The following is a 56,106-nucleotide window of genomic DNA, read 5'->3' as shown; positions in this document are numbered from 1 at the left end:
ATCCGGCCGCGCCGACCTCCGGGTCCTATCCGGCTTCCTCAACGTCCGGGTCGGGCTATCCGGCTGCGCCGACGCCCGGGTCGGCCTACCCGGCTGCGCCGAGCTCGGCGTCCTACCCGGCCGCGCCGACGTCCGGGTCGGCCTATCCGGCTTCCTCGACGTCCGGACCCGCCTACCCGGGGCAGCCCGCGCCGGGCGCCGCCTATCCCGGCCAGGCCGCGTCCGGTCCGGCCTATCCGGGCCAGGCCGGGGCCGGTCCGGCGTACCCCGGCGCGCCGGGTGGCCCCGGTCCGACCGGCGCCCAGCCCGGCGCGGACCCGGTGTACCCGGGCCAGCGCCCGAGCCGGCGTTGGCTGCCGGTGGTGGCGCTGGCCCTCGCCGGGGTGCTGGCCGTGGTCGCCGGCGTGCAGGCGTACCAGATCCACCGGCTCGGCGACCGGCTCACCGCGACCGACCGGCGACTGGCCGAGGCGCAGGGCGCGGACGGCCAGCGGTTCGACGGCCTGGAGGGCCGGGCGGACGCCCTGGAGAAGCAGGCCGGCGCCACCTTCAACCCGGAGGCCGTGGCGAGCGCCGTGCTGCCCAGCGTGTTCCGGGTCCGCGCCGGGCAGTTCACCGGCACCGCCTTCGCCATCGGCAAGGCGCCGGCCGGCGGCGGCACCACCCTGCTGACCAACTTCCACGTCGTGGAGGCGGTCTACAACAGCGGCGGCCGCAAGGTCTTCCTGGAGCGCACCGACCAGCGGTTCGACGCCACCATCGTGAAGGTCGACAAGGACAAGGACATCGCCCAGCTGCGGAGCACCGCCCGGTTCAAGGCGCTGGTCGCGGGGGCGACGCCGGTCAAGTCCGGCCAGCAGATCGTGGTGGTCGGCGCCCCGCTGGGCCTGCAGGACAGCGTGACCACCGGCGTGGTGAGCGCGTTCCGCAAGGACGAGGGCGGCTCCGGGCCGGTCATCCAGTTCGACGCGCCGATCAACCCCGGCAACTCCGGCGGACCGGTGATCAACGGCGCCAAGGAGGTCGTCGGGATCGCCACCGCCAAGGCCCGGGACGCCGAGGGCATCGGCCTCGCGGTCCCGATCAAGACCGCCTGTGACACGTTCACCCTGTGCTGACCGGCACCGTCGCCGGTCGTCCCTGACCGCAGCGCACACCGTCGAGGCGTGGCCCCCGACCATGCCGATCCGCTGAACCGGCCGTTCCGGCCGCCCCACGGCAGACCAGCAGACCTGGAGGAAAGAAGCATGTCCCAGCCACCGACCGGCGCGGAGGGCTACCCGCCCCAGCCACCGGGCGGCACCATGTACGGCAACCCGTACGGTGGCCAGCCCGCGCCGGGCCAGTACCACCCGGCCCAGCCGGACCCCACCGTGGCCCAGCCGCCCGCCAACCCGTACGCGCCGGGCGCCGCGCCCGTCCCGCCGTCGGGCTACCCGCAGCCGCTGTCGGCCCCGCCGGCCGCCACCGCGCCGATGTCCGCCCCGCCGGTCTCCGGGCCCGGGTTCGGGCCGCAGCCGATGTCCGGCCCGCCGGTCTCCGGGCCCGGATTCGCGCCCCAGCCGATGTCCGCGCCGCCGGGCGCGGTTCCGCCCTACGGGGCGCCGGGCGCGGTCCCGCCGTACGGGGCGCCGGCCGCGGGCGGCGGCAAGGGGCGGGCCACCACGCTCGTCCTCGCCCTGGTCGCCGGGCTGCTCTTCGTCCTCGGCGGGGTGATGACCGGTCTCTACGTCAACACCAACGGCAAGCTGCACAAGTCCGAGCAGACGGTCAGCCAGCGGAACGGGACGATCGCGGCCAACCAGCAGGAGATCGACAAGCTGAAGGCGGACCTGCAGTCGGTCCGGGACAAGCTCTCCGACACCCAGCAGGACCTCACCGGCACCAAGAACGACCGGGACGAGCAGGCCCGGCAGAAGCGGGTCATCGCGAGCTGCCTGGACAAGCTCACCACCGCCATCACGGCGGCGTCCCGCGGCGACAAGGCGGGCTTCGACCGGGCCAACAAGGGCCTGGACAAGATCTGCGACGAGGCCGAGAACTACCTCTGACCGGTTGGGCGGGCCGCTCCGGGCAGCCGGGGCGGCCCGTGCCGTGCCGGCGGGCTGGCCGGTGCGGGTGGTCTGGGCAGCGCCGACGGGCTGGGCGGCGCCGACGGGCTGGGCGGCGCCGACGGGCTGGGCGGCGCCGACGGGCTGGGCAGCGCCGGTGGGCTAGGCGGCGCCGGCGGGGCGGCGGGTCGGCAGGGCGGTCACGCCGGGTGGCGGCAGCCCCGCGGTCGAGGCCAGCAGGGTGCACCAGCCGAGCAGGTGCGGGGCCAGGTCGACGCCGAGCGGCGTCCAGGACGCGCGGATCTCGATGTCCCCGGCGGCGGGCGGGCCGGCCAGCTCGCCGAACCGGGTGGAGAGGGTCTGGGTGACCGTGCCGCCGATCGCCCGGTGCCGGGCGTCCTGCGCGTCCAGCGCATCGGTCAGCCAGGTCCAGCCGACCCCGGGCAGCAGCGGGTCGCTGGCCAGGTCCACCTCCAGCTCGGCGGTCACGTAGGTGACCAGCCGCAGGGTGCCCTGCCACGCCTCGTGGCCGGCCGGGTCGTGCAGCAGGATCAGCCGGCCGGTGGCCACCTCGTCGCCGTCCCGCAGCACCGCGGCGGAGAGCGCGAACGCGTACGGGGCCAGGCGCTGCGGGGCGCCGACCTCCTCCAGCACGATCTCCGGGCGGCAGGTCACCGATCGCAACCCCGCGACCGCGCGGGCGAACGTTTCCGGAAGCGCGATCGGGGGGGCCATGCCGGCAGCCTATGCCGCCGCCCACCCGCTCGGCGGGACGGCACGCCGGGCGCTCGTCTCGATCATCGGGGAGCGGGCGAGGGCGGGCGGGGGCCCCGGTACCGGCGGCGGTGCCGGTTCGCCCCTGCGTTCACGTCACAAAAGCCGATGGTGGCGCCGGGCGCCGGTCCGGCGCGTGGCACGATTGCCGCGATGACCACCGAGACCACGGGCATTGCCGCCCGAGACGGAGCAACCCGCCGCGGCGGGCCGGCCGACTCGCCCTTCCTGCGCGCCTGCCGGCGCGAACCGGGCCCGCACACCCCGGTCTGGTTCATGCGCCAGGCCGGCCGGTCGCTGCCGGAATACCGGGAGATCCGGGCGAACGTGCCGATGTTGGAGTCGTGCCGCCGCCCCGAGCTGGTCACCGAGATCACTCTCCAGCCGGTCCGCCGGCACGGGGTGGACGCGGCCATCCTGTTCAGCGACATCGTGGTGCCGGTGGCCGCCGCCGGCATCGACCTGGACATCGTGGCCGGCACCGGGCCGGTGGTGGCCGAGCCGGTGCGTACCGAGGCCGACGTGGCGCGGATCCGCCCGATCACCCGGGACGACGTGTCCTACGTGGACGAGGCGGTCCGGCTGCTCGTGGCCGAGCTGGGCGACACCCCGCTGATCGGCTTCGCGGGCGCCCCGTTCACCCTGGCCAGCTACCTGGTCGAGGGCGGGCCGTCGCGGACCCACGCGAAGACCAAGGCGCTCATGTACGGCGACCCGGAGCTGTGGCACGCGCTCTGCGGCCGGCTCGCCGAGGTGACGTTGGCGTTCCTCCGGGTGCAGATCGAGGCCGGGGTCTCCGCGGTGCAGCTCTTCGACTCGTGGGCCGGCGCGCTCTCCGAGGCCGACTACCGCCGCTACGTGCTGCCGCACTCGGCGTACGTGCTGGCCGGCCTCGCCGACGCCGACGGGGCGGGGCCGCGACCGGGCGACGGACCCGCCGGGCCGGCCGTGCCGCGGATCCACTTCGGGGTGGGCACCGGCGAGCTGCTCGGCGCGATGGGCGAGGCCGGCGCCGACGTGGTCGGCGTGGACTGGCGTACGCCGCTGGACGTCGCCACCGGCCGGATCGGTGCGGAGAAGGCCGTGCAGGGCAACCTCGACCCGTGCGTGCTGCTCGCCCCCTGGCCGGTGGTGGAGGTCGAGGTGCGCCGGATCCTGGAGCAGGGTCGGGCCGCCCCCGGGCACGTGTTCAACCTGGGTCACGGCGTGCTGCCGGAGACCGACCCCGAGGTGCTGACCCGGGTGGTCGCGCTGGTGCACGAGCTCAGCGCCCGGCCACCGGAGGCAAGGAGCTGATCATGGCGCGACCGTGGCGGGTGGCGATCATCGGTGGGGGCATCACCGGGCTGGCCGCCGCCGTCCGGTTGCGCGACCGGGCCCCCGCCGGCACCGAGATCACCGTGTACGAGCAGTCCGGCCGCCTCGGCGGCAAGCTGCGCACCGGCGAGCTGGCCGGCGGCCCGGTCGAGTTCGGCGCCGAGTCGTTCCTGCTGCGGGACCCGGCGGGCGCGGAGTCCGGGGCGGTGGCCCTGGTCCGCCGGCTGGGCCTGGCCGACCGGATCGTGCACCCCACCGTCGGGCAGGCCGCCCTGGTGATCGACGGCGGGCTGCGCCCGGTCCCCGGCGGCACCCTGGTGGGCGTACCCGGGGATCTGGCGAAGGTGGCCGCGGTGGCGCGGCCGGCCGCGGCGGCCGACCGCGACGAGGGCCGGCCGCTGCTCGGCCCGCACGACGACGTCGCGGTCGGGGCGCTGGTCCGCGCCCGCCTCGGCGACCAGGTGGTGGACCGGCTGGTCGACCCGATGCTCGGCGGGGTCTACGCCGGCCGGGCCGACGACCTGTCCCTGGTCACCACGATGCCGGCCCTGGCCCGGGCGGCCCGGGTGGAGCACACTCTGGTCGGGGCGGTCCGCGCCGCGCAGGCCGCCGCGCCCCGGGTACCCGGCGCCCCGGTCTTCGGCACCCTGGCCGGCGGGCTGAGCACCCTGGTCGAGGCGGCGGCGACGCAGAGCGGGGCGACGATCCGCCGGAACGCCGCGGTCCGCGAGCTGCGCCGCACCCCGACCGGGTGGCGGCTCACCGTCGGACCCACCCGGTTGCCCGACGGCTCCGCGCCGCCGCGCCCCGGGGTGGAGCCGTCGACGGTCGAGGCCGACGCGGTGCTGCTCGCGGTGCCGGCCCGCCCGGCGGCCCGGCTGCTCGCCGACGCCGTGCCCGCGGCGGCCGCGGCCGTCGGCGGGCTCGACTACGCCAGCGTCGCGCTGGTCACCCTGGCCCTGCCGGAGCCGGAGCTGCCGGCGCTCTCCGGCTTCCTGGTGCCGGCCACCGAGGGCCTGCTGATCAAGGCAGCCACCTTCTTCACCACCAAGTGGGGGCACCTGCGCCGCCCGGACGGGCTGGCCCTGGTCCGCGCCTCGGTCGGCCGGTACGGCGACGAGACCGCGCTCCAGCTCACCGACGATGACCTGGTCGCCACCGTGCACCGGGAGCTGTCAAAGGCGCTCGGCACCCCGCTGCCCGCCCCGGTGGACCGGCACGTGCAGCGCTGGGGCGGGGCGCTGCCGCAGTACCCGCCCGGCCACCTCGGCCGGGTCGCGACGGCCCGGGCGGAGCTGCGTGCCGCCCACCCGACGCTGGCGCTGGCCGGCGCCGGCTACGACGGGGTCGGCATCCCGGTCTGCGTCCGCTCCGGCGAGACCGCGGCCGAAGAGATCATCACAGCACTGGGAGGATCGGCAGCATGACCGAGCAGACCAACGCGGCCCGGTTGCGGGAGCTCAACGACAGCATCCGCTACACCATGTGGTCGGTGTACCGGGCCACCAGCCCGCTGCCGTCACTGCGGGAGAACGTCGTCGACGAGGTCGAGTCGCTTTTCGAGGAGCTGGCCGGCAAGGACGTCACGGTCCGGGGCACGTACGACGTGGCCGGGCTGCGCGCCGACGCGGACCTGATGATCTGGTGGCACTCCTCCTCCAGCGACGCGCTGCAGGACGCGTACCTGCGGTTCCGCCGGACCACGCTGGGCCGGGCACTGACCCCGGTCTGGTCGCAGATGGCGCTGCACCGGCCGGCCGAGTTCAACAAGAGCCACATCCCGGCGTTCCTGGCCGGCGAGGAGGCCCGGGCGTACCTCTGCGTCTACCCGTTCGTCCGCTCCTACGAGTGGTACCTGCTGCCGGACGCCGAGCGGCGGGAGATGCTCGCCGAGCACGGCCGGATGGCGCGCGGCTACCCGGACGTGCGGGCCAACACGGTGGCCTCGTTCGCCCTTGGCGACTACGAGTGGATGCTCGCCTTCGAGGCCGACGAACTGCACCGGATCGTCGACCTGATGCGTGAGCTGCGGGCCGCCCGGGCCCGCCGGCACGTCCGGGAGGAGATCCCGTTCTACACCGGCCGCCGCCGGTCCGTCGCCGACATCGTCACCTGCCTGGTCTGAGCGGGCGCCGCCGGCCGGGGACAGCCGGACCCGGCCGGGGTCGCACCCCCCGGAGGGGTGGCGACCCCGGCCGGGCGGCGGTCAGGCGCTCGTCGTGCAGGAAATGTTGCCGGGCACCGCGTTGCTACCGCTCCACGAGCCGGTGAAACCGAATGTGGTGCTGGCGCCCGCGCCGAGGCTGCCGTTGTAGGCGGCGTTGCGGGCGGTCACCAGCGTCCCGCTGGTGCTGACCGTGGCGTTCCACGCCGAGGTGACCTGCTGGCCGTTGGGGAAGGTCCAGCTCACCGACCAGCCGCGGATCGGCGAGCCGCCGTTGGTCACCTGCACGTCGGCCTGGAATCCGCCGCCCCACTGCCCGGTGATCTTGTAGGTCGCCGTGCAGCCCCCGGCCGGGTTCGGCGTGGTCGGCGGGGTGCTGGTCGGCGGCGTGCTGGTGGGCGGGGTGCTGGTGGGCGGGGTGCTGGTCGGCGGCGTCGTGGTCGGCGGGGTGGTGGAGCCGCCGCCGAAGTCGACGTCGCTGCACAGGTAGTACGACTGGTCCAGGTGGCTGGCCTGCCAGATGGTGTAGACGATGTGCCGTCCGCTGCGGCCCGGCGCGTTCGCCGGCACCTGGATCGACACGCCCGACGTCTCCTGGGTCCACTGGCTGGCCGGGGTGTTGCCGATCTGGCCGACCAGTTCCAGGTCGCTCCAGCGCAACGGCGAGGTCAGCGCGTTGAAGCCCTGCTTGGTCACGTAGACCCGGATGTAGTCCGCGCCGTGGCTGGCCTGGTCGAACAGCTTGATCCGGAAGTTGTTGGAGATCGACGTGGTCTTCCAGGCGCCGACCGTGTCGAGCGCGTTGTAGCGGCCGGACTGGGTGCGTCCGCCGCTGCACAGCTGCCCGTCGGGGATGGCCGCCTGGTGGTTGCCGGCGACGCCCTCGCGGAACAGGCCGTTCCAGTTCCACATGGCGTTCGGGTCGGCCTGCCAGGCCTGCCAGCACATCGGGTCCTGGGTGGCCATCGCCGGGTTCTGGAAGTCGCTGCCCCAGCGTTGCCAGCAGCTGTAGTTGCGCGACGCCGGGTCGACCACCGACCCGTGCGCGGAGGCCGGGCCGGCCAGGGTGAGGTTCAGCAGCGCCGCGACGACCGCGCCGACGCTGAGGAGGGCCGCCGCGACGAGCGCACGGCGGCGGTATGGAGTGGACATCGGAGCCTCCGGGTGGAGATGTCGGTCAAACGACGCCCGGACGGAGCGGGAGTTGCCCCTCCCGTGCCGCGTGTGCTGGCTCCCGTAGCGGTTCCGCCCTGGCACCGTGCCACAGGAAAGCGGTATCCGTCAATCTCTGCGGCGGCCCGGCGGCCCGGTGGCCCGGTGGCCCGGTGGCCCGGTGGCCCGGTGGCCCGGTGGCCCGGCGGGCAGGCGGTCACCCGTCCCGGCGCATCGGGGTGTGCGGGATGCCGTCCTCGACGTAGCCCGGGCCGCTGGCCGTGAAGCCGTGGCCGGCGTAGAAGTCGACCAGGTGGGACTGCGCCTCCAGCACGCACGGCCGGTCGCCGACCAGCGCGAGGGCCTCGGTCATCAGCCGGCCGGCCAGGCCGCCGCCGCGGGCCGCCGGGGCGACCACCACCCGGCCGATCCGGGCCACTCCGCCCGGGTCGGCCAGGATCCGCAGGTACGCCACCACCGCCCCGTCCCGGGTCAGCCACAGGTGCCGGGTGCCGGGTTCGACGTCCCGGCCGTCCAGCTCGGGGTACGGGCACGCCTGCTCGACGACGAAGACGTCGATGCGCAGCCGGAGCAGGTCGTGGAAGGTGCGGGCGTCCAGCTCGGCGAAGCTGGCCAGGTGTGACTCGACGGGCATCCCGCGATGTTAGGTCGGCTCCGTCCCCGCACCGCGGGCGGTGCTGGTGGTGGCGCCGGCGGTGGTGGGCGCGGTGCTGGTGGGGGCGGCGGCGGTGGTGGGTGCGGTGCTGGTGGGCGCGGTGCTGGTGGAGGCGGCGGTGTGGTGCCGGCGGAGCAGCGTGACCACGGCGGGGACCGCGACCAGCACGGCGACCGTGGCCGCGACCGGCCACGCGCCCCACTCCGCCAACCGGTCGCTCAGCGCGCCCTGCACCCGGCCGGCCGCGGCGACCACCGGGTCGTCGGCGTCCCGGCCGGCGAAGAGCCGGACCTCGTACCAGCCGTACCAGGCCACGTAGCCGCCGGTGACCATCAGCAGCAGGCCGGCCAGCCGGCCGAGCACCGGTGCCGCCCGTCTGGTGCGCCGGATCAGGGACTCCCGGGCCAGCGCCACCACGAGGGCCGCGGCACCCACCGCCAGCCCCATGCCGAGGGCGTACGCGACGAACAGGCCGGCGCCGGCGGCCGGGCTGCCGGCGCGGAAGCCGGCCACCACCACGGCGAGGAACGGCCCGATCGTGCAGCCGAGCGAGGCCACCGCGTACGCCACGCCGAAGAGCACCATCGACCCGAACCGCGCCTGGACCGCCGGGCCGGTCGCCGGGCGCGGCGTGACCGTCGGCAACTGCCGGCCGGCGAGCAGCCAGCCGCCGGCCAGCACCAGCGCCACGCCGATCAGCACCGACACCCACGGCAGCCGGCGCGCCACCGCGTCCGCCACCGGCCCGGCGAGCAGCCCGAACCCGCCGAAGACCGCCACGAAGCCGAGGGTCATCGCGCCGGTCAGGGCCAACGCCCGGCGCACCGGCGCGAGCGACCCGCGGTCGGCCGCCCGGTCCTCGCCGAGCACCAGCACCGACAGGTACGCGGGCAGCAGCGCGAACCCGCAGGGGTTCACCGCGGCGAGCAGGCCGGCGGCGAGTGCCAGCCCGTACGGTGCGTCGACCATGTCAGGCCAGCTCAGCGACCCGGCGGCGCAGCTCCGCCTGGGACAGGGCCCCGGAGTGCACCACCGTGCCGGTGGAGTCGAGCAGCACGTACCACTCCTGGCTGGTGACGCCGAACCGCCGCCACAGCGTGCCCTCGTCGTCGGCCAGGTTGGGGAACGCGGTGATGCCGGTGTCCCGGGCGAAGCGCCGCATGGCGTCCGCACCGCTGCCCAGCCCGGCCACACCGACCAGGTTGACCCGGTCGGCGTGGTCCCGTCGCACCGCGGCGACGTCGTCGGCGACCCCCCGGCACCGGCTGCACCAGGCCGCCCAGAACCAGAGCACGGCCGGCCGGCCGGCCAGTTCGCGCCCGGCGAACGACCCGCCGTCGACGGTACGGGCGGTGAAGTCGAGCGTGGCGGGAACCGGCGTGGCGTTGCCGGTGCTGCCGGCCGGGCCGGTCGCGGTGGGACCGGTCGCGCCCGTGGCGCCGTTCGTGCCGGTGGCGCCGCTCGTGCCGGCGAGGCCGGTCGGCGCGGCGGCGGCCGGCCCGCCCGACGTCGGGGCGGCGTCGTTCGTGCCGCCGCTGTCCGCGCAGCCGGCGAGGGCGAGGGCGAGGGTGACGGTCAGGGTGAGCGGCAGCTGTGCCGATCTGACTGCGGGCATGCACGGATGCTAGCCAGACCCGCGCCCCACCGACCCTTACCGCCCGCTTACGACAGGCTCGTCCCGCGCCAGGACCGCGCGCCGGTCCCGAGGTTGCCCCTCCGGGAGATCGGTGGGCCGGCGGGCAGGGAGGTCGGTGGCCGGGTGGGGCGGCGGCCCGTAGGCCGGTGGCCCGGCGCTGGAGCCGGCGGTGTCCGGCATCGACGTCTGCCGGTCTCGGCCCGGAAGGGCCCCCAGCTGAAAGCCGATATGCCTCTGGGGCATCTTTATGCCTCAGAGGCATATCGCTCTCAAGAGGGGTGCCCGCTAGATCGGAGGACGTCGGCGGGTGCGCCCGTCCCGCGGTCGCCCCAGGTCAGCACGGCGTGGACGGCAGGCTGGCGGGCCGCGGTCGCCCCAGGTCAGCACGGCGTGGGCGGCTGGCTGGCGGGCCGCGGCCGAGGTGCAGTCCCTGCCGACGGGGGGCGAGGTCCGGTTGTGCCGCCGGGCTGCTGGTGGTGGACAAGGGCATCACCATGGCGCAGTTGCCGGCCCGATGACCGGGGCGAGGCGCGGTCATCTGGGAAGGCACGCGCCGGCCCGTGTGGCGGGGTGGGTCAGGCGGGGCGGGCGCCCACCGCGTCGCGGATCTCGGCGCCCTGCTCGCCCTCGACCGCGCGGGCGCAGTGGGCCGAGCAGAAGAACCGGCCGGAAACTTCGACACCATGGCCGACGATCTTGATCTGGCAGTGCTCGCAGATGGGTGCCATCCGGTGGATGGCGCACTCGAAGGAGTCGAAGGTGTGCGTGGCGCCGTTCACCGTACGCACCTCGAACGCCATCCAGTAGTCGTTGCCGCAGACCTCGCACGTTGCCATCTGAAACCCCCCGAAAACGGACCCGTCATCACAGCGTCCGGCACCGGACACCCGCCGGCAACCGGAACCGGCGAACCTGGTCCGGCTCGACGGCGCGTCGCCCCCGGCGTGTCGCGCGTTAGGCCCGGTGACGGCGCGAAACACCCGGAGGACCCCGTGATCAAGCGCAACAAGCTGTTCGGCACCCAGACCCGGGTCACCTTCTGCCTGCCCCGGGACGCCCCGCCCGGCACCGTGAGCGTGGTCGGCTGCTTCAACGGCTGGGAGCCCGGCCGGCACGAGCTCATCGGCCGCCGGGACGGCACCCGGACGGTGACCATCCGGCTCGGCCCGGGGGAGTACCGGTTCCGCTACCTGGCCACCGGTGGCGTCTGGCTGGACGACGAGTCCGCCGACCACGTCGACGAGCAGGGCGGCACGCTGCGCCTGTGACCCGCCGCCGGTCCCGGAGCCGGTTCCGACGGCCGATCAGATGGCCACCGGGACCGTGTGGCCGGGTCAGCGCTGGCGGGCCTGCCGGACGGCGAGCACGAGCGGCAGCACCGGCACGGCGAGCCAGAACTGTCGCGGCGTGTAGTGGCGCAGCGCGGCGGGGATGTCGACGCCCGCCAGCTCCCGGTCCAGTGCGCCCCGGCGGCTGAGCCGCACCGCGTGCAGCGCGAGCGGCGCGTAGTTGAGGCCCACCAGCGCGAGGTAGGCGCCAAAACCGGCGCGGACCGGGCCGCCGCCGCGCGCCGCCCAGACACCGAGCGCGACGCAGCCCACCAGCCCGGCGACGAACTCCACGAGGATCACCCGTCGCCGGACCGGCGAGCCGGCCGAGCCGTACATGTCCACGGCGGCGAGCCGCCGCAGGTCGAGATCTGGCATGCCGCCATCAGTAGCGTGGCGGGGCAAGGGTGGGCTCAGCCGCCGGTCGGCTCCAGCCGGATGGAGAGCGAGTTCACGCAGTGCCGGATGTCCTTCGGAGTGAAGCCCTCACCCTCGAACACGTGGCCCAGGTGGCTGTCGCAGCGGGCGCAGCGGATCTCGGTGCGCCGCATGCCCAGGGTGTTGTCGGGGATCTCCTTGACCGCCCCCGGGATGGCGTCGTCGAAGCTCGGCCAGCCGCAGTGCGAGTCGAACTTGTCCTGGCTGCGGAACAGCTCCGCGCCGCAGGCCCGGCAGTGGTAGACGCCGGGGGTCTTGGTGTCGACGTACTCGCCGGTCCACGGGGCCTCGGTGCCGGCCTCGCGGAGCACCCGGAACTCCTCGGGGCTCAGCCGGACCCGCCAGTCGTCCTCGGTACGGGGCAGTTCGTTGTCGGAAAGACTCACCGGTCAACCGTACGTCGCGCGTCGGTGCCATCGCATATGGTCGCGCAATGGTCGCCAGCAAGGCAGTCGAGGAGATCGAGGTCGCCGGGCACACCGTGCGGCTGAGCAGCGCGGACCGGGTGATCTTCCCGGAGCGCGGGTTCACCAAGGCGGACGTTTTCCACTACTACCTGTCGGTCGGCGAGGGGATCATGCGAGCCCTCCGCGACCGGCCCACCACGCTGCAACGCTTCCCCGAGGGCATCGAGGGGGAGATGTTCTTCCAGAAGCGGGTGCCCGCCCGCGGCGTACCCCCGTGGGTGGCGACCGCGGAGATCAGCTTCCCCAGCGGCCGGAAGGCCGCCGAGCTCTGCCCGGCCGACCTGGCGCACGTGGCCTGGGCGGCGCAGATGGGCACCGTGGTCTTCCACCCGTGGCCGGTGCGTGCCGCCGACGTCGACCGCCCGGACGAGCTGCGCATCGACCTGGATCCGCAGCCCGGCACCGACTTCACCGACGCGGCCACCGCCGCCGGCGAGCTGCGGGCCCTCCTCGACGAGCTGGGCGCGACCGGCTGGCCGAAGACCTCCGGCGGCCGGGGCGTCCACGTCTACCTGCGGATCCACCCGCGCTGGACGTTCGTCGAGGTACGCCGGGCCACCATCGCCCTGGCCCGGGAGTTGGAGCGCCGCCGCCCAGAGCTGGTCACCACCGCCTGGTGGAAGGAGGAGCGCGGCAGCCGGGTCTTCGTCGACTTCAACCAGATGGCCCGGGACCGCACCATCGCGTGCGCGTACTCGCTGCGGGCCAACGGCCGAGCCACCGTCTCCGCCCCGGTCGACTGGGACGAGCTGCCCGACGTGGACCCGGACGACTTCCACCTGGGCAGCGTGCCGGCCCGGTTCGCCGAGCGCGGTGACCCGCACGCCGGCATCGACGACGCCCCGTGGGACATCAGCCCGCTGCTGGAGTGGGCCGACCGGGACGCCGCCGCCGGGCAGGGCGACCTGCCGTACCCCCCGGAGTATCCGAAGATGCCCGGCGAGCCGAAGCGGGTGCAGCCCTCCAAGGACCGGGACCGACCCCGCGACTGACCGTCGCGCGCCACCACGCGGCCGATAACGATCACGTAACGCGCGCGAACCTTTCCCGGCCCCCGCCCGCTCTTGGAGAGCATCGGCCCGACGGGGCCAGGGGAGGGCCGGATGAGACTGGTGTTGAGGCGGGCCAACGAGGCGCGCGGACTGCTGCTGGCCGCGGTGGCCGCGGCGCTGGTCGCGGTCGCGTTGGTCACGGGGCTCACCGACTACAACCGCCGGGCGGTGGAGGCCGGGCAGCGGGCGCTGCTGAGCAAGGCCTCGCTGGCGGAGCGGAGCATCCTGATGAGCGGCGCCGGCGGCAAGAACGCCGCCGAGCTGGCCGCCCGGGACCAGGCGCTGCGGACCGGATTCGCCACCGGTCTCGGTGGCACCCCGGTCACCGTCACCGGTGCCCGGTACGGCGGTGGTCGGGAACTGACCGGCGACCTCAGCCCGCGGATCCGCACCGACGACGACCCCATCTTCGCCAACCTGGGGAGCCTGGACGACCTGCCCGCGCACGCCGACCTGGTCGACGGCGCCTGGCCCGCCCCGGGGGCGAAACCGCTGCAGGTGACGCTCCCCGAGAAGGTCGCCGGCGCGCTGGGGATGACCGTCGGTGAGCGGGTGCCGGTGCTCGACCGCAGCACCGAGCGGGCCAGCACCATGGTGCTCGTGGGCACCTGGCGACCGCGGGACCCCGCCGAGGCGTACTGGCGGTTGGCGCCGGGCGTGGGCGCGGACAGCGCGGCCGCCTCCGACACCTCGTACGGGCCGTTCGTGCTGGACCCGGCGGACTTCGCCAGCACCTTCCCGGGCTCGGTCTCCGGCTGGTGGGTGGTCGAGCCGGATCTCGCCGCGGCGGCCCGGAACGGCCGGCTGCTCGACGTCCGGCAGGCGCTCGCCCATGCCGTCACCGACGTGCCCGAGGAGGCCGGGCTCGGCTCCTCCGCACAGGTCGTCACGGCGATGGAGGGGTTGCTCAACCGGATCGCCCGGGCGGACCTCGTGGGTCGCTCCTCGTTGGCCACGCCGGTGCTGCTGATCGTGGTCCTCGGCGGGTACGCGCTGGTGCTGGTCGCCGCGCTGCTGCACGAGGACCGGCGGAGCCAGACCGCCCTGCTGCGGGCCCGAGGGGCCGCGCGACGGCAACTGGCGGGCCTCGCCGCCCGCGAGGCGACCCTGGTCGTCCTGCCGGCCGCCGTGCTGGGGCCGCTGCTCGCCGCCGAGACGCTGAGCCGGATGAGCGGCCGTTCGAGCGCCCTGGCGCTCACCGGCGGCAGCCCCACCCTGCTCTGGGTGGCGGCGGCGGCCGCCGCCGCCGGCTGTCTGCTCGCGATGGTCGCCCCGACCCTGCGCGGGGCGGGCACGTACGTGGCCGACCTGGCGGCCCGGTCCCGGCCGAACCGCAGCGCCACCGTGCAGCGGGCCAGCCTCGACCTGGTGCTGGTCGCGTTCGCGGTGCTGGCCTGGACGCAGCTGCGCCAGTACTCCTCGCCGGTGACCGGCGCGGCCGGGCGGCTCGGGGTGGACCCGCTGCTGGTCGCCGCGCCGACCCTGGGCGTGCTGGCCGGTGCGGTGGTGGCGCTCCGGCTGCTCCCGCCCGCGACCCGGTTCGCCGAGCGCTTCGTCGACCGGAAGTTGTGGACCGCCACCATCCTCGGCATGTGGCAGGCGGGCCGCCGGCCGCACGCCGGGCCGGTGCTGCTGCTCGCGCTCGCCGTCGGCGGCAGCACCCTCGCCTGGTCGCTGATCGCCACCGGCGAGCGGTCCCTGGTCGACCAGGCCGACCACACCGTCGGCGCCGACCTGCGGATCACCGAGCGCAACGGGATCGCCCCGATCGGACGGGCCGGGCAGCTCGAGGCGCTGACCGGGGTGGACCGCGTGTCGCCGGCCTGGCGGGACGAGATCCGGGTCGGTCGCGCCGACCTGCCCGCCACGGTGGTGAGCCTCGACGCGGCGACCGCGGCGCAGCTGGTGCGGCTCGACGACCGGCTGACCGACGAGCCGGTGGGGACGCTGTTCGACCGGCAGGTCCGGGCGCGCAACGCGCCGGGCGGGGTCGAGCTGCCCGCCGGCACCAGGGCGATCACCGGCACGGTCCGCACCCCGGTACGCGACAACCTGTCGTCCCGCCCGATCGCCGTGTCGATGCTGGCGACCCGGGCGGACGGGCTGGCCTTCCGGCTGCCGGTCGCGAACACGGACGGCGACGGTCGGCCGACCCGCTTCACCGTGAAACTGCCCGCGTCCGGGGAGCCGCTGCGGCTGGCCGGGTTCGAGGTCGACGGCGGTGACGTGGCCGGCACGGCGTACGGGTTGCAGCTGACCGGCCTGCGGCTGGTCGGCGCCGACGGGACGGCCACGCCGGCGCAGCTCGGCGACGCCTGGGTGGCCACCAACGGCGAACCCACCGGCCGACTGACCGTCTCGGCCACGGCCACCGGGCTCTCGGCCGAGAACGAGGTCACCTTCCTGCCGGGCGGGCGGTTCGCGTACCAGGACTCGTCCCGCTTCGTGGTGGTGCCGGCCGGCGACCAGAAGCCGGTGCCGGCGCTGATGACCCCCCGGGTCCGCGAGGCGCTGAGCCTGCACACCGGCGACACGGTCACCCTGTCGCTGTCCGGGGTGTCGCTGCCGGTCACCGTGGTCGGCGAGGTGGCCGCGGTGCCCTCCACCGCCGGCGACGGGGTGCTGCTGGACCTGCCGGCCGCGGTGGACTGGCTGATCCGGGACCGCGGCACCGTCCGGGCGGTGCAGGAGTGGTGGCTGGGCACCGCCGGTGCCACTCCGGGCACCGTGGCCCGCGCGGCCGCCGACCTGCCCGGGGTCACCGTGCTGGACCGGCAGCAGGTGGCCGAGAGCGCCGACGAGGACCCGTACTGGCAGGGCACCCGGACCGGTCTCCTCGCCGCCGCGATCGGCTCGGTGCTGCTGGCGCTCGTCGGGTTGATCGTCGACGTCTGGGCGACCGCCCGGCACCGGCTCGGGGAGTTCGCCGTGCTGCACACGCTCGGCGCCGCCCCCCGGCTGCTGGCCCGGGCGCTGCTGGCCGAGCAGACCTTCCTGGCCGGCCTGGGGGTCGGGGTCGGGTTGCTGCTGGGCGCGGCGGTGGGCGTGACGATGGCCCCGCTGGTCATCCTCACCCCGTCGGCCAGCCGGCCGGTGCCCGAGGCGGCCTTCGTGCTGCCGTGGACGCCGGTCGGGGTGACCGCTGTCGGCCTGCTGCTGGCGGCGCTGGCCTTCAGTGCGTTCATCGCCCTCGGCATCCGGCAGCGGGTGGCGGCGGCACAGCTGCGGATCGGGGGAGACCGGTGACCGGGTGGAGCGGAGCGACAACCACGAGCGTGGAGGCGGCGAGATGAGCATCGGCGCGATCGCCCGGCGGATCCGGGCGTACGGCGGACAGTTCCTGCTGCTCGCGGCGCTGGCGATGGTCGTCATGATGTTGATCAGCGCGGGACCCCGGCTGATCAACTCGCGCACCGACGAGGGCCTGCGGACACTCATGGCCAGCCAGCCGGCCGAGCGGCGGGACGTGACCTACACGACCCCGGATCCGATCTTCAATGCCGGCAACGGCACCTCGTTGATGGACGCCTTCGAGGCCGACCTGGACCGGAAGCAGAACGAGATGCCGCCGGACGTGCGGCGACTGGTCGCCCAGCGGTGGTTCACCGCGGAGACCGACGCCGGCCGGGTCCGAGGCCCGGACCTGGCGGCGAAGAACCTGCTGGTCGACCTCGGGCTACGGCAGCTGCCCGGGATCGCCGACGCCGGCACCCTGATCGACGGGCACTGGCCCGAGCCGGGGGTGCGGGTCGATCAGCCGATCCAGGTGGCGCTCTCCGCCGAGGTCGCCCGCAAGCTGAACCTGCGGGCCGGCAGCAAGCTGACCCTCACGGTCCCGTCGGATGGCGACGACGAGTCGTCGAAGAAGCTCAAGCCGGTACCGATCGCCGTGGTCGGCGTCTTCGAACCCCGAGACCGTTCGGACGGCATCTGGCAGGGCCTGCCGTCGATCCTGCACGTGGTCGAGCCGCCGGGGGACGCGCAGCCGTTCATCGCGTACGGGGTCGCCGACCGGGCGTCGCTGGACCGCCTCTCCCGCGACGGTTGGGGTCTGCGGTTCGGCTGGCGGTACCGGTTGGTCGCGGACGGCTTCGACGCGCGGGACGTGCCCGGGCTCATCGACAGCTTGCAGCGGATGGGTCAGCGGGCGAAGGGCGTCACTCTCGTCCAGGGCCTCGACATCCCGTTGCGGCAGTTCCTGGTGGAGGTGGCCGCCGCCCGTACGGTCCTCGCGGTGATCGCGGCCGGCGTGCTGGCGACCCTGGCCGGGCTGGTCCTGCTGGCCGCCGGCCTGACCGTCCGCCGGCGCCGGACCGAGCTCACCCTGTTGCGTGCCCGGGGCGGCACGGGCGTCACCGTGGCCCGCCGCAGCCTCGCCGAGTGCCTGCTGGTGATGCTGCCCGCCGCCGCGGTCGGTTGGCTCCTCGGAAACCTGGCGCCCGGAGCGCCGGGGAACAGCGCGGCGCTCGCCGTGGTCGCGGCCGTCCTGGTGACGCTGGTGCTGCCGGTGGCCGCACTCGCCGCGCCGACCGGTGGCGGCGGCCGGCGCGACCTGATCAAGCTGCGCCCCTCGGCGCGCCGGATCACCGCGGAGGCGGCCCTGTTGCTGCTCGCCGTGCTCGCGGTCGTGCTGCTGCGCCGCCGCGGCCTCGTCCCCGGTGAGATCGACCCGCTCCTGGTCTCCGTCCCGGTGCTGCTCGCCGTCGGCGGAGCGGTGCTGGCCGTCCGGCTCTACCCGTGGCCGCTGCGGCTGCTCAGCCGGCTCGCGGCCCGGACCCGGGGCAGCGTCGCCTTCCTGGGCACCGCCCGCGCCGGCCGGGCCGTGGTCACCACCCCGCTGGTGGTCGTGGTGCTGGCCATCGCCACCGCGGCCTTCTGCGCGGTCCTCGCCGGCGGGCTCGAGACGAGCCGGGACGGTGCGGCCAGCCGGCAGGTGCCCGCCGACGCGCTCATCCAGGCCGCGCGGCTGGCCCCGGAGACCGGCGCCGAACTGGAACGGCTGCCCGGGGTGCGGGCGACCGGGCCGGTGGCGCAGGAGGCGGGTCAGCGCCTGGCCAAGGACGCCAAGGGCGGGGACGCCCGGCTCGGCGACGTCACCGTGCTGCTGGTCGACGGGCCGGCCATGGCCCGGGTGGTCCGGGAGTCCGGCGTACCCGTGGACGTGCCCGCCGCGCTGCTCGCCGCCCCCGGCGCGCAGTCCGGCCCGCTGCCCGCGGTGGTCTCCGCGACGGTCGCCGCCGACCTGGCCGATGCCGGTCTGGACGGCAGTGCCTTCGTCGCCGTGCAGGGCCAGCGCTACGAGTTCAGGGTAGCGGAGCGGGCGGACACCTTCCCGATGCTCCGGACGGACAGCCACCGGTTCGTCATCCTGCCCTGGCAGTCGGTGCCCCGGACCGACCACGCCGTCGTACCGACCGGCTTCCTGGTCGCCGGCGACGACCTGGACGTCGCGAAGCTGCGCGCCGTGGGCAACGAGGGCCAGCGCCGCTTCCAGCAGGACGGGGCGGTCGCCGGCGCCGAACCGCCGCGCGAGGCGGAGGTCCGCACCTGGGCGGAGGTCCGCCACCAGGTCGGCGAGGGCAGCGCGAACGCCGTGCTGGTGTTCGGCTTCGCCGCCGGCGCCGCCGGCGGAACGCTGCTGGGCGTGCTGGCGATCGCGTTCGTGGTGCTGGCCGGCGCCCGGGCCCGCGGCCAGGTGCTGTCCCGGCTGCGCACCCTCGGCCTGTCCCGCCGGCAGTGGCGGGCGCTGCTCCTGGTGGAGCTGGGGCCGCTGGTCGGCGTGTCGGTGGTCACCGGCGCGCTGGTCGGCGCGCTTCTGCCGGTGCTGCTCACCCCGGTGCTCGGCCTGTCGGCCTTCACCGGCGGCGCCCCCGTCCGGGTGGCGTTCGATCCCCGCCTCATCGCCGCGATCGTCGTGTTGGGGGCGGTCGCCCTCGGCTTTGCGGTCGCCGTCGAAGCTTTGAACAACCGCCGGATGCGCCTCGGTGAGGTGCTCCGGCTCGGAGAGGAGAGCTGATGACCGCCACCGCACAGAGCCCCGCCGTGCCGGACCTGGCCGCCCTGCAGCGCCGCGCCGCCGAGCGCGCCGCCGAGCGGGCCGGCGGCCAGGACCGGCTGCGCGGGCACATCGTCTGCGACAGCCTGGTCCGTATCTTCAAGACCGAGGGCGTGGAGGTGCTCGCCCTGCAGGGGCTGGACCTGGTCATCGACCGGGGCGAGCTGGTGGCCATCGTGGGCGCCTCCGGGTCCGGCAAGTCCACCCTGCTCAACATCCTCTCCGGGCTCGACACCCCGACCGCGGGCATCGCCCGGGTGGCGGAATACGACCTGCTCAATCTCTCCGCCCGGCGGCGGCTGAGCTACCGGCGGGACGTGGTCGGCTTCGTCTGGCAGCAGACCGGCCGGAACCTGCTGCCCTACCTGACCGCGCTGGAGAACGTGGAGTTGCCGATGCAGCTGGCGGGTCGCGGCGGCGGCCGCCGGGCCCGCCGGGAGCGGGCCCGGCAGCTGCTCGACCTGGTCGGCGTCGGCTACTGCGCCGACCGTCGCCCGGGCCAGATGAGCGGCGGCGAGCAGCAGCGCTGCGCGGTGGCCGTGGCGGTGGCGAACGACCCGGAGGTGCTCTTCGCCGACGAACCGACCGGCGAGCTGGACGAGGCGACCGGCGCCGAGGTGTTCGCCGCGCTGCGCACCATCAACGCCGAGCTGGGCGTCACCATCGTGGTGGTCACCCACGACCACGCCGTGGCGAGCCAGGTCCGGCGGACCGTCGCCATCCGCGACGGCCGGACCGCCTCGGAGGTACGCCGGACCGCCCGGCTGGCCGCCGACGGCAGCACCGAGCTGGTCAGTGAGGAGTACGCGGTGCTCGACCGGACGGGCCGGATGCAGCTCCCGGCGTCCTTCGTGGACGCCCTGTCCCTGCGCGACCGGGTCCGGCTCAACCTGGAACCGGACCATGTCGAGGTGCGACCCGGCGACCGGGCGCACAGCGAGGAGAGTGAGTGATGAGCGAGCAGCTTTTCGCGGCCCCGGCCGTGCGGGTGCCCACCACCGAGGAGGTGGTCCGGGTCGAGGGGGTGAGCCGTACCTTCGGCCGGGGCGAGCACGCGGTGCACGCGGTCCGGGACGTCTCCTTCGTCGCCGGGCGGGGCGAGCTGGTCGCGGTCCGGGGACGCTCCGGCGCCGGCAAGACCACCCTGCTCAACCTGGTCGGCGGGCTGGACCGGCCGGACCACGGCACGATCCGGGTGGCCGGGCACGAGGTGACGGCGGCCGGCGAGCGGGAGCTGCTCGCGTTGCGCCGCGGCACCGTCGGCTTCGTCTTCCAGACCTTCGGCCTGGTGCCGATCCTGTCGGCGGCGGAGAACGTCGGGGTGCCGCTGCGGCTGGCGAAGGTGCCGGCGGCCGAGCGGGAGCAGCGGGTGGCCGTGCTGCTGGAGCTGGTCGGCCTGGGCGGGCACGCCGCGCAGCGCCCGTACGAGCTCTCCGGTGGGCAGCAGCAGCGGGTCGCGGTGGCCCGGGCCCTGGCCAACGAGCCGGACCTGCTGATCGCCGACGAGCCGACCGGCCAGCTCGACTCGGAGACCGGGCGCTCGATCATGGACCTGCTCCGGGCGGTGGTGCACGCCCGCGGGATGACCGCGCTGGTGGCCACCCACGACCCGGCCCTGATCGAGATGGCCGACCGTACCCTCACCATGCGCGACGGCCGCCTGGCCGACGACTGAGCCGGGGCCGGGCCGGGGGAGATCTCAGAGGGTCAACTTCATGCCCTCGTGGCTGGCCACGAAGCCGAGGTTGCGGTAGAAGCGGTGCGCGTCGGCGCGGGACTTGTCGGTGGTGAGCTGCACCAGCGCGCAGCCCCGCGCCCGGGCCCGGTCGATCGCCCAGGTCATCATCTCCCGGCCCAGCCCCTGGCCGCGCAGGTCCGAGCGGACCCGGACCGACTCGATCAGGGACCGCTCGGCGCCGTGCCGGCCCAGCCCCGGGATGTCGGTGATCTGCATGCAGCCGACCAGCTCGCCGTCGCGGTCGACCACCACGAGGTGGTTGCGCGCGTCGGCGGTGATCTCGGCGAACGCCTTCTCGTACGCCGCGTCCACCTCGGTGAAGTCGCGGGCCTTGCCCAGCACGTCGTCCGCGAGCAGGGCGATGACGGCGGGCAGGTCCGCGCGGACCGCCTCCCGGAAGATCACGTCGGTCATGCCGGAAGCCTGGCACAGCGGCGGGCGCCGATGCGCGCCGGCGTTCAGGGCCGGTCCGGCGCCGATGCGCCGGTGCCGGCGGTCAGGGCTGGTCCAGCCAGGTGCGCAGCGCCCACCACCAGTGCAGGGTCTCGCGTACCGGCCAGCGCGGTCCGTCCTCGACCGGCGGCCCGCCGGTGAGGTCCCGCAGCCGGCGCAGCCGGTACCGCACGGTGTTCGGGTGGACGTGCAGGGCGGCGGCCGCCTGGTCCAGCCGCTGCCCGTGGTCCAGCCAGGCGAGCGCGGTCGAGGCCAGCTCCCGGTGGAACTCCTCGGCGGGGTCGAGGCCGGCCAGCAGGACACTCCGCAGCAGCTCGGCCAGGGCCGGCTGGGCGTCCAGCGCGGTCTCCCCGGCCAGGTCGGTGACCAGGTGCACGCCGCGCAGCCGGCGGCGGGCCGCGCTGCGCAGCGCGGCGACGCAGAGCGCGTACATCGCCGGTGCCCGGTCCAGCGGGCGGGCCGGCGCGGCCACCACCAGCACGTCCGGCAGGGCGGCGGTGCTCTCCGGCAGCCGGGGGACGAGGCCGGCGAACCGGCCCTCGACCGGGCCGAGCACCCCGCCGCACCGGGCGAACCGGCGCGCCACGGCGTGCGCCCGCACCGGGTCGAGGCGTTCCGCGACCAGGCAGTGGTAGCGCCCGTCCGGGCGTAGGCCGAACCGGGTCAGCTCGGCGGCCGGTCCATCCGGCGTCGGCTCGCCCGCGGCCGGGCCAAGCGGGGTCGGCTCGTCGGCGGCCGGTCCAAGGGCGGTCGGCTCGCCGGCGGCCGGTCCGGGCGGGGTCGGCTCGCCGGCGGCCGGGCCGAGCAGCAGCCGGCGGAGCAGCCGGGCGCGGGCCGCGCCGCCGCCGGCGGTCAGTTGCCGCTCGGCGGCCCGGTGACCGTCGACCACCGCCCGTTCCACCGCCCCGGCATAGCGGCTGATCGTGAGCAGCCCTTCGACCAGCACGTCGTCCGGTATGCCGGCCGCCCGCCCGTGCCGCACCACCAGCTCCACCGCGCGGTTGCGGCCGGCCTGCACGCCGCGCAGCAGCCCCGCGACCGACACCCCCTGCGCCGCCCGGTCGGCGCCCAGCCGGCGCGCCTCGGCGAAGTCCCGCTCGGCCGGATCGTCCCGGCGTTCCAGCGCGCCGAGCCCGCTGGTGAGCAGGGTGACGACCTGCCGGCGGACCTCTCCCGGGGGGAGCCGGGCCACCTCGGGGGAGTGCTCGCGGGCGGCGCGGACCACCTCCTCGACGGCCAGCGCGTCGCCGGTCAGGTCGCGCAGCAGCGTCGCGAAGGGGCTCGGGCTTCCGGTCCGGGCCATCGCCTCCGCGCCTCCCGTTGTCATCGCGCCGTTGTCATCGCGGCACAACCGGCCCGGCCGGCTGTTGGCGTCCGGCCCCTATCGGGTGCTCGCGGCCGGCTGTTTCCCTGGTTGTTACCGCAAGGTAACACCGCCATCGGCAAAGAGGAACGTCAATCCCCAAACCGGCTCCCAGGAGGCGCCATGACCCCCGCACCGCCGCACCCGTCCCGCCCGCGCGGCCGCCGGGCCGCCCTCGCCGCGCTCGCGGCCCTCGCCCTCGCCGCCCCGGCGGCCCCGGTGGCCGCGGCACCCCGTGTCGCGCAGCTGCCGCAGGCCGCGCAGCCGGCCGCGGCGGCCCTGCAGGAGGTGATGTTCGTGGGCAACAACTGGGACGGCACCGCGGACGTCATCCGCTCCCGCGGCGACTACGCCCGGCTGGGCCGGATCAACGTCGTCCCGGACCGGGCCCAGCGGCTGCGTGAGATCTACCTCAACCCGATCCGGCTGGCATTCTTTCTTGGCATCCGGCAGGGCCCGGGGGAGGGCCACGATCAACTGGTCGACGACATGTACACCACCCCGGACGGGTCCGCGCTGGTGGTGTCCCGGCCCAGTTTCGCCGACGTCGTCGCCATCGACCTGGCCACCGGGGCCCTGCGCTGGCGCTTCCCGGTCTCCGGCTACCGCTCCGACCACATGGCCGTCTCCCCGGACGGCACCCGGGTCGCCGTCTCCGCCTCCACCGGCAACACCGTGCACGTGCTCGACATCCGCACCGGCCAGCAGCTCGGCTCCTTCGCCACCGGCGACAAGCCGCACGAGAACATCTTCACCGACGGCGGCCGGTACGTGTGGAACATGTCCATCGGCGAGGTGAACACCGACCTGGACGCGCCCTGGCTGGACTGGACCAAGGGGGACCGGCGGATCACCATCGCCGACGCCACCACGTTCCAGGTGGTGAAGGTCATCGACATGCGGTCCCGGCTGGACGCCGCCGGCCGGCGGGACCTCTCCGACGCGGTCCGCCCGGCCGTCTTCACCCCGGACGGCAGCAAGCTCTACTTCCAGGTCTCCTTCTTCAACGGCCTCGTCGAGTACGACGTCGCCACCGACCGGATCACCCGCGTCGCCACCCTGCCGAAGAACCCGGCCACCAGCGAGGACCGCACCACCTGGGTGAACGACTCCCGCCACCACGGTCTGTCGGTCAGTCCGGACGGCGGCCGGCTCTGCGTGGCCGGCACCATGGACGACTACGCCACCGTCGTCGACCGCGCCGCCCTGCGGGAGGGCACGTTGGTGCCGGCCAGCAAGCCGTACTGGGCCACGGTCAGCGGGGACGGCCAGGACTGCGTGATCTCCGAGTCCGGTGCCGACCAGGTCACCGCGATCAACTTCGCCACCGGGCAGAAGGTCACCAGCGTGCCGGTCGGCGACCACCCGCAGCGGGTCCGCATCGGCCATCTGCCGGTGGGCTGGACGCCGCCGGCGGCCGGCTGAGCGGCCGGCACGCCGTCACCGGGCGGGGCAGCGCAGCCCCGCCCGGGGCACGGTGAGCGAGATCAGGTACGCGTCCACCGCCTCGGTCACGCAGGCGGTCTGCGGGTACGCGGTGTGCCCCTCGCCCTCCCAGGTGAGCACCCGTCCGACGCCCAGCATCGAGGCCAGCGCGGCGGTCTGCTCGTAGGGCGTGGCCGGGTCGCCGGTGGTGCCCACCACCACGATCGGCGGCGCGCCGACCGCCCGGCCGGTCGGGTACGGGTCCCGCCCGCCGGGCCACTCGACGCAGCCCAGCATCCCCACCGCCAGCGCCGGCCCGAACAGCGGGTACGTCGTCCGCCACTGCGACTGGAGCTGCCGGATCCGCTCGCGGGTCGGCTTCTCCGTCTCGTCGGCGCAGTTCACCGCCATGTTCGCGTCGAACAGGTTGGTGTAGTGCCCGTCCTCCTCGCGGCCCGCGTACGCGTCGGCGAGGGTGAACACCCCGGTCGGGTCGCCGCCCTGCAACGCGTCGATCGCCCGGGCCAGCTCCTGCCAGCCGGTCTCCGTGTAGAGCGAGGAGATCACCGCGTAGAACACCCAACCGGAGGTCGCCTCCCGGCCGTCCCGGCCCCGTGCCGGGGAGACCCGGGCCTTGTCGATGGCGGAGGTGACCGCGCCCCGGGCGTCCGGCGCGATCGGGCACCGGCCGGCGTTCGCCGCGCACCAGCGGGAGAAGTTGTCGAACGCCCGCTCGAAACCCTTCGCCTGGCTCTCCGACCCGGCGATCAGCTGTTGCCGCGGGTCCACCGCCCCGTCGAGCACCAGCGCGCGTACCCGCTGTGGGTAGAGCTGGGCGTAGGTGGCCCCGAGCAGGGTGCCGTACGAGTAGCCGAGGTAGGTCAGCTTGTCGTCGCCGACGGCCGCGCGCACCGCGTCCATGTCCCGCGCCGCCTGCTCCGTGCCGTAGAGCGGGAGCTGGTCGCCGTACTTGGCGCCGCAGCGCTGCCCGACCCGCCGGTTGAGGTCGACGAAGCCGTCGAACGACGCCTGGCTCTCCGGGTCGGGATCGTAGCCGAAGCTGGCGTCCAGGTCGCCGTCGGAGATGCACTTCACGGGACTGGACCGGGCCACCCCGCGCGGGTCGAAGCCGACGATGTCGAACCGGTCGGTCACCGCGGCCGGCAGCCCGCCGAAGCCCGACCCGAACGACAGGTAGACGGCGGTGTCCACCCCGGAGGCGCCGGGACCGCCCGGGTTCACCACCAGCGACCCGATCCGGTCGTGCTGCCGGTTGGAGCGGATCCGGATGAGGGCGATCTCGAAGGTCTCCCCGGCGCCCGGACCGGCCGTCGCGCCGGTGGTCGCCCCGGCGCCCCAGTTGCGGGGTACGGCGATCCGGGCGCACTCGTACCGCATGCCCGCCGCGCCCCGGCCGACCAGCTCGTCGGGCACCTCCGGGCAGGCCCGCCAGGTCGGGGCGGCGCCCGGCGCGGCCGCCGCGCCCTGGCCCTCGGTGCGCGGGGCGATCACCGGCAGCGTGCAGCCGGTGCTGAGCAGCACCACGGCGACCAGCCCGGCCAGCGCGGCCCAGGCCCGGCGCGGCCGGTCGGAGAAGCGGATCACGTGCCAGCCTTCCATGATCGTGTCGACGGCCAGGCTACGCCCGCCCGCCCTCGCCGCCGACGGTCGCCGCCGGGTCGCCGCGCAGCACCTGGTCCACGTCGTAGCGGATCGGGCGCTCGAGCTGCTCGTAGGTGCAGGAACGGGGATCCCGGTCCGGCCGCCAGCGGATGAACTGGGCGGTGTGCCGCAACCGGTCGCCCTCCATGGCGTCATAGCCGACCTCGACCACCAGCGCCGGACGCAGCGGCTCCCACTCCAGGTTCTTGGTGCCGGTCCACCGGCTCACCCCGCCCGGAATGCGCTGGCCCCGCTCGTGGTCGCCGTGCACCCACGGGTGGTCCGCGCCCGCGTCGCGGTAGGGCTCCAGCTCGTCGAGCAGCTCCTTGCGCCGGGCCGCGGTGAACGACGAGCTGACCCCGATGTGGTGCAGCACGCCGGCGTCGTCGTAGAGGCCGAGCAGCAGCGAGCCGACCACCGGGCCGGACTTGTGCCAGCGGAAGCCGGCCACCACGGCGTCGGCGGTGCGGGCGTGCTTGACCTTGAACATCAGCCGCTTGCCCGGCTCGTACGGCAGGTCGGCCGGCTTGACGATCAAACCGTCCAGCCCGGCGCCCTCGAACACGTCGAACCAGCGCCGGGCGGTATCCGGATCGGTGGTGACCTGCGTGACGTGCACCGGCGGGCGGACCTTGGCGAGCGCCTTCTCCAGCGCCGCCCGGCGCTCCGGATAGGGCCGGTCGGTCAGCAGCTCGTCGTCGAGGGCCAGCAGGTCGAAGGCGACGAAGTCGGCCGGGGTGGTCTCGGCGAGCAGCTTCACCCGGGAGGCGGCCGGGTGGATCCGCTGCGCGAGCAGCTCGAAGTCGAGTCGCGGCTGGCCGCCCGGCCCGTCGCGGCGGATCACGATCAGCTCGCCGTCGACCGCGCACCGCGCCGGGAGCTGGCGGCGCGCCTGCTCGACCACCTCCGGGAAGTAGCGCGTCATCGTCTTGCCGCCCCGGCTGGCCAGCTCGACCTCGTCGCCGTCCCGGAAGACGATGCAGCGGAAGCCGTCCCACTTCGGCTCGTACGTCATCCCGGGGCCGGTGGGCAGCTGGGGCACGCTCTTGGCCAGCATCGGCTCGACCGGCGGGTTGATCGGCAGGTCCACGGCGACAGTCAATCAGACCCCACCGACGGCCGTGAGGCAGATCACCGCCCGCTCGCGGCGACGTGTCCCGCTCGGGGCGCCTTCGTCACCCCCGCCCGGATGATGAAACCGCAGGTCAGGGCTACCGTTCGCGGCGTGCCGGAGTGGAGCTGCGGGTGTTGCGGACGCTGGCGGGTCAGCGTCGAACTGGTCCGCGGGCGGTACCGCTACCGGCTGGTGCACCGCTACCGCGCCGAGTTCGGTGGCGGCGCCAACGTGATCGGCGAGGTCGCCTCGGTCACCGAGCTGGAGGAGCTGTTGCGCCGGCACGCCCCGGTCGGCCTGGCCGACCTCCACGAGGCCGCCTGACCCCGGCCCTCCCTGGCTGCCCTGGCCGTGCTGGCTGCCCTGGTCGTGCTGGCTGCCCTGGTCGTGCTGGCTAGCTGGCCGTGGCTGGCTGCCCTGGCCGTGCTGGCTGCGCCGGCTAGCCTGGCCGTGCTGGCTGCCCTGGTTGCGCCGGATCACTTCCCGTCGATGCCGGCTAGCCTGGTTGGGACATCCGCCGGGGAGGGGAGCGAGATGCGCTTCGCGGAGACCGTCGAGATCAGCGCCGACCTGGACCGGGTCTGGGCCGTGCAGATCGACGTGGCACGCTGGCCGGAGTGGACCCCGTCGGTCCGCTCCGCCCGCCGGCTGGAGCCGGGGCCGTTCACGATCGGTTCCTCGGCCCGGCTGACGCAGCCCGGGTTGCGGCCCGCCGTGTGGCGGGTCACCGAGATCGACCCGCCGCGCGCCTTCGTCTGGGAGTCGAGCAGCCCGGGCGTGCGCAGCCGCGGCGAGCACCGGCTGCTGCCGCTGCCGGACGGGCGGGTCCGGGCCGAGTTGGTCATGGTGCAGAGCGGGCCGCTGGCGGGCCTGGTGGGGCTGCTGGCCGGCCGGACCATCCGCCGCTTCCTGCGGCAGGAGGCGGACGGGCTCAAGCGCCGCTGCGAGCAGGGCTGACGGGCCGCGGCCGCGGAGCCCGCACCGAGACCGAGCGGACGAGGCAGCCCGTCGGTCGCCGGGCCCCCGGTTCGGCGACCGGGTCCCGGTCGGTTGGCGGCCAGCCTCCGGACGTCGTGCGAACGGTCCAGGCTGCGCCCTCGCTACGGTGAGTAACCTGGATCGCCGGGCCCAGGACTTTTCAGCGATATGCCTCTGAGGCATGTTTATGCCTGAGAGGCATATCGCGTTGAAGTGATGGGTCGGGTCGGCACCGACCGCCGCCGGGACGTCCGCGGTTCGCATCGGTGGCGGAGGAAACGGGATGGGCCGAAGCCCAAGCCCAAGCCGAAGCTGAAGAAGCTCCGGTTGCCGCCGTAAGTACCGAAGCGCAAGCGGAGTCGGCGCCGGTCGCGGATTCCACGGTGGACGGTTCGTCGGCCCCCGCCCCTTGGCCCCTCGGCCCCTCGGTCGCCACCGCGTGGTTGACCAGTGCCGACTCGGGGCGGCAGCAGCCTCGTGAGAGTGACCTTGGCCCAGTGACCATCCGGTGGTGGGTCAGGCGCGCGGGCCGGTCGTGTCGAGCAGCTTCTCCAGCACGGCCAGGCGGTTGCCGTTCTCGTCCAGCCGGTGGGAGACCACCCGGTAGCCGCGCCGGGCGTACAAGCTCAGGTTCTGCTCGCTCTGCGCGCCGGTGAAGAGCGCGAACCGGGCCACCCGGCCGGCGCAGGCGTCCTCCACGGCGGCGAGCAGCCGGCCGCCGACCCCGCGGCCCTGCTGGTCGGGGGCGACGGCGAGTCGGCCCACGTGCGCGGTGTCCCCGTCGACGCGGGCGCGTACCGAGCCGACGAGGCGGGCGCCATGCCGGGCGGCCAGCACGATGGTCGGGCCGGCCAGGGCGGCGCGGACCTCGTCAAGGGTCTCGGTCAGCGGGGGCAGGAACGGGTCGGCGTAGCGCTGCGCCTCCACCAGGTAGGCGGCGCGCTGCACGGTGAGGATCTCGCCGGCGTCCGCGACGCCGGCCGGGGTGATGGTCACCTGATCGGTCACCGGGCAAGCCCACCACAACCCGCCCGGCCGGCCTCGGGCGGGCCACCCGCACGGCCGTACGCTGGCGGTGTCCGCGCGTGAGGAGGTCGCCGTGCCCGAGCTGACGTACCCGGAGGTCGGGGCGACCCGCGACGGGCGGCTGCCGGCCGGCTACCACCACCTGCGGCACCGGGTCCGGTTGCCGGACGGCTGCTTCCCGGCGGCGGCGGACGCGGTGCTCGGCTGGCGGCTGCACCGGGCGGCCGGGGTGGTGATGCGCACCGCGGCGCCCCGCGCGGAGGCCGGGGTGCGGGTCACGCCGGGGCTCGGCGTGGGGCCGGTGCGGATCTGGGGCCCGACCCAGGTGGTCTGGGCCGTGGACGGGCCGGACCGGGCCGGATTCGGCTACGGCACGCTGCCCGGCCACCCGGAGACGGGTGAGGAGGCGTTCCTGGTGCTCCGCGAGGCCGGCGGGGTGTTTTTCGAGGTGACCGCCTTCAGCCGCCCGGCGCGGTGGTACGTGCGGGCGGCCGGTCCGGCCAACCGGGCCGTGCAGCACGCGTACGCCTGGTGGCTGGGGCGCACGCTGCGCCGGCTCTGCGCGGCCGGTGGCGGGCCGACGGCTCAGTAGCGGGCGAACGAGCGGATGGTGGCCCGGGGACCGTACCTGGGCGCCTGGATGCCGGCGGCCTCCAGCAGCAGGCAGACCCGGCCGCGGTGGCCGCGGAACGGGTCCAGCAGCGCCAGCATCCGGGCGTCGTCGCCGCGCGGTTCGCCGGCGAGCGCCCAGGCCACCGTATTCGGCACGTGGTAGTCCCCGACGCTGACCGCGTCCGGGTCCCCGTACGCGATCCGGACCACCTCGGCGGCGGTCCACGCCCCGATGCCGGGGATGGCGGTGAGCCGGCGGGTGGCCTCGGTGCTGTCCGCGCAGCGTTCCAGCCGGTCCGCGACGGCGGCCGCGCGGCGCAGCGTGTCGGCGCGGCGCTGCTCCACGCCGAACGGATGGAACACCCAGTACGGGGTGGCCGCCACGGCCGCGGCGGTCGGCGGCAGCAGCAGCGGTTGCAGCGGTCCGGGCGCCGGCTCCCCGAAGTGCCGGACCGTCGCCGCGTACGCCCGGTAGGCCTCCTTGCCGGTGACCTTCTGCTCGAACACGGCCCGCAGCACCCGGGGGAAGACCAGCCCGGTGGCCGGCATCCGCAGCCCGTGGTGCTCCCGGGCCAGCCGGTGCACCAGCGGGTGGGCCGCCGCCAGCTCGGCGAACCCGGTCAGGTCGTCGCGCAGCCCGGCGACCGCGTCGGCCCGGTCGACCACCCACCCGGCGCCCGGCCCGTACCCCTCGGCGACCAGTTCGCCGGCGGCCGGTCGCAGCGCCAGGGTGGCCGGCCCGGCGGGGGTGCGGGTGGCCCACCAGAACGTGCCGGCGGCGATCCGCGCGCACGGGTCGTACGGGCTGAAGGTGAGCCCGCGCACCGACGCGGCCAGCCGGTAGCCGGCCGGGGGGCGCAGCGTCCGGCGGGCGGCGGGGTCGGTCACCCCGTCACTCTGCCACGCCGGCGGTTGCCGGCCGCGCCCTCCCCGGCTGCGACCGGCCACCGCGTCCGGGTGCGGAGCTCAGTACGAGTAGTTCGAGCCGCCGCCCGACGAGGTGCCCGACGCGGGCGGAGCGACCGCCTTCGGGGTGCCCTTGGGCAGGCAGGTCAGGTTCTTCTTACCGTTCGGGTCGACCACGAACCAGGTGCCGCCGACGCCCTGGCCCTTCCACTGGCCGGGCTTCTTGTCGCCGATGTAGCGGTAGACCGGCCAGCCCCCGATGGTGATCTGCCGCGTCCCGTCCTGGCGGGTTACCGTGCCGACCTTGTCGTCTGAGACCCCCTGGAGCCGGGGGTTGCCGTCGGTCAGCGCGGGCGGCCAGACCTGGGCGCACTTGTCTACGCAGTTGGACTGGGGCGGGTCGGCGGAGTCCTTGTCGAAGCGGTAGAGGACCCAGCCGTCCTGGTCGGTCACCACCTTGCCCATCCGGGGCAGCTTCTTGCCGACCAGCTGGTCGGTGAGCTGCACGTCACCGGCGGGTGCGGCCGCCTTGTCGGTGGCGGGGGCGCCCGGGGTCGCGGCGGCCTCCGGTTCGGCGTCCCCGGTGGGCTCGGCCGCGGCGACGGCGACCGGCTCGGCCGCGCCCGTGTTCGCCCCGTTGTAGCCCGCCGGGGCGCAGGCCGTTAGTGCGATCATCGCGCCCGCCACGATGACGGTCGTCCGCTTCACGTGTGCCACGTGCCCTCCTCATGCTTGGCAGTTCACCGGGTAGTACGGGCGGCGCGCTGTCAAGGTTGAAGAGCAAAGGGTGCTCCATTTCACAGTGGATCCGTTGAACCGTTCCGGCCGGCGGCGCGTGCTGGCACGCATCGGGGCCACGCCGCCCCGGCTACGCCGTCCCGGCCACGCCGTCCCGGGCAGGCCGCTCCGGGCAGGCCGCCCCGGCCTCGCCGCGCCGGCCTCGCCGCCCCGGGCACGCCGAAGCGGCGCCGGGGCGGTGTCGCTGCCCGGCGCCGGCATCCGGCGGTCAGAGATCGGCGATCGTCACCAGCGGGGTCGCCACGCCGTTGACGTCGACCGACTGCACCTGGATCTTCGCGATGTCGTCCCGGCCGGCCGAGGTCGACGCGCTCAGTTGCAGGGCCGGCTGGTTGGTGCTCGTGCCGTAGCCGCCCCCCGGCACCGACCAGGTGGAGAGAGCCTCACTGGTGTTGTTCTTCCGGACCACCACCAGCCGGCAGGTGCGCGGCCCGGGCAGCCGGGTGAGCTGGAAGTCGATCCGGGTGCCGAACTCCCGCTCGGTCAGCCACATGGTGGTGGTCACGCCGGTGCTCGGGTCGACCGCGTTGTGCTTCTCGCCGTCCTGCTCGTTGCCGCCCACGTTCGGGTCGTTCGGATCGGCCGGCACGCTGCTCGGCGGGGTCACCGCGACCGTCGCCGTCGGCTCCGCCAGCGGCGCCCCGGAACCGTTGTCGCCGAGGATGCCGGCGAAGCCGATCCCGGTCAGGCCGCCGACCACCACCACGGCCGCCGCCGCCACCAGGAGCTGCCGCATCCGGTTGCGCCGGCGGTCCAGTCGCACCGCGTGCAGCGTGCGGTCCAGCAGGGCCGGGTCGGTGTGGGTCTGCTCCAGCGCGGCCATGCTCTCGCCGTCGATGCCGGCGAGCAGCCCCACCACCGGGACCATCGTCTCCAACTCCGCCGCGCACGCCCAGCAGCCGGCGAGGTGCTCCTCGAACCGCTCCGCGTCCTGCGGGTCCAGCACGCCGAGCGCGTACGCCGCGACGTCCATGTGGTCAGCCCGGCTCATTCCGTCACCCCCCTCTCCTGCAGAGCCGTGCGCAGCGCGCGCAGCGCGTAGTAGACCCGCGACTTCGCGGTGCCGAGCGGCAGGCCCAGCTCCTCCGCGGCCTCGGGCACGGTGCGCCCCCGGAAGTACGTGGCCACCAGGATCTCCCGGTGCGACTGGCTCAGCGTACGCAGCGCGTCCGCCACCGTCATGGTGCGCAGCACCCGGTCGGTGCTGTCCGCCTCGGCGAACGCGGTCAGGTCCCGGTCGTACGTCTCGGCCGGCCGGGCCTGCTCGCTGCGGTGCTCGTCGATGGCGATCCGGCGGGCCACCGTGACCAGCCACGGGCGCAGCGAACCCTGACCCTGGATGCCCAGCCGGTGCGCGTTGCGCCAGGCACGCAGCAGGGTCTCCTGCACGATGTCCTCGGCGCGCTGCCGGTCCCCGCCGGTCAGCCGCATCACGAACATCAGCAGCGGCCCGGCGTGCTCGGCGTACAACAGCCGGATCAGCTGATCGGAATGGGTTGCCTCGGTGGAGGTCGCCTGGTGGCGCCCGGGCGCCGGTCGCGGCGTCACCGGGTCATTCTGGCGATCCGCGGGCCGCGCGTCGACCCCCCGGCCGGACCTCGACGCGCGCGACTGGGGCTGCGCCCGGGCGAACATCCACTGGGGCGTCGCCACGTCGCCGTGCCATCCGGCCGCCACCGCATGCATGCAGACCTCCGGTGTCCACTGACCTCAGCCGGCCCCCACGGGCGTGGCCGCCCGGTGGTACGCACCGCCGCGCCGAGCGGATCAACGACGCACGGAAAAAATTCCGGGCGGTGGCGGGGTGGAGTCGGTGGCGTCGGCGTCCCGGACCACCGGCGCACCCCCGGCGAACCGGTCCAGCTCCGCGCCGGCCAGCACCCGGCCGGGAAACCAGTCGCCGGCCGCCCGCCGGGTCAGCTCCGGCACCGGAGGCGCGACCCGCGACGCCACCAGCACCAGGTTGCCGTACCGCCGGCCGCGCAGCACCGCCGCGTCGCCGACCAGGCAGGCCTCGGGGAGCACGGTACGCACCGTGGCGACCTGAGCGCGGGCGTGCCGCAACGGCGGGCCGTCGGCGATGTTGGCCAGATAGCTGCCGCCGGGCCGGAGCACCCGGGCCACCTCGGCGGCGTACTCGGCCGAGGTCAGGTGCGCCGGGGTGCGGGCACCGGCGAAGACGTCGGCGACCACCAGGTCGTAGCTGGCCTCACGGGTGCCGGTGAGGGTGGCCCGGGCGTCGGCCACCCGTACCCGCAGCCGGGGGTCGGCCGGCCAGGGCAGCACCCGGCGGACCAGCTCAACCAGCGCGCCGTCCACCTCGGACACCCGTTGCGTCGAGCCGGGACGGGTGGCCTGGACGTACCGGGGCAGGGTGAGCGCGCCACCGCCCAGGTGCAGCACGCGCAGCGCCGCCCCGGCCGGGGCGACCAGGTCGATCGCGGCGGCCAGCCGCCGGACGTACTCGAACTCCAGGTGGGTCGGGTCGGTGAGGTCCACGTGCGACTGCGGTGCACCGTCGAGCAGCAGCGTCCACGAGCCCGGCCGGTCCGGATCCGGCACCAGCTCGGCCTGGCCGGTGTCCACCGGCTCGACGACCCGGTCGGCGCCACGGCGGCGGCCCATCAGCGCCGGACCCCCCGGGCCGCCGTGGTGAGCACCCGGTGCAGCAGGCGGGCGTCGCCGAGCATCGAACGCAGCCGGCGCTCCAGCCCGGCGATGGGGATCAGGTTCTGCGGGGCCCGCGGGTCCTTGTACGGGGTGGAGGCGAACCGGGGCAGGGTGACCAGCGACAGGTCGGCCAGCTCGATCGCCTCCGCCTCGGTCAGCTCGGTGGAGCACTCCACCCGGACGATCCCCGCCCAGGGCGCCCCACCCGAGCCGGGCAGCCGCAGGTACCAGGAGTAGCCGCCCCACGCGGTGCCCAGCCGGAACACCGGGCAGCGCTGACCCGGGGCCAGGCCGGTGACCACGGCGTTGAGCCGGGCGTCCAGGTACTGGCTGTGCTGGGTCTTGACGTAGCCCAGCGTGCGCGGCAGCTGCCGGCGGCTGCGCAGCGGACCGTCCACCACGAGCAGGTCACCGTCGGCCCGGGCGGCGTCCGAGACCGCCACCTCCAGCGCGGTCAGCGGGGCCTGCACGGCGGCCGGCAGCTTGCTCAGCTCGCCGGTGCCGCCGACCCGGTGCACCGGGTAGTGGATCCGCCCGGCCAGCACGTCCTGCGCGGACGGGCTGGCGGTAAAGAGGCCCCGGCCCACCCGTGCCCCGGCCAGCTCGGCGGCGCCGCGCTCCAGGTCGCAGCGGACCACCCCGGCCGCGTACGACGCGGCGATGCCCGGGAAGGAACCGCCGTCCTCCTCGGCCGTCCAGACGCTGGCGTCGATCCGGCGTACCCCGTCGACCAGCAGCACCACGTGCGGCGCGGTCACGTCCCGCCGGGCATCGATGGCCCGCCAGTCGGCGGCCGGCACCTCGACGTCGGCGTCGACCTGGGCGCTGCTGGGCGCGGCCGGCCCACCCGCGCCGGCCGTCTCGAACGAGGTCCCGTACGCCGGGTCCCACGCGTCGACGAAGAACCGGGCCCCCGGCCCGGACGGTCGCGTCACCCGGCGCTCCTCATGGTGCCCGCCTTCCGGTGGCGCGGCTGCGCCGCCCGCTCACCGGCCGGTCCGTTCGACCCGCGCGGTGCGGGCGTCCTTGCGGACCTCGAAGCGGACCGGGATCCGTTCGGCGAGGGCCGGCACGTGGGTGACCACGCCGACCATCCGGTCGCCCCGGGCGGCCAGATTCTCCAGCGTGGCCGCCACGGTGTCCAGGGTGGCCGCGTCGAGGGTGCCGAAGCCCTCGTCGAGGACGATCGACTCCAGGCTCGCCGCCGTGGTGGACATCCCGGCGAGCTGCTCGGACAGTGCCAGGGCCAGCGCCAGCGAGGCCTGGAACGTCTCCCCGCCGGAGAGGGTGCGGACGGCCCGGCGCAGCCCGGCGTCGTGGTGGTCGACGACGAAGAACTCGCCCTTGTCGTGCACCAGGTCGTACTGGCCGCCGGAGAGCTCCCGCAGGATCCCCGATGCCCCGTCGACCAGCAGGTCCAGTGCCTCGGTCAGCAGCCAGCGCTCGAAGTTGTTGGCCCGCAGGTGCCCGGCGAGGGCCCGGGCCACCCGGGCCTCCCGCTCGTGCCCGGCCCGCTGCTCCCGCAGCTCGGCGGCCTGCTCCCGGCGCTCGGCCAGCCGGCGCAGCTCCGCCTCGGCCCGTTCCACCGCCACCGCGGCGTCGCGCCGCGGGTCGTCCGCCCCGTCCAGGCCGGCGGCGGTGAACAACCCGGCGATCCGGGTCTCGACCTCGTCCGCCGCCGCCCGCGCGGTGGCAACCGCCGCGACCAGCCCGTCCCGCTCGCCCCGCCGCCGCTGCGCCTGCTCGCCGGCCCAGCCGGCCAGGGCGGTCCAGGCGGCGGCGACGTCGTCCCGGTCGGCGGCCGGGGGACCGAGCCGGGCCAGCCCGTCCCGGGTGGCGTCGAAGTCCCGCCAGGCGCGGCGCAGCCGCTCCTCCGCCCCGTCCAGCGCCCCCCGGGCCCGGCGCGCGGCGTCCCGGCTGGCCCGCACCGCGCCGGCCGCCTCCTCCAGGGCGCGGCGCAACCGGGCGTGCTCGGCCAGCGCCGCCCGCAGCGTCTCCGCGCTGGCCGCCCCGGCGAGCTGCCCGTCCACCTCGGTCAGTCGGGCCTGGAGCTGGTCGTGCTCGGTGTGGGCGCGCAGCAGCAACCGGTCCAGCTCGCGGGCGGCGGTGTCGCGCTCCTGCACCACCCGCTTTGCCGCGTCGCTGGCCGCCCGGGCCGCCTTGCCGGCCGCGATCGCCCGGGTCACCGCCGAGCCGCGCGGCACCGCCGGCACCCGGGCGACCACCTGCTCGCAGACCGGGCAGGCGGCGCCGTCGACCAGGTGCGCCCGCAGCGCCACCGCCTGGTCGGTGGCCTTGGCCTCCTCGTGCGCCCGGAACGCCGCCTCCAGCTCGACCTCGGCGCGCTCGGCGGCCGCCCGCGCCTCGGCCAGCGCCGCGGCCGCCCGGTCGTGCTCGACCTGCGCGGCGTCGACCGCCGCGCGGACGGTGCTCAGCTCGCCGGTCAGCTTCTCCCGGTCGGTGTGCGCCCTGAGCTGCAACCGCAGCGCGCTCTCGTCGCCGGCCGCGGCGAGCTCGCCGCGCAGCTTCTCCTCCCGCTCCTCGGCGAGACCGACCGCCGTGGCGGCCTCGTCGGCGGCGGCGCGCGCGGCGGCCACCGCCCGGGCCAGCTCGGCGATCCCGTCCGGCGGCCGGATCCCGGCCAGCACGGTCAGCTCGGCGTCGAGCGCCGCGAGCGCCGCCGCCCGCTCGCCCGCCGTGGCCCGGGCCTGCTCCAGCTCCGGTACGGCCGCCGCGACCGCCCCGGCCAGCTCCCGCATCCGGGTGACCCGCTGCCCGGCGTCGGCGAGGGCCGCGTCGTCGACGTCGGCGAGCCCGCCGAGCATCTTGTCGACGGCCGCCAGCTTCGCCTCGGCCTGCCCGGCGCGTTCGGTGGCCCGCTTCTGGACGTCCTCGTAGATGCCCAGCCCGAGCAGGTTGACCAGGATCTGCTGCCGGGTGGCCGGCTTGGCGTGCAGGAAGTCGGCGAACTGCCCCTGCGGCAGCACCACGCAGCTGGTGAACTGCTCGTAGGGCAGCCCGACCGCCTCCAGCACGGCCCGCTCCATCTCGGCCGGCGTGCCGGCCACCACCTCGCCGAGGTCCTCCGGGCTGAGCCCGGTGTCGAGTTTGGTGACGTCGAAGCCGGGCGGCATGAGCTGGAGCCCCGCGTTGGCGGTCTTCACCGCGCCCCGGCCGTCGCGCCGGACCACCCGGGTGGCCACGTACCGGTCGTTGGCGGACTCGAAGACCAGCCGCACCCGGGCCTCGGTGGCCGACGGCGCGAGGGCGTTGGCCAGCCCTCGGGCGCCGCCCCAGCGGGGCACGGTGCCGTACAGGGCGAAACAGATCGCGTCGAGCACCGTGGACTTGCCGGAGCCGGTGGGCCCGACCAGGGCGAAGAAGTCCGCGTCGGTGAAGTCGACGGTGGTCTCCTCGCGGAAGACGGTGAAGCCCGCCAGGTCCAGCCGGATCGGTCGCATCAGTGCTCCACCTCCTCGAGCAGCTCGTCGAAGAGCTCCTGGACGCCGTCGTCGGCGTGCCCCCGGCTGCCGAGGTAGTCGGCGAAGAGCTGGCTCGGGGACCGCCCGGCCCGCTGGGCGGTGCGGGTGCCGCTGCCGGGGGCGGGCACCAGCTCCGGGTCGATCCGGATCTCCAACGCCCGGGGGAGCAGCTCCTGTACCTCCTCGCGCAGCCCGGCCCGGGGTTGCTCCCGGACGTAGACCCGCAGCCAGCCGTCCGGGACGTCGATCTCGGCGAGCTGGGCGAGGGTGCCGCGGACCGTGCGCAGCGGGACCGCGCCGGGCACCGGCACCTCACGGATCTGCGCGGCGGTCGTGGCGGTCACCTCGACGACGGTGACCGAGCCGACGTTCTCCTGCTCGCCGAAGTCGATCGCCAGCGGGCTGCCGCTGTAGCGGATCGGGCAGGGGCCGATCACCCGCTGCGAGCGGTGCAGGTGCCCTAGCGCCACGTAGTGGGCGGTGCCCGGGAAGACGGTCGCCGGCACCGCGTAGCCGAGGACGGTGTGCGCGTCCCGCTCGCCACCACCGGTGCTCGCGCCGACCACGGTCAGGTGGGCGGTGACCAGGTGCACCCGGTCCGGCTCGTCGAAGCCCTCGGCGAGCCGGTCGAGGACCCGGCCCAGGTGGTCGGCGTACGTCTGGTTGGCCTCGGCGGCGGTCAGCTCGTACATCTCCACGGCCCGCACCGCGTACCGCTGGGAGAGGAAGGGCAGCGCGGCCAGCCGCCAGCGCTCGCCGTCCCGGGTGACGCCGTCGATGACGTGCTCGGCCGGACTGTCGCGGACGCTGCCGCGCAGGGTGATGCCGGCCGCCTCGGCCCACGGGCGCAGCGCGTCCAGCGCCGGGCCGTTGTCGTGGTTGCCGCCGATCGCCACCACGTCGGCCCCGGTCCGGCGCAGTGCGGTCAGCGCCCGGGTGACCAGGCGGGTCGCCTCCGGGGAGGGCGCGGCGGTGTCGTACAGGTCGCCGGCGACGATGACCAGGTCGGGCCGCTCGGCCTGGGCGATCTCGATGACCTGGGCGAGCACCTGCTTGTGCTCGTCGGCCCGGGACTGCCCCTTGAGCACCTTGCCGACGTGCCAGTCGGAGGTGTGCAGGATCTTCATGCTCGTCCCACCTCAGAACGGGATGTCGTCGTCGGCGGTGCCGGAGCCCACCACCGCGAACGGGTCGGCCGCCTGGGTGATCGAGCGCAGCGTCTCCGACGGCGCCCGGCCGGCCTCGGAGACCCGGGTGGCCCAGGCCGGGAAGGGGAACTCCAGGCAGAGCGGCACCGGGATGTCCGGCTGGTTGACGAACATGGTGCCCGGCTTGGCCAGCAGGGCGCGTTGGCGCTGGGCGGGCGGAAGGAAGCCGTACTCCGGGCGGGACGCCTCGGCCGGGTCGAGCCGACCGACCACCCGGATCGCCGAGTTGGTCACGATCCGCCGCTCCACCTCGCTGGCGGTCTGCTGCGCGCCGACCAGGATCACCCCGAGCGAGCGGCCCCGCTCGGCGATGTCGAGCAGCACCTCCTTGATCGGGGAGGAGCCCTCGCGCGGGGCGTACTTGTTCAGCTCGTCGAGGACGACGAAGAGCAGCGGCTTGGCGGTGCCGGCCTTCTCCTTGCGCTCGAACTCGCTCTTGAGCGTGACGCCGACCACGAACCGCTGCGCCCGGTCCGGGAGGTTGTGCAGGTCGACCACGGTGACCTGGGCGCTCTCCGCGGTGTTGATGCTGTGCGGGCGGCGGGTGGCCAGATCGCCCCGGATCAGCCGGCCCAGGTCCTTCTTGCTGCCGATCAGCCGGCGGGCGAACGCGTTGACCGTGCCGAGGCCGACCGCGCTGCCGGCCCAGTCGCCGCGGGTCTCGTCGTCGTTGAGCTGCTCGACGACGTGGTCGACCAGATCGGCGTACGAGCCGAGCCGGACCCCGTCCAGGCTCACCCCGCTGTCGGCGGGCTGGGCGTAGCGGGCCAGGTGGGCGGCGACCGAGTGGACCACCATCGTGTACTGCTGCCGCTCGTCGTCGGCGTCGGCGAAGACGTACGGCAGCAGCCGGTCGGCGCAGAACTCGCTCAGCGTCCAGTAGAAGCTGTCCACGCCGGTGAGCCGGCTGCTCACGTCCGGCGTGCCGGAGGAGTCGCCGACCCGGGGCGGGGCGTACACCCGCACGTCCGGGAAGGCGCCGGCGTCCAGCCCGAGCTTCGCGTAGCCGGCGCGGGTGGGGTCGTCGAGCCGGGTGTTGGGATGGTCGAGGAAGAGCAGGTCCTCGCCCTTGACGTTGAAGATCAGCGCCTTGGCGTTGACCGCGTCGCCGCCCAGCACGCCGGAGCGGAAGACCGAGTAGAGCAGGAAGGTGGCGAAGCTGGTCTTGGTGGCCACCCCGGAGATGCCGGAGATGGAGACGTGCGCGCCCCGGGTGCCGTCGAGGAAGTCGGCGTTGAGGTAGACCGGAACGCCGTCCCGCCCCATCCCCATCGGGATGCGCCGTTCCATCCGGTCGAAGTGCAGGGCCCGGGCCCGGGCGTCGCCCTCGGCCCGGTGCACCACCGCCCCGGGGGTGGGCGGCACGTAGAACTCGGGGTCGACCCGGGTGGTGGTGACCTCGGCGGCCTCCTGCACCTGGGCCGGCAGGGTGCCGTCGGCGATGGCGAAGACGTCGGAGTCGAACTGGGCGCCCTCGTGCCGGGCCCGCACCTGGGTGACCACCCCGGCGATCGTCACCGGCTCCCGGTCGGGCAGCTCGCGCCGGGTGACCACCACGTCGTCGAGCTGCAGGTAACTGCCCGGGGCGACGGCCGTCCAGAAGGTGAGCGGGGTGGCGTCGGCGGTGCCGAGCACCCGGCCGACCCCGTCGCCGGGGCCGTCGAGCAGGTCGTCGGTCATCGGCGGACTCCGGTCGGCTGGTCGTCTCGGTGGCGGGGCACGTGGTGCATCCTGCCCGAGGGATGCGACAGGTTGCCACGCGACGCGGCGGAGACCACGCCATGACTCCGCGAGGCCTGCGCTGCGCCGTCCCGCGCTGACTCTGCGTACCGGCCGGCTCCGCCGTTCCGGCACCGCCCGACCCCGGGCCGCGAGATCCTGCATGTGGCCGGAGGAGCGACGGTACGAGGAGCGGCGGTGCAGGTGAACCGGAGCCGGTTGGCGCTGCTGCTCCTCGCCGGCGTGCCGCCGCTGCTGCAGGAGGCGGCGCTGGTGACCATCGGGTTCAACGGCGCGCGCGGCCTCGCGCCCCAGGTCACCGCGGTCTGGCCGTACGACTCGTTCCACGACCTGCGCTGGCTGCTGGTCTACCACGACTCGTGGTGGACGTTCCTGCTCGGACTGGTGGTGCTGGTCCTGCTCCGCGGGCTGATGTCCGCCGCGCTGACCGCACTGGCCTGGCCGGCGCGGGTGCCCCGACCCACGTTCGGCTGGCTGGTGCGGCGCAACATCGAGGTGGCCGCGCTGGCCCTCGTGGTCATCTCGCCGTGGGCCGCGATCTCGGTCGCCTTCGCGGCCGTGGCGCTCTCGCTGTACCTGTTCGCCTCGCTGGCCCCGATGCTGGTGCTCGCCCCGTTCCTGCAACGCGCCGGGATGGTCGGGGCGTGGTGGCGCGGCCTGCCCACGATCGAACTGGCCGGTTGGACGATGCTCAACTTCGCGGTGCTCACCGTCGCGGGCGCGGTGATCACCAGCGTGCCGGGCTGGTGGGGCGTGGCCGTGGCCGGGCTCGCCGGAGTGGCCAACGGCCTGCTCTGGCGGCGCACCGTGGCGGCGGCCGTGGCGCCCGCGCGGGTGCGCTGGGCCCGCGTGCCGGTCGCCCCGGTGGCGATCCTGCTCACCATGGCCGGGGCGGTCGGCGCGCAGTCGGTCGCGGCCACCGTGTCGGGCCCGCCGGGGGAGTGGACGCCCCCGGTGGTCACCGAGCGGCTGCCCGACCGGGTGCCGCACGCCGTCATCGCGATCGCCGGGCACGACTCGCACTGGACCGGGCGGGAGCCGGTCGACCCGCGGGTGGAGCGCTTCTCGTACGCCGGCCTCGACGCGCGGGGGCGGCCCCGGCCGTACCAGCCGCTGGACACGCACCAGTCGCTGGACTCCAGCGCGGTCCTGCTCGCGGCGCAGGTGGAGGCGCTGCACAAGCGCACCGGCCGGCCGGTGGGCCTGGTCGGCTTCAGCGAGGGCGCCATGGTGGCCCGGACCTACCTGGACAAGTGGCCCCGGCCCTCGCCGGTGGAGGCGGCGATCCTGATCAGCCCGCTCATCCAGCCGGGCCGGGCCTACTATCCGCCGCCCGGCCACAGCGGCTGGGGGGTGGTGGCCGGTTGGGAACTGCGCGGGATCTTCTGGCTGGCCAATCTCGGGCGGGAGGTGAAGGACGATCCGGACGAGCCGTTCGTGCGCTCGATCCTGGTGAACGCCCCCTTCTACCGCAACCGCACGCTCTGCCCGGTGGCCGGGGTGCGGACGATCGCCTTCCTGCCCACGGTCAGCGCCGCCGAGGCGCCGCCGGGGGAGTACAGCCAGGTCCCGGTCTTCCAGCTGCCCGCGTTCCACGGTGGGATCATCGGTCGGCAGGTGGCCCAGGACCGGGTGGTCGACTTCCTGGCCGGTGACCAGACCGACACGCCCCGGCGGGAGTACCGCCTGTTCCAGCGGCTCGGCGCCGCCTGGCAGGCGCCGCCGCTGCCGCTCATGCTCAACCCGGTGTGGGCCGCCGGCCGGGAGGGCGACCCGGCGTTCAGCGGCCGGATCTGCCAGCCGCGCTGACCGGCGTCGCCCGGCGTCACCGGCCGGCGACGGCGCGGCGGTGGCGCAGCAGCAGCCGGATCGCCGCGGCGTTGACCGTGGCCACCAGCACCGCCCGGAGCGGCGCGTACGGCAGCATGAGCAGGTCCAGGACGATCGCCAGGGCGGCGCAGCCGATGGCCGTCCCGGCCGCGCCGCGCCGACCGGTGAGGGTGAGCAGTCCGGCCAGCGCGACCAGCGCGCCGACCGTCAGGTCCAGCCAGGCCCAGGCGGCGATGTCGAGCTGGTGGACACCGCTACGGGTCAGCACCAGGTACGGCGCGGCGGCGGTGTTGGCGTAGGCCGCCAGCATGTCGACCAGTCCCGAGCCGACCAGCAGGCCGGCGGCGAGCAGCGGCCGGCCGTCCCCGGCCGGGCCGGCACCCGGATAACGCATTCCCTGAGGTTACGGCCCTGATGGCTGGCCGGGTGGCGCTTCGGTGAGCGGTCGCCGCCAGCCGCCGGCCCGCCTCGGCGGGTTCCGCTCAGGCGGCCGGGGCGGCTCCGGCCGGCGGGGCCTCGCCGGGCTCGCGGGCGTACCGCAACATCAGCACCCCGTCGGCGGCGGCCAGCACGTGCCGTAGCGGCAGGTGCCGCGGCGCGCTGCCGGCCCCGGCGGTGATCCGGCCGGGGCCGGCACCGGCGAGCAGTGGCGCGACGGTCAGGCAGAGTTCGTCCACCAGGTCGGCGGCGGTGAGCGCGCCGAACAGGTGCGGCCCGCCCTCGCAGAGCAGCTGGCCCAGCCCGCGGCGGCGCAGCTCGGCCAGGCCGGCGGCCAGGTCGACCCGCTCCGCGCCACAGCGGACGAGGTCGGCCACGTCGGTCAGCCCGGGCGGCGGCTCCGCGGCGTCGTGGGTGAGCACCAGCGGCCGGACCGGCGCGTCGGCGAAGCACGCCTGGGCCGGGTCCAGGTCCAGCGAGCCGGAGACCACCACCAGGGTCGGGTGGTCGGCGAGTCCCTGCCCGGCCCGCCAGGCCCGGCGCGGCTCGCTCGACCGGAGCGCCCGGTAGCCCTCGTGGCGCAGCGTGCCGGCGGCCACCACCAGGCCGTCGCAGAGCATCCGCAGCAGGCCGAAGACCCGCTTGTCCGGCTTGCCGGAGAGCCCGGCGGAGTAGCCGTCCAGGGTGACCGCGCCGTCGGCGCTGGCGACGAAGTTGACCCGCAGGTGGGGGCGGGTGGCGCGGCCGTAGAGCGCGGCCAGCTCCGGGTCGGTCAGCGGCCCGGTCCCGGGCGCCGGCCAGACCCGCGCGACGGGCGTCGTCCCGGCGGTCATTCGCCGGCCGGACCGGTGACCGGCGGGGTGGGTTCGGGGGTACGGTGCTGGCAGTCGCACCACTTCCGGCCTGGACAGTCGTCGTGCCGCCGCTCCCGGCACGCTCGGCAGATCATGCTGGCAGCCTATGCCGAGGAGGATGGGACAGACATGCCGCGTCAGATCTTCCAGCTCCAGGTGTCCCTGGTCGGCGTCCGGCCGCCGGTGTGGCGGCGGGTGCTGGTCCCCGGCGGGTACACGCTGGACCGGCTGCACCGGGTGGTGCAGCACGCGATGGGCTGGCGGGACTGCCGCCTGCACTCGTTCGAGATCGACGGCCGGCAGTACGGCGAGCCCGACCCGGACGGCGAGCTTCCGGTCCGCGACGAGCTGGACGTCCGGCTGGACGCGGTGGTCGGCAAGGGCAGCCGGTTCCGGTACCTCTACGACTTCGGCGACTGGTGGGAGCACGACCTGGTGGTCGAGGACGTCTGCACCGCCGATCCGGACGAGCGCTACCCGTCCTGCCTGGCGGGGGAGCGGGCCTGCCCGCCGGAGGGGGTCGGCGGTCCGGCCGGGTACGCGGTCCTGCTGGCCGCCCTCGCCGACGCCGAGCATCCGCAGCGGTGGTTGATGCAGGACTGGGCCGGCGCCGATTTCGATCCCACCGCCTTCGACGCGGTCCGCGCCACCACCCTGCTGCGCCGCTTCTGCTGACAGGCGCGGCCCAGGCCGCCGGCTCGGCCGGCGCGGGGTCGGGATGGCGGTGCCGGGCGCGGTAACGATCTGGGAACGCTCCCATCGGTCTATTGACACCCCCGATACCTGCCGGCAATCTCATGGGAGCGCTCCCGGGAGTGGCGTGGATCTCACTCCTGCCCGATCCCGGGTCGCCGCCGACGCCCCCCACGGGCCGCCGGCGGCGAAAGCACGCGAAAGCACCCCCCACCACACAGATAGCGCCTCACCACCGAAAGAGGGGTCTGGAAGATGAGCGTCCCAATCCGCCGTCGTCGGCTCGCGGCCATCGCGGTCGTGTCCGCCGCGGTGCTCGTCGCCGCCACCGCCTGTGGCGACGACTCGCCGGGCAGCGGCGACAGCAAGAGCGACGGCCCGGTCACTCTGGTCGTCGACGTCTTCGGCGACCAGGGCTTCGGCTACGAAGAGCTCTACAAGCAGTACCAAGCCGACCACCCGAACATCAAGATCCAGGAGCGCGGCAAGGGTCTGGGCGGCGGCGACTACAACACCCGCCTGACCCAGCAGATCACCGCCGGCTCCGGCGCGGGCGACGTGGTGGCCCTGGAAGAGGGCACCATCGTCCAGTTCTACGCCCAGGCCGACAAGTTCGTGAACCTCGCCGACCACGGCGCGAACGAGCTCAAGGGCAACTTCCTGCCGTGGAAGTGGGAGCAGGGCACCACCCCCGACGGCAAGGTGCTGGGCCTCGGCACCGACGTCGGTTCGATGGCGCTCTGCTACCGCAGCGACCTGTTCAAGGCCGCCGGGCTGCCCACCGACCGCGAGCAGGTCGGGGCGCTCTGGCCGACCTGGGACCAGTTCATCGCCACCGGCCAGCGCTTCGCCGCCGCCGACAAGAAGCACAAGTTCGTCGACTCGGCGACCAACTTCTACAACGTGGTGCTCATGCAGATTGCCGGCCAGGGCACCGGTTACACCTACTACGACAAGAGCAACAAGCTGGTCATCGGCGAGAACCCGGACATCAAGGCCGCGTACGACATGACCACCAAGATGATCGGTGCGGGCCTGTCCAACAACCTCCAGTCGTTCTCCAACGAGTGGAACGCCGGCTTCAAGAACGGCACCTTCGCCACCATCGCCTGCCCGGCGTGGATGACCGGTGTCATCAAGGGCCAGGCCGGTGACGGCGCGGCCGGCAAGTGGGACATCGCCAAGGCCCCCGGCAACGGCGGCAACTGGGGTGGCTCGTTCCTCGCGGTGCCGAAGTCGAGCAAGCACCAGAAGGAGGCCATCGAGCTGGCCAAGTTCCTGACCAGCGCGAAGGGCCAGATCGAGGCGTTCAAGGCGGTCGGTAACCTGCCGTCGTCGCCGCAGGCACTGGCGGACCCGACCGTGGCCGACTCGACCAACGACTACTTCAGCAAGGCCCCGGTCGGCAAGATCTTCGCCGCCGGCGCCAGCGAGCTGAAGCCGGTCTACCTCGGCCCGAAGAACAACGCGGTCCGTACCGCGGTGGAGAACAGCCTGCGCGCCATCGAGCAGGGCAAGTCCGCCGAGGAGCAGTGGCAGGCGGCATTGAAGAACGGTGCGGCCGCCGGTAAGTGACCCGGCCCGGCCATCCGTGGGTGGCGTCGACCCCGCAAGGAGGTCGGCGCCACCTGCGGTGCCCACTTCCGGTGTCGCCCGTTTGTGGGCGGGTGACGCCGGCCGAGGAGAAGGACCTCCCATGAGCCTCGATCTGCACCGTGCGGCGCCGTCCGACCGCAACCGCGCCGCCCGCCACGCACAGCCCCGTCGCGCCTCGTTCAACCGGCTCGACCTGAAGTTCTCGCCGTACCTGTACGTCCTGCCGTTCTTCGTGATCTTCGCGGTCTTCAGCGCGTACCCCATCGCCTACACGGTCTGGATCGCGCTGACCGACCGCTCGCCGCTCAACTCGACGATCTCCTTCGTCGGCCTGGACAACTTCGTCGAGCTGTTCACCAACGACCCGCAGTTCTGGAACGCGGTGGTCAACACGTTCGGCATGTTCGTGCTCTCCACGGTGCCCCAGCTGATGCTGGCGCTGCTGCTGGCGAACGCGCTCAACCGGCGGCTGCGGGCGCAGACGTTCTTCCGGATGGCGATCGCCATGCCGATCATCACCTCGACCGCCGTGGTGGCGCTGATCTTCTCGATGATCTACGCCAAGGACTTCGGCCTGGTCAACTGGCTTCTCGACGGCATCGGGCTCGACCCGATCGACTGGCGGGCGAACCGTTACGCCTCCTGGTTCGCCATCTCGACCATGGTCGACTGGCGCTGGGTCGGCTACAACGCCCTGATCTACCTGGCCGCCATGCAGTCCATCAGCAAGGACATGTACGAGGCGGCGGCGCTGGACGGCGCCACCCGCCGCCGGCAGTTCTGGTCGATCACCATCCCGCAGCTGCGCCCGACGATCATCTTCACTCTGATCATCTCCACCATCGGCGGGTTGCAGCTCTTCACCGAGCCGCTGCTGTTCACCAGCGGCGCGGGTGGCCTCTCCGGCGGCTCGGAGGGCCAGTTCCAGACCATCACGATGTACCTGCTCGACGTGATGAACCAGCGTTTCCGGTGGGGTTACGCCGGCGCGGTCGCGCTCGTGCTCTTCGTGCTGATCGCGCTGATGTCGCTGGTGAACTACCTGCTCGCCCGCCGCATCAGCTCCGACAAGTGAGGTGACGAGATGACGACCACCACGCTCCGCCCGCCCGCCCGGCCGGCGGCGCCGGCTCCCACCAGCCGCCAGGCCGAGCGGCTCTGGAAGGCCAGCCCGCTCACCTGGTTCGGCCTGGTCCTCGGTGTGCTCCTGTCGCTGTTCCCGTTCTACTGGATGATCGTGATCGCCTCGCGCACCAACGACGCGGCGAACGCCTGGCCGCCGCCGTTCCTGCCCGGCGGCAAGCTCGGCGAGAACATCCAGCGGGTGCTCGACAACGGCGACGCCAACATCGTCAAAGGCCTGATGAACTCGTTCCTGGTCTCCGGGACCATCACGGTGGCCACGGTGTTCTTCGGCTCGCTGGCCGGCTTCGCGTTCGCCAAGCTCCGCTTCCGGGGCAAGAACGCGCTGCTGCTGATCATCCTGGCCTCGATGATGGTGCCGATCCAGCTCGGCGTGCTCCCGCTCTACATCCTGATGGCGAAGCTCGACTGGCTGAACACCATGCCCTCGGTGACCGTGCCGTTCCTCATCGGCGGCTTCGGGATCTTCATGATGCGCCAGTACGCCGAGCAGGCGGTACCGAACGAGTTGATCGAAGCCGCCCGGGTGGACGGCTGCTCGACCTGGAAGGTGTACTGGCACGTGGTGGTGCCCGCGCTGCGCCCGGCCGCCGCCGTGCTCGGCCTGCTCACCTTCATGGAACAGTGGAACCAGTTCTTCTGGCCGTTCGTGGTGCTGGCCGACCCGTCAAACCCGACCGTCCAGATCTCCCTGCGCAGCCTCAACACCGCCTACTTCGCCGACAACTCGCAGATCTTCGCCGGTACGTTGATCGCGACCCTGCCCCTGTTCGTCGTGTTCGTTATCTTCGGCCGCCAGATCATCGGCGGCATCATGGAAGGCGCCGTCAAGTCGTGAGCAACCCAGCCAGCCCGCCCGCCCTCGGCGTCCTCGACGAGAGGTCCGAGCTCACCTTCCCGCCCGGCTTCCTCTGGGGCGCGGCCACCGCCGCGTACCAGATCGAGGGCGCGGCGGCCGAGGGGGGCCGTACCCCGTCGATCTGGGACACCTTCAGCCACACCGAGGGCCGGACGGTGGCCGGGCACACCGGTGACGTGGCGTGCGACCACTACCACCGGATGCCCGCGGACGTGCGGCTGATGGCCGAGCTGGGACTCAAGTCGTACCGCTTCTCGGTCTCCTGGCCGCGGGTGCAGCCGGGCGGCACCGGCCCGGCCAACCAGGAGGGGCTGGACTTCTACCGGCGGCTGGTCGACGAGCTGTTGGCCCACGGCATCGAGCCGTGGCTGACGCTCTACCACTGGGACCTGCCCCAGCCGCTCGAGGACGCCGGCGGCTGGCCGGCCCGGGACACCGCCGCCCGGTTCGCCGACTACGCGGGGCTGATCGCGGACGCCCTGGGCGACCGGGTGCGGTACTTCACCACCCTGAACGAGCCGTGGTGTTCGGCATTCCTCGGCTACGGCTCCGGCGTGCACGCGCCCGGCCGCTCCGACGGGGCGGACGCCGTCCGGGCCGGGCACCACCTGATGCTCGGCCACGGGCTGGCCGTCCAGGCGCTGCGGGCCGCCCGGCCGGAGTCCCAGCTCGGCATCACGGTCAACCTCTACCCGGTCACCCCGGCCACCGGCTCTCCGGCGGACGCCGACGCGGCCCGCCGCATCGACGGCCTGGCCAACCGGTTCTTCCTGGACCCGGTGCTGCGCGGCGCCTACCCGGCGGACCTGCAGGCCGACCTGCGCCAGGTCACCGACTTCGGGCACGTCCGCGAGGGTGACCTGGCGATCATCTCGACCCCGCTGGACATGGTCGGGGTCAACTACTACAGCCGGTACGTGGTCGCCGCCCCGGCCGAGAGCGCCGAGCCCGAGGCGTACTGGCGGGCGCCGTCGTGCTGGCCGGGCAGCCAGGACGTCCGGTTCGTCACCCGGGGTGTCCCGGTGACCGACATGGACTGGGAGATCGACGCCCCGGGCCTGGTGGAGACCCTGGAGCGGGTGCACCGGGACTACACCGACCTGCCGCTCTACGTCACCGAGAACGGCTCGGCGTTCGTCGACGCGGTGATCGACGGCCGGGTCGACGACCCGGACCGGCTGGCATACTTCGACGCGCACCTGCGGGCCGCGCACGCCGCGATCAGCGCCGGGGTGCCGCTGCACGGCTACTTCGCCTGGTCGCTGATGGACAACTTCGAGTGGGCCTGGGGCTACACGAAGCGCTTCGGCATGGTCTACGTCGACTACGACAGCCAGGCGCGAATCCCCAAGTCCAGCGCCCGGTGGTATGCCGAGGTGATCCGACGCAACGGCGTGGCCGCCGCACAATAGGCTGGGCCAGCCAGTAACGGGCGGCCCGGCACCGACGCCTCAACAGGTGCCGGGTCCGCCCGAGGTCGGAGGAGCACAGATGACAACGCAACGCACGCGGTCACTCGGGCGCCCGACCCTCGACGCGGTCGCCGCTCGCGCGGGCGTCGGTCGGGGCACGGTCTCCCGCGTGGTCAACGGCTCGCCCCAGGTCAGCCCGGAGGCCCGGGCCGCCGTCCAGCAGGCTATCGCCGAGCTGGGGTACGTGCCCAACCGCGCCGCCCGGGCGCTGGTGACGCAACGGACCGACTCGGTGGCCCTGGTGGTCTCCGAGTCCGGGGAGCGGGTCTTCACCGAGCCGTTCTTCGCCGGCATCGTCCGGGGCGTCAGCTCCGCGCTGCTGGAGACCCCGATGCAGCTCTGGTTGGCCATGGCGCAGTCCCAGATCGAGCGGGAACGGGTCGAGCACCACCTGACCAACCAGCACGTGGACGGCGTCCTGCTGCTCTCGCTGCACGACGCCGACCCGCTGCCCACCCTGCTCGAGGAGCGCGGCCTGCCCACCGTGCTCGGCGGCCGGCCGGCCCGGATGCTGCACCCGAATGCCCAGCCGGCCTGGTTCGTGGACGTGGACAACGTCGGTGGCGCCCGGCAGGCGGTGGAGCATCTCTTCGCCCGGGGCCGGCGCCGGGTGGCCACCATCGCCGGCACCCAGGACATGGGCGCCGGCCTGGCCCGGCTCTCCGGCTACAAGGAGGCCGTCCGGGCCGCGGGCGGCCGGGTCAACCCGGACATGATCGCGTACGGCGACTTCAGCGAGGGCAGCGGCACCGCCTGCATGCGCCGGCTGCTGGAGGTCTGCCCGGAGTTGGACGCCGTGTTCGTCGCCTCCGACCTGATGGCCGTCGGCGCGCTGCGCGCGCTGCGCGAGGCCGGCCGCCGGGTGCCCGAGGACGTCGCGGTGGTCGGCTTCGAGGACGCTCCGATCGCCCGGCAGGCCGAGCCGCCGCTGACCACGGTCTTCCAGCCGGTGGAGGAGATGGGCCGGCAGATGGCCCGCCTGCTGGTCTCCCGGATCCGGGGCGACGAGTTGCCCAGCCCGCACGTCCTGCTGGACACCAAACTGGTCCACCGCGCCTCCGCCTGAGGGCGGCGGCGCGGTCAGGCCCACCGGCGCAGCTCGCGCTTGGCCAGCGAGGCCTTGTGCACCTCGTCGGGGCCGTCGGCGAGCCGCAGGGTGCGGGTTTGGGCCCAGAGGGCGGCCAGCGGGGTGTCCTGGCTGACCCCGGCGCCGCCGTGCGCCTGGATCGCCTTGTCGATCACCCACTCGGCCATCGCCGGGGTGGCGATCTTGATGGCCTGGATCTCGGTGTGTGCGCCCTTGTTGCCCACCGTGTCCATCAGCCAGGCGGTCTTGAGCACCAGCAGCCGGGCCTGCTCGATGCGGACCCGGGCCTCGGCGATCCACTCCCGCACCACGCCCTGCTCGGCCAGGGGCCGGCCGAACGCCACCCGGGCCAGGGCCCGCTGGCAGAGCAGCTCCAGGGCCCGCTCGGCCATGCCGATCAGCCGCATGCAGTGGTGGATCCGGCCCGGGCCGAGCCGCGCCTGGGCGATGGCGAAACCGGTGCCCTCGGCACCGACCAGGTGCTCCGCCGGCACCCGGACGTCGGTGAAATCGATCTCGGCGTGCCCGCCGTGCGCGGCGTCGCTGTAGCCGAACACCGTCATGCCGCGGCGTACCGTCACGCCCGGGGTGTCCCGGGGGACCAGGATCATGCTCTGCTGGCGGTGCCGGTCGGCCGTCGGGTCGGTCTTGCCCATCACGATGAAGATCTCGCAGCGCGGGTCCATCGCGCCGGACGACCACCACTTACGGCCGTTGATCACGTACGAGTCGCCGTCCCGGGTGATCCGGGTGGCGATGTTGGTGGCGTCGGAGGAGGCCACCTCCGGCTCGGTCATGCAGAAGGCGGAGCGGATCTCGCCGTCCAGCAGCGGCTTGAGCCAGCGGTCCCGCTGCGCCTCGGAACCGAACTCGGCCAGCAGCTCCATGTTGCCGGTGTCCGGTGCGGCGCAGTTGAGCGCCTCCGGAGCCAGGTGCGGGCTGCGGCCGGTCAGCTCGGCGAGCGGGGCGTACTGGAGGTTGGTCAGGCCGGCGCCGTAGCGCGGGTCGGGCAGGAACAGGTTCCACAGGCCCCGGGCGCGGGCCTCGGCCTTCAGCTCGTCCAGCACCGCCGGACGGGCCCACGGGTCGCCGGTCGCGGCCACCTGCTCGGCGTGCACCGGCTCCGCCGGGTAGACGCACTCGGTGAGGAACGCCGTCAGCCGTTCACGCAGCTCGACCGTCCGGGCGTCGTACGCGAAGTCCATCATCTCTCCCTGACCGCGTGCAGACCGTGCTCGACCAGCGGCGCGACCATGTCACCGATCCGGTCGAAGCCCCCGCCGAGCGTCTGCCCGAGGGTGTGCCGGTAGTGGATGCCCTCGCAGATCACCGCGAGCTTGAAACAGCCGAGCGCCACGTGCCAGTGCAGCGGGCCGACGTCGACGTCGCTGCGGCCGGCGTACCGGTCGATCAGCTCGGCGCCGCTGGGGAAACCGGCGCGGGGCCCGATGCCGTCGGCCACCGGGTTGCCCTCGGTCAGCTCGCTGTCGCCGAGCACGCTCCAGTAGGTGAGCAGCAGCCCCAGGTCGGCCAGGGGATCGCCGAGGGTGGCCATCTCCCAGTCGAGCACCGCCCGCACCGAGACCGGCTCGACCGAGGCGAGCAGGTTGTCCAGCCGGTAGTCGCCGTGCACGATCCGCCCGGCGTTGGCCCCTTCCGGCACGCTGCCGGCCAGCGCGTCGCGCAGCTCGTCGATGCCGGGCAGCGGCCGGCTGCGGGACCGGTCGAGCTGCCCGGCCCAGCGGCGGACCTGCCGGGCCAGGTAGCCATCCGGACGGCCGAAGTCGGCCAGCCCGACGGCGGCCGGCTCGACCAGGTGCAGCGCGGCGAGGGTGTCCATCATCGTCATGGCCAGCGCACGCCGCTGGGCCGCGGTCAGCGGGTCGGTCTGCGACCGGCTCCGGTAGACCTCGCCGTCGACCTTTTCCATCAGGTAGAACGGCGCGCCGATCACCTCGGCGTCGGCGCAGAGCAGCAGCGCCTCGGGGACCGGCACGTCGGTCGGGGCGAGCGCGGAGATGACCCGGTGCTCCCGGGCCATGTCGTGCGCGGTGGCCAGCACGTGCCCGAGCGGCGGCCGGCGCAGCACCACCGCCCGGTCGCCGCAGCGCAGCAGGTACGTCAGGTTGGACTTGCCGCCGGCGATCAGCCGCGCCGACAGTGGCGCGGCGGCCAGCTCGGGCCGGTGGGTCGCCAGGTACGCGCGCAGCCGGTCGAGGTCGAGCCCGCGCGGGGCCGGACCGGCCGGGTCCGGAGGTGCGTCGACGGCCGGATCGGTCATCCGGATAGTTGATGGCAGCTCAGCTTTCTTGTCAAGGTCGGATTTTCCGGGCAGACATGGCGCGGCAACAGGGGCGAAACGGCCACCGGGCAGGCTGGGGCCAGCCTGCCGGCACGACGGCCGGCCCGCCGAGCGGAGGGACCAGACATGCTGCTGAGAGTTCGGGTGACCCTGCCGGACCGCCCCGGCACGCTCGGGCAGGTGGCCCGGACACTCGGCGTCTCCGGCGCCGACATCGTCCAGGTGGTGGTGCTGGAGCGGCTCGGCGGCCGGGCGGTGGACGACTTCACCGTGGTCTGGCCGGGCGCGGCGCGGGTGGAGCGGCTCCTCGCCGGCCTGGCCGCGATCCCCGGCGTCCGGGTGGACGGGGTGTGGCGGGCGATCGGCGCGCCGACCACCACGGGGCAGGACGCCGAGCTGCTCGCCCAGGTGGCGGCGAACCCGACCGACGGGGTGGCCACCCTGGTCGACGCGGTGCCCGGGCTGCTCGCCGCCGACTGGGCGGTGGCCGCGGTGGTGCCGCTGGACTGGGCGTCGCGCAGCGGCGGAGCCGGCGACGCCACGATCGGGCACGCCAGCTGGCGGGCGCCCGTGCCACCCCGCCTGCCGGAGGTCACGCCGTTGCGGGCCCGGGCGATGACCAGCCCGGACGGGCACCACTACGCGGTCGCGCCGTTCGGCCGCGCCGGCCTGGTGCTGGTGGTGGCGCGTGACCACAGCGACCCGCTGGCCGCCGCCGCGTTCCACTCCACCGAGGTGGACCGGCTGGCCCAGCTGGTCCGGGCCGGCGCGGTGATCCTGGGCGACCGGCTGGACCTGGTCGGTGCCCCGCCCGTGACGACGGTCACCTGACCGGTCCCGCGGCGTCACCGGCGGGCAACGGGGCCGCAACAGCCGCCCGGCAGGGTCGTGAGGCGAGGAAGGGAGCGAACCATGGCGCTGTGGCGGATCCGAGCCACCGTGGACGACCGGCCGGGGTACCTGTCGGTCCTCACCGCGAGCCTCGCGCTGCGCGGGGTCAACATCCTCACCGTGCAGGTGCACACCACCGAGGTGGGGGCGGTCGACGACTTCCTGGTCGACGCCCCCGACCAGCTCACCGAGGCCGACCTGCGGGCGGCCGTGGAGCGCGGGCGGGGACGGGACTGCTGGATCGCGCGCAGCGAGGCGCGCGGGCTGGTCGACCAGCCCACCCGGGTGCTCGGCCTGGCCAGCCGGCTGGTGCGGGATCCGGACGCCACCGGGGAGGTGTTGCGCGCCCTGCTCGGCGCCGACACCGTCACCTGGCGGGCCGCGACGACTGGCCCGTCGGGCGGGGTGGGCGCCACCCGGATGCTGCTCCCCGACCCGTCCGGCGGGTCGTACGAGCTGAGCCGCCGGGAGCCCAGCTTCACCCCGGCCGAGTACGCCCGGGCCCAGGCCCTGGTCGAGCTGGCCGTGGCGGTGGCCCGACGGGACGACGACCGGGTCACCCTGGTCCTGCCCGACGGGGCCGAGGTGCGGGTCCGGCCGGCCGGCCCGGACGACCTGACCGGCGTGGTCGAGCTGCACGAATCATGCTCGGCGCGCAGCCGCCAGCGGCGCTACCTCAGCGGCGCCGGCTGCCCGTCGCCGGCCCGGCTGCGCCGGCTGCTGGCACCGGCGGGCGGGCTGACCCTGGTCGCCACGGCCGGTGACGGCGCGGCGGAGCCGGTCGTGGCGATGGCCAACCTGCTCGGCGAGGGGGACGAGGCAGAGGTGGCGTTGCTGGTCCGGGACGACTGGCAGCGCCGGGGTCTCGGCTCGGCGCTGCTGCGGAGGCTGGTCGCACACGCCGAGCGGATCGGCTACGCCGCCGTGCAGGTGCACGTGCACGCCGAGAACACCCCGATGCTGCGCGCGGTGCGCCGGCTGGACCGGCCGACCTCGGTGCAGCGCGACGGCGGCGTGCTGACCGTGACGGCGCCGCTGGCCGCCCGCCGGGCCGACCTGACGTCCAGGCGGCCCTGCACCAGCACGCCCGGGATGCCGCCCCGGCAGGCCGACGCGGCCGCCCGGTCGCACCGGGCGCCCTGACTTGTCCGGCCGCCCCGGCCGGTCGACCTGCCGCAACGGCGCGGCGGGCCGGCGACGGCGGGTACCCGGCCGGCACCGGCGCCGGGCTGATCCGGCGCCATCGTGGCCGACCTCCGGTGCGGGGGACGGTGATCGGCAGGGCCCCCGGTTCGGGGGCCCTGTCCACGTCCGGGCCGGAGTTCCGGTCGGTGCGGGCCGAGCCGGGTCGGGCCCGCCGTCACCGCCAGATGGTCGCGTGCTGGCCGGCCGGCACGTTTCTCCAGCCGACCAGCAGCCCCCGGTCGTTCAGGGCGATCACCTCCGCCGGACCGCCAGTGACCAGACGGCCGTGGCGCAGCAGGAAGGCCCGCCGTGGCTGCCCGGCGCTGGTGCCGGCGATCCAGCCCCGCTCGTTGAGGTCGCCGACGTACCCGTCGATCTTGGTGCGTACGCCGCCCTGCCAGCTGAAGGACCCGACCGCGGTCGGCGAGCTCGTCCAGCCGACGACCTGGCCGCGATCGTTGATCGCCACCGCACCGCTGTCGCCGGACGGGGGCCCCAGGTCGGTCATCCGGCCGTCCTGCCAGAGGAACGCGTGCCTGCTGCCATCGGCCGTGGTGCTCGTGCCCACGATCTGCCCGTGCTCGTTGAGGTCGGCCGGCACCGAGTCGGCGCCGCCGAGGGTGCCCAGGTCGGTCAGGACGCCCCGCTGCCAGAGGAAGCCGCGCTGGCCCGCGCCGGTGTCGTGCACGCCGATCACCTGGCCGTGGTTGTTGATGCCGACGGCAATGCGGTTGCCGGTGCCGCCCAGATCGGTCAGCACGCCCCGGCGCCAGATGAAGGCGCGGGTCTCGCCGCCCCGGATGTACGTCTCGTTCTCCCCGACGACCTCACCCAGGTCGTTGACCGCCAGCGCGGTGCCGGTGCCGCGTTCGTCCAAGGTGCCGAGGTCGCGGGGACGGCCCTGCCACCAGAGGCACGGCCGCGCGGCGTACGCGACGGACTGGCAGAACCCGACCACCAGGCCGTGCTCGTTGATGTCGCGGGGCAAAGTGCCGGTGCCGCCGGGCAGCGGGCGGAGCACGGTGTGCCGCCCGGCCCGCCAGACGAAACCGAGCGGCGGCTGGATCTCGGAGTCGATCTGGTTCGTCGCGGTGATGATCACCTCACCGCGGCGGTTCACCTCGGACGCGACGCTGGACATCCAGCCGGACGGATGGATGTCCCGCGCGGTCAGCCTCCGCGCGCTGGCCTGCGCCGGCGCCGCGAGCAGCGGGATGGTGATGAGCAGGGCGCAGGCGAGCGGCCCGATCCGTCGCATCATCCGGTAAGCCTGGTGTGTCGACGGCCGGGCCGGCACGGGGAAGTCCTCGATCCGACAGCCGCCGCCGTCCGCCGGCCCGAACCGTCGCGGTGACCGCCGGGGCGGCGCGGTGCCGAGCGACGTCCGCCGCCCGGCACCACGCGAACCTCGCCGCCACACCGCGCCACACCGCGCCGCGCCACCCGCGCCGCGGCGCCGCCCGCGCCGCGC

Annotated in this window: 51 protein-coding genes (1 of these 51 only partly in view); 24 read left to right on the top strand and 27 right to left on the bottom strand. The window is 74.8% G+C overall.

The genetic code is table 11. From position 1 onward, the window contains the following. A protein-coding gene (locus tag LQ51_RS13540) for a trypsin-like peptidase domain-containing protein (RefSeq protein WP_046565751.1) crosses the window boundary here: on the top strand, positions 1–1,118 show its 3' portion. 439 nt of this gene lie to the left of the window's left edge; only the last 1,118 of its 1,557 coding nucleotides appear in the window; its start codon lies beyond the left edge, outside the window; the stop codon is at positions 1,116–1,118. Positions 1,119–1,247: 129 nt separating this feature from the next. Beyond that, positions 1,248–2,051 (top strand): hypothetical protein, encoded by an 804-nt coding sequence (locus LQ51_RS13535; RefSeq protein WP_046565749.1) that lies wholly within the window; start codon positions 1,248–1,250, stop codon positions 2,049–2,051. Between the two features lie 162 nt (positions 2,052–2,213). Here LQ51_RS13535 and LQ51_RS13530 read toward each other — a convergent pair whose 3' ends face one another. After that, positions 2,214–2,786, bottom strand: a complete 573-nt coding sequence (locus tag LQ51_RS13530; RefSeq protein ID WP_046565747.1) for a DUF3000 domain-containing protein — start codon at positions 2,784–2,786, stop codon at positions 2,214–2,216. A 192-nt stretch (positions 2,787–2,978) separates the two neighbouring features. Here LQ51_RS13530 and hemE point away from each other — a divergent pair, with 192 nt between their 5' ends. Genes hemE through hemQ form a run of 3 tightly spaced genes read left to right on the top strand, consistent with a single transcriptional unit; the run spans position 2,979 to position 6,267 of the window. Continuing rightward, positions 2,979–4,121, top strand: a complete 1,143-nt coding sequence (gene hemE, locus LQ51_RS13525; RefSeq protein ID WP_046565806.1) for a uroporphyrinogen decarboxylase — start codon at positions 2,979–2,981, stop codon at positions 4,119–4,121. A gap of 2 nt (positions 4,122–4,123) precedes the next feature. Next, entirely contained in the window at positions 4,124–5,569 is a 1,446-nt protein-coding gene (gene hemG / locus LQ51_RS13520) for a protoporphyrinogen oxidase (protein WP_046565746.1), read from the top strand. Beyond that, positions 5,566–6,267, top strand: a complete 702-nt coding sequence (gene hemQ / locus LQ51_RS13515) for a hydrogen peroxide-dependent heme synthase (protein ID WP_046565745.1) — start codon at positions 5,566–5,568, stop codon at positions 6,265–6,267. Before hemG ends, hemQ begins: the two co-directional genes overlap by 4 nt. A gap of 81 nt (positions 6,268–6,348) precedes the next feature. Here hemQ and LQ51_RS13510 read toward each other — a convergent pair whose 3' ends face one another. The 5 genes from LQ51_RS13510 to LQ51_RS13490 form a co-directional block, all read right to left on the bottom strand. After that, on the bottom strand, positions 6,349–7,458 hold the full coding sequence (locus tag LQ51_RS13510; RefSeq protein ID WP_046565743.1) for a lytic polysaccharide monooxygenase auxiliary activity family 9 protein: 1,110 nt from the start codon (positions 7,456–7,458) through the stop codon (positions 6,349–6,351). 217 nt (positions 7,459–7,675) lie between these two features. Next, entirely contained in the window at positions 7,676–8,113 is a 438-nt protein-coding gene (locus LQ51_RS13505; RefSeq protein ID WP_046565741.1) for a GNAT family N-acetyltransferase, read from the bottom strand. 9 nt (positions 8,114–8,122) lie between these two features. Further along, on the bottom strand, positions 8,123–9,103 hold the full coding sequence (locus tag LQ51_RS13500; RefSeq protein ID WP_046565739.1) for a cytochrome c biogenesis CcdA family protein: 981 nt from the start codon (positions 9,101–9,103) through the stop codon (positions 8,123–8,125). Position 9,104: 1 nt separating this feature from the next. Next, positions 9,105–9,749, bottom strand: coding sequence for a redoxin domain-containing protein (locus tag LQ51_RS13495; protein WP_046565737.1), 645 nt, complete (start codon positions 9,747–9,749; stop codon positions 9,105–9,107). Between the two features lie 596 nt (positions 9,750–10,345). Next, complete coding sequence (locus tag LQ51_RS13490) at positions 10,346–10,606, bottom strand: hypothetical protein (RefSeq protein WP_046565734.1); 261 nt, start codon at positions 10,604–10,606, stop codon at positions 10,346–10,348. 156 nt (positions 10,607–10,762) lie between these two features. On the opposite strand from LQ51_RS13490, the gene LQ51_RS13485 reads away from it, so the two are divergent. Next, positions 10,763–11,038, top strand: a complete 276-nt coding sequence (locus tag LQ51_RS13485; RefSeq protein ID WP_046565732.1) for an isoamylase early set domain-containing protein — start codon at positions 10,763–10,765, stop codon at positions 11,036–11,038. Between the two features lie 66 nt (positions 11,039–11,104). Here the strand turns inward: LQ51_RS13485 and LQ51_RS31255 are convergent, their stop codons facing one another. Both LQ51_RS31255 and msrB read right to left on the bottom strand, forming a co-directional pair. Further along, entirely contained in the window at positions 11,105–11,476 is a 372-nt protein-coding gene (locus LQ51_RS31255; RefSeq protein WP_052744868.1) for a hypothetical protein, read from the bottom strand. Positions 11,477–11,511: 35 nt separating this feature from the next. Further along, positions 11,512–11,922: a peptide-methionine (R)-S-oxide reductase MsrB gene (gene msrB, locus LQ51_RS13475; RefSeq protein ID WP_046565728.1), complete on the bottom strand. Its 411-nt coding sequence runs from the start codon at positions 11,920–11,922 to the stop codon at positions 11,512–11,514. 47 nt (positions 11,923–11,969) lie between these two features. Between msrB and ligD the strand changes: the two genes are divergently transcribed. The 5 genes from ligD (at position 11,970) to LQ51_RS13450 (ending at position 20,785) form a co-directional block, all read left to right on the top strand. Beyond that, positions 11,970–12,995 carry a non-homologous end-joining DNA ligase gene (gene ligD, locus LQ51_RS13470; protein WP_046565727.1) on the top strand — a complete coding sequence of 342 codons (1,026 nt, stop codon included), beginning with the start codon at positions 11,970–11,972 and terminating at the stop codon, positions 12,993–12,995. A 111-nt stretch (positions 12,996–13,106) separates the two neighbouring features. Next, positions 13,107–16,301: an FtsX-like permease family protein gene (locus LQ51_RS13465; RefSeq protein ID WP_046565725.1), complete on the top strand. Its 3,195-nt coding sequence runs from the start codon at positions 13,107–13,109 to the stop codon at positions 16,299–16,301. A gap of 43 nt (positions 16,302–16,344) precedes the next feature. Beyond that, positions 16,345–19,071 carry an ABC transporter permease gene (locus LQ51_RS13460; protein WP_046565804.1) on the top strand — a complete coding sequence of 909 codons (2,727 nt, stop codon included), beginning with the start codon at positions 16,345–16,347 and terminating at the stop codon, positions 19,069–19,071. Next, positions 19,071–20,063, top strand: coding sequence for an ABC transporter ATP-binding protein (locus tag LQ51_RS13455; protein ID WP_046565722.1), 993 nt, complete (start codon positions 19,071–19,073; stop codon positions 20,061–20,063). Before LQ51_RS13460 ends, LQ51_RS13455 begins: the two co-directional genes overlap by 1 nt. Continuing rightward, positions 20,063–20,785 (top strand): ABC transporter ATP-binding protein, encoded by a 723-nt coding sequence (locus LQ51_RS13450; RefSeq protein ID WP_046565721.1) that lies wholly within the window; start codon positions 20,063–20,065, stop codon positions 20,783–20,785. Before LQ51_RS13455 ends, LQ51_RS13450 begins: the two co-directional genes overlap by 1 nt. Before the next feature lie 24 nt (positions 20,786–20,809). Here LQ51_RS13450 and LQ51_RS13445 read toward each other — a convergent pair whose 3' ends face one another. Further along, positions 20,810–21,262 carry a GNAT family N-acetyltransferase gene (locus tag LQ51_RS13445; protein ID WP_046565718.1) on the bottom strand — a complete coding sequence of 151 codons (453 nt, stop codon included), beginning with the start codon at positions 21,260–21,262 and terminating at the stop codon, positions 20,810–20,812. Between the two features lie 82 nt (positions 21,263–21,344). Beyond that, on the bottom strand, positions 21,345–22,628 hold the full coding sequence (locus LQ51_RS13440; protein ID WP_231605735.1) for a helix-turn-helix domain-containing protein: 1,284 nt from the start codon (positions 22,626–22,628) through the stop codon (positions 21,345–21,347). A 159-nt stretch (positions 22,629–22,787) separates the two neighbouring features. Here LQ51_RS13440 and LQ51_RS13435 point away from each other — a divergent pair, with 159 nt between their 5' ends. Further along, positions 22,788–24,089: a YncE family protein gene (locus LQ51_RS13435; RefSeq protein ID WP_046565716.1), complete on the top strand. Its 1,302-nt coding sequence runs from the start codon at positions 22,788–22,790 to the stop codon at positions 24,087–24,089. A gap of 15 nt (positions 24,090–24,104) precedes the next feature. Here the strand turns inward: LQ51_RS13435 and LQ51_RS13430 are convergent, their stop codons facing one another. Together LQ51_RS13430 and LQ51_RS13425 are read right to left on the bottom strand one after the other, a co-directional pair. After that, positions 24,105–25,709, bottom strand: a complete 1,605-nt coding sequence (locus LQ51_RS13430; protein WP_082159411.1) for an alpha/beta hydrolase — start codon at positions 25,707–25,709, stop codon at positions 24,105–24,107. A gap of 19 nt (positions 25,710–25,728) precedes the next feature. Continuing rightward, entirely contained in the window at positions 25,729–26,841 is a 1,113-nt protein-coding gene (locus tag LQ51_RS13425) for an ATP-dependent DNA ligase (RefSeq protein WP_046565714.1), read from the bottom strand. Positions 26,842–26,976: 135 nt separating this feature from the next. Between LQ51_RS13425 and LQ51_RS13420 the strand changes: the two genes are divergently transcribed. Next, complete coding sequence (locus LQ51_RS13420; RefSeq protein WP_046565712.1) at positions 26,977–27,189, top strand: hypothetical protein; 213 nt, start codon at positions 26,977–26,979, stop codon at positions 27,187–27,189. 210 nt (positions 27,190–27,399) lie between these two features. Next, a complete protein-coding gene (locus tag LQ51_RS13415; RefSeq protein WP_046565710.1) occupies positions 27,400–27,822 on the top strand; it encodes an SRPBCC family protein in 423 nt (140 codons plus the stop codon). Positions 27,823–28,359: 537 nt separating this feature from the next. Here the strand turns inward: LQ51_RS13415 and LQ51_RS13410 are convergent. Beyond that, a complete protein-coding gene (locus LQ51_RS13410) occupies positions 28,360–28,851 on the bottom strand; it encodes a GNAT family N-acetyltransferase (protein WP_046565709.1) in 492 nt (163 codons plus the stop codon). A gap of 67 nt (positions 28,852–28,918) precedes the next feature. Here LQ51_RS13410 and LQ51_RS13405 point away from each other — a divergent pair, with 67 nt between their 5' ends. Further along, positions 28,919–29,461, top strand: coding sequence for a DUF1990 family protein (locus tag LQ51_RS13405; protein WP_231605734.1), 543 nt, complete (start codon positions 28,919–28,921; stop codon positions 29,459–29,461). On the opposite strand, the gene LQ51_RS13400 is transcribed toward LQ51_RS13405, so the two are convergent. The 9 genes from LQ51_RS13400 to LQ51_RS13360 all read right to left on the bottom strand — a co-directional run bounded on the left by LQ51_RS13400 (position 29,455) and on the right by LQ51_RS13360 (position 40,225). Continuing rightward, the gene (locus LQ51_RS13400; RefSeq protein WP_046565707.1) at positions 29,455–30,369 is read right to left on the bottom strand and encodes a DNA-3-methyladenine glycosylase family protein; all 915 of its coding nucleotides are present in this window, start codon (positions 30,367–30,369) and stop codon (positions 29,455–29,457) included. The two genes, LQ51_RS13405 and LQ51_RS13400, sit on opposite strands and share 7 nt — an antisense overlap. Positions 30,370–30,447: 78 nt before the next feature. Beyond that, the gene (locus tag LQ51_RS13395; protein ID WP_046565705.1) at positions 30,448–31,104 is read right to left on the bottom strand and encodes a lipoprotein; all 657 of its coding nucleotides are present in this window, start codon (positions 31,102–31,104) and stop codon (positions 30,448–30,450) included. A 289-nt stretch (positions 31,105–31,393) separates the two neighbouring features. Beyond that, a complete protein-coding gene (locus LQ51_RS13390) occupies positions 31,394–32,176 on the bottom strand; it encodes an anti-sigma factor family protein (RefSeq protein WP_046565704.1) in 783 nt (260 codons plus the stop codon). Then, on the bottom strand, positions 32,173–32,871 hold the full coding sequence (locus LQ51_RS13385; RefSeq protein WP_046565702.1) for a sigma-70 family RNA polymerase sigma factor: 699 nt from the start codon (positions 32,869–32,871) through the stop codon (positions 32,173–32,175). Before LQ51_RS13385 ends, LQ51_RS13390 begins: the two co-directional genes overlap by 4 nt. Positions 32,872–32,952: 81 nt before the next feature. Next, positions 32,953–33,810: a spermidine synthase gene (locus tag LQ51_RS13380; RefSeq protein ID WP_046565700.1), complete on the bottom strand. Its 858-nt coding sequence runs from the start codon at positions 33,808–33,810 to the stop codon at positions 32,953–32,955. Then, positions 33,810–34,790, bottom strand: a complete 981-nt coding sequence (locus LQ51_RS13375; protein ID WP_046565699.1) for a hypothetical protein — start codon at positions 34,788–34,790, stop codon at positions 33,810–33,812. Before LQ51_RS13375 ends, LQ51_RS13380 begins: the two co-directional genes overlap by 1 nt. 51 nt (positions 34,791–34,841) lie before the next feature. Further along, positions 34,842–37,316, bottom strand: a complete 2,475-nt coding sequence (locus LQ51_RS13370) for an AAA family ATPase (protein WP_046565697.1) — start codon at positions 37,314–37,316, stop codon at positions 34,842–34,844. Next, the gene (locus tag LQ51_RS13365; protein WP_046565695.1) at positions 37,316–38,464 is read right to left on the bottom strand and encodes an exonuclease SbcCD subunit D; all 1,149 of its coding nucleotides are present in this window, start codon (positions 38,462–38,464) and stop codon (positions 37,316–37,318) included. The genes LQ51_RS13370 and LQ51_RS13365 overlap by 1 nt, the downstream gene beginning before the upstream one ends. A gap of 12 nt (positions 38,465–38,476) precedes the next feature. Further along, entirely contained in the window at positions 38,477–40,225 is a 1,749-nt protein-coding gene (locus LQ51_RS13360; RefSeq protein WP_046565692.1) for an ATP-binding protein, read from the bottom strand. Between the two features lie 237 nt (positions 40,226–40,462). Here LQ51_RS13360 and LQ51_RS13355 point away from each other — a divergent pair, with 237 nt between their 5' ends. Further along, complete coding sequence (locus LQ51_RS13355; RefSeq protein WP_156313077.1) at positions 40,463–42,094, top strand: alpha/beta fold hydrolase; 1,632 nt, start codon at positions 40,463–40,465, stop codon at positions 42,092–42,094. A gap of 16 nt (positions 42,095–42,110) precedes the next feature. Here LQ51_RS13355 and LQ51_RS31250 read toward each other — a convergent pair whose 3' ends face one another. Continuing rightward, on the bottom strand, positions 42,111–42,509 hold the full coding sequence (locus LQ51_RS31250) for a DUF7144 family membrane protein (RefSeq protein WP_052744867.1): 399 nt from the start codon (positions 42,507–42,509) through the stop codon (positions 42,111–42,113). Positions 42,510–42,597: 88 nt separating this feature from the next. Further along, positions 42,598–43,386, bottom strand: coding sequence for a pyrimidine reductase family protein (locus LQ51_RS13345; protein ID WP_046565688.1), 789 nt, complete (start codon positions 43,384–43,386; stop codon positions 42,598–42,600). 150 nt (positions 43,387–43,536) lie between these two features. Here LQ51_RS13345 and LQ51_RS13340 point away from each other — a divergent pair, with 150 nt between their 5' ends. The 6 genes from LQ51_RS13340 to LQ51_RS13315 all read left to right on the top strand — a co-directional run bounded on the left by LQ51_RS13340 (position 43,537) and on the right by LQ51_RS13315 (position 50,236). Next, a complete protein-coding gene (locus LQ51_RS13340; RefSeq protein WP_046565686.1) occupies positions 43,537–44,082 on the top strand; it encodes a plasmid pRiA4b ORF-3 family protein in 546 nt (181 codons plus the stop codon). A 273-nt stretch (positions 44,083–44,355) separates the two neighbouring features. Further along, entirely contained in the window at positions 44,356–45,675 is a 1,320-nt protein-coding gene (locus tag LQ51_RS13335; RefSeq protein WP_046565684.1) for an ABC transporter substrate-binding protein, read from the top strand. A 121-nt stretch (positions 45,676–45,796) separates the two neighbouring features. Then, positions 45,797–46,771, top strand: coding sequence for a carbohydrate ABC transporter permease (locus LQ51_RS13330; protein ID WP_046565682.1), 975 nt, complete (start codon positions 45,797–45,799; stop codon positions 46,769–46,771). Between the two features lie 9 nt (positions 46,772–46,780). Further along, on the top strand, positions 46,781–47,677 hold the full coding sequence (locus LQ51_RS13325; RefSeq protein WP_046565680.1) for a carbohydrate ABC transporter permease: 897 nt from the start codon (positions 46,781–46,783) through the stop codon (positions 47,675–47,677). Then, on the top strand, positions 47,674–49,110 hold the full coding sequence (locus tag LQ51_RS13320; protein ID WP_046565679.1) for a GH1 family beta-glucosidase: 1,437 nt from the start codon (positions 47,674–47,676) through the stop codon (positions 49,108–49,110). Before LQ51_RS13325 ends, LQ51_RS13320 begins: the two co-directional genes overlap by 4 nt. A 79-nt stretch (positions 49,111–49,189) precedes the next feature. Continuing rightward, on the top strand, positions 49,190–50,236 hold the full coding sequence (locus tag LQ51_RS13315; RefSeq protein ID WP_046565678.1) for a LacI family DNA-binding transcriptional regulator: 1,047 nt from the start codon (positions 49,190–49,192) through the stop codon (positions 50,234–50,236). A 14-nt stretch (positions 50,237–50,250) separates the two neighbouring features. Here the strand turns inward: LQ51_RS13315 and LQ51_RS13310 are convergent, their stop codons facing one another. Together LQ51_RS13310 and LQ51_RS13305 are read right to left on the bottom strand one after the other, a co-directional pair. Beyond that, positions 50,251–51,462, bottom strand: coding sequence for an acyl-CoA dehydrogenase family protein (locus LQ51_RS13310; protein WP_046565676.1), 1,212 nt, complete (start codon positions 51,460–51,462; stop codon positions 50,251–50,253). Continuing rightward, complete coding sequence (locus LQ51_RS13305; RefSeq protein ID WP_046565674.1) at positions 51,462–52,538, bottom strand: phosphotransferase family protein; 1,077 nt, start codon at positions 52,536–52,538, stop codon at positions 51,462–51,464. The genes LQ51_RS13310 and LQ51_RS13305 overlap by 1 nt, the downstream gene beginning before the upstream one ends. A 147-nt stretch (positions 52,539–52,685) precedes the next feature. Here LQ51_RS13305 and LQ51_RS13300 point away from each other — a divergent pair, with 147 nt between their 5' ends. Together LQ51_RS13300 and LQ51_RS13295 are read left to right on the top strand one after the other, a co-directional pair. Next, entirely contained in the window at positions 52,686–53,390 is a 705-nt protein-coding gene (locus LQ51_RS13300) for an ACT domain-containing protein (protein WP_046565673.1), read from the top strand. Between the two features lie 81 nt (positions 53,391–53,471). Further along, positions 53,472–54,593, top strand: coding sequence for a GNAT family N-acetyltransferase (locus LQ51_RS13295; RefSeq protein ID WP_046565672.1), 1,122 nt, complete (start codon positions 53,472–53,474; stop codon positions 54,591–54,593). A 217-nt stretch (positions 54,594–54,810) separates the two neighbouring features. Here the strand turns inward: LQ51_RS13295 and LQ51_RS31245 are convergent, their stop codons facing one another. Continuing rightward, positions 54,811–55,896: an HAF repeat-containing protein gene (locus LQ51_RS31245; RefSeq protein ID WP_052744866.1), complete on the bottom strand. Its 1,086-nt coding sequence runs from the start codon at positions 55,894–55,896 to the stop codon at positions 54,811–54,813. Positions 55,897–56,106 lie beyond the last annotated feature (210 nt).

The sequence above is a fragment of the Micromonospora sp. HK10 genome (assembly GCF_000982955.1).
Lineage (GTDB): Bacteria > Actinomycetota > Actinomycetes > Mycobacteriales > Micromonosporaceae > Micromonospora.
Note: the sequence above shows the minus strand (reverse complement) of the source record. Positions and strands in the feature narration are given on the sequence as shown.

Excerpts from the sequence above, each read along its gene's own strand:
- LQ51_RS13535 (WP_046565749.1), top strand. The coding sequence starts at position 1,248 with ATGTCCCAGCCACCGACCGGCGCGGAGGGCTACCCGCCCCAGCCACCG.
- LQ51_RS13530 (WP_046565747.1), bottom strand. The coding sequence starts at position 2,786 with ATGGCCCCCCCGATCGCGCTTCCGGAAACGTTCGCCCGCGCGGTCGCG.
- hemE (WP_046565806.1), top strand. The coding sequence starts at position 2,979 with ATGACCACCGAGACCACGGGCATTGCCGCCCGAGACGGAGCAACCCGC.
- hemG (WP_046565746.1), top strand. The coding sequence starts at position 4,124 with ATGGCGCGACCGTGGCGGGTGGCGATCATCGGTGGGGGCATCACCGGG.
- hemQ (WP_046565745.1), top strand. The coding sequence starts at position 5,566 with ATGACCGAGCAGACCAACGCGGCCCGGTTGCGGGAGCTCAACGACAGC.
- LQ51_RS13510 (WP_046565743.1), bottom strand. The coding sequence starts at position 7,458 with ATGTCCACTCCATACCGCCGCCGTGCGCTCGTCGCGGCGGCCCTCCTC.
- LQ51_RS13505 (WP_046565741.1), bottom strand. The coding sequence starts at position 8,113 with ATGCCCGTCGAGTCACACCTGGCCAGCTTCGCCGAGCTGGACGCCCGC.
- LQ51_RS13500 (WP_046565739.1), bottom strand. The coding sequence starts at position 9,103 with ATGGTCGACGCACCGTACGGGCTGGCACTCGCCGCCGGCCTGCTCGCC.
- LQ51_RS13495 (WP_046565737.1), bottom strand. The coding sequence starts at position 9,749 with ATGCCCGCAGTCAGATCGGCACAGCTGCCGCTCACCCTGACCGTCACC.
- LQ51_RS13490 (WP_046565734.1), bottom strand. The coding sequence starts at position 10,606 with ATGGCAACGTGCGAGGTCTGCGGCAACGACTACTGGATGGCGTTCGAG.
- LQ51_RS31255 (WP_052744868.1), bottom strand. The coding sequence starts at position 11,476 with ATGCCAGATCTCGACCTGCGGCGGCTCGCCGCCGTGGACATGTACGGC.
- ligD (WP_046565727.1), top strand. The coding sequence starts at position 11,970 with ATGGTCGCCAGCAAGGCAGTCGAGGAGATCGAGGTCGCCGGGCACACC.
- LQ51_RS13465 (WP_046565725.1), top strand. The coding sequence starts at position 13,107 with ATGAGACTGGTGTTGAGGCGGGCCAACGAGGCGCGCGGACTGCTGCTG.
- LQ51_RS13460 (WP_046565804.1), top strand. The coding sequence starts at position 16,345 with ATGAGCATCGGCGCGATCGCCCGGCGGATCCGGGCGTACGGCGGACAG.
- LQ51_RS13455 (WP_046565722.1), top strand. The coding sequence starts at position 19,071 with ATGACCGCCACCGCACAGAGCCCCGCCGTGCCGGACCTGGCCGCCCTG.
- LQ51_RS13450 (WP_046565721.1), top strand. The coding sequence starts at position 20,063 with ATGAGCGAGCAGCTTTTCGCGGCCCCGGCCGTGCGGGTGCCCACCACC.
- LQ51_RS13445 (WP_046565718.1), bottom strand. The coding sequence starts at position 21,262 with ATGACCGACGTGATCTTCCGGGAGGCGGTCCGCGCGGACCTGCCCGCC.
- LQ51_RS13440 (WP_231605735.1), bottom strand. The coding sequence starts at position 22,628 with ATGACAACGGGAGGCGCGGAGGCGATGGCCCGGACCGGAAGCCCGAGC.
- LQ51_RS13435 (WP_046565716.1), top strand. The coding sequence starts at position 22,788 with ATGACCCCCGCACCGCCGCACCCGTCCCGCCCGCGCGGCCGCCGGGCC.
- LQ51_RS13430 (WP_082159411.1), bottom strand. The coding sequence starts at position 25,709 with ATGGAAGGCTGGCACGTGATCCGCTTCTCCGACCGGCCGCGCCGGGCC.
- LQ51_RS13415 (WP_046565710.1), top strand. The coding sequence starts at position 27,400 with ATGCGCTTCGCGGAGACCGTCGAGATCAGCGCCGACCTGGACCGGGTC.
- LQ51_RS13390 (WP_046565704.1), bottom strand. The coding sequence starts at position 32,176 with ATGAGCCGGGCTGACCACATGGACGTCGCGGCGTACGCGCTCGGCGTG.
- LQ51_RS13385 (WP_046565702.1), bottom strand. The coding sequence starts at position 32,871 with ATGCATGCGGTGGCGGCCGGATGGCACGGCGACGTGGCGACGCCCCAG.
- LQ51_RS13380 (WP_046565700.1), bottom strand. The coding sequence starts at position 33,810 with ATGGGCCGCCGCCGTGGCGCCGACCGGGTCGTCGAGCCGGTGGACACC.
- LQ51_RS13370 (WP_046565697.1), bottom strand. The coding sequence starts at position 37,316 with ATGCGACCGATCCGGCTGGACCTGGCGGGCTTCACCGTCTTCCGCGAG.
- LQ51_RS13365 (WP_046565695.1), bottom strand. The coding sequence starts at position 38,464 with ATGAAGATCCTGCACACCTCCGACTGGCACGTCGGCAAGGTGCTCAAG.
- LQ51_RS13360 (WP_046565692.1), bottom strand. The coding sequence starts at position 40,225 with ATGACCGACGACCTGCTCGACGGCCCCGGCGACGGGGTCGGCCGGGTG.
- LQ51_RS31250 (WP_052744867.1), bottom strand. The coding sequence starts at position 42,509 with ATGCGTTATCCGGGTGCCGGCCCGGCCGGGGACGGCCGGCCGCTGCTC.
- LQ51_RS13345 (WP_046565688.1), bottom strand. The coding sequence starts at position 43,386 with ATGACCGCCGGGACGACGCCCGTCGCGCGGGTCTGGCCGGCGCCCGGG.
- LQ51_RS13340 (WP_046565686.1), top strand. The coding sequence starts at position 43,537 with ATGCCGCGTCAGATCTTCCAGCTCCAGGTGTCCCTGGTCGGCGTCCGG.
- LQ51_RS13335 (WP_046565684.1), top strand. The coding sequence starts at position 44,356 with ATGAGCGTCCCAATCCGCCGTCGTCGGCTCGCGGCCATCGCGGTCGTG.
- LQ51_RS13330 (WP_046565682.1), top strand. The coding sequence starts at position 45,797 with ATGAGCCTCGATCTGCACCGTGCGGCGCCGTCCGACCGCAACCGCGCC.
- LQ51_RS13325 (WP_046565680.1), top strand. The coding sequence starts at position 46,781 with ATGACGACCACCACGCTCCGCCCGCCCGCCCGGCCGGCGGCGCCGGCT.
- LQ51_RS13315 (WP_046565678.1), top strand. The coding sequence starts at position 49,190 with ATGACAACGCAACGCACGCGGTCACTCGGGCGCCCGACCCTCGACGCG.
- LQ51_RS13310 (WP_046565676.1), bottom strand. The coding sequence starts at position 51,462 with ATGGACTTCGCGTACGACGCCCGGACGGTCGAGCTGCGTGAACGGCTG.
- LQ51_RS13305 (WP_046565674.1), bottom strand. The coding sequence starts at position 52,538 with ATGACCGATCCGGCCGTCGACGCACCTCCGGACCCGGCCGGTCCGGCC.
- LQ51_RS13300 (WP_046565673.1), top strand. The coding sequence starts at position 52,686 with ATGCTGCTGAGAGTTCGGGTGACCCTGCCGGACCGCCCCGGCACGCTC.
- LQ51_RS13295 (WP_046565672.1), top strand. The coding sequence starts at position 53,472 with ATGGCGCTGTGGCGGATCCGAGCCACCGTGGACGACCGGCCGGGGTAC.
- LQ51_RS31245 (WP_052744866.1), bottom strand. The coding sequence starts at position 55,896 with ATGATGCGACGGATCGGGCCGCTCGCCTGCGCCCTGCTCATCACCATC.